Below are 49,534 nucleotides of genomic sequence, written 5' to 3' on the forward strand. Positions count from 1 at the left end.
TTCCTCTACAATCTCAACGCCTACCACCTTTTTAGCCACAGGCGCCAGTATCTGTGCAATGGTCCCGGTACCGCTGTATAGGTCGAATACCACCCTGTCTTTTGTATCGCCTACGAATCCCCGTGCCGTATCGTACAACACCTCCGCACCAAGGGAATTGGTCTGAAAGAAGGAAAAGGGCGAGATGCGAAAACGCAGCCCCAGCAGTTCTTCGTAAAAGTAATCCTGTCCATAAAGGATGTGGGTAGCATCGCTCTGAACCACATCTGCCAGGGAGTCATTTTCTGTGTGGAGGATGCCCGCCAGCCTGCCGTCCAAAGGAAGGCCCACCAGCTTTTTCGTCCACTCTGCCAGTACCTCTTCCTCCGTCCTTTCACCCAGATAATCCCTCTGTGTGCTGGTCACCAGGTCTACCAGAATTTCCCCTGTCTTTACCGCTCTCCGGACCAGCAGATGGCGAAGATACCCCTGATGCTGTAATTTTTTATAGAATGCAACCCCCAGCTCCTCAAAATATTCTTTTGTGGCTACCAGTATTCTGCAAAAATCCGGATGTACAATCCGGCACTCCGGAGTGGTTACGATATCGTAAAAGCTTCCCCTCTTGTGCATTCCCAATGCCAGCGGACCATCCTTTACCTCATCCCCAAAGGAGAACTCCATTTTGTTGCGGTATCCTGATGAGATGGGACTGGCCTTGATTCCCTGGAACTCATAGGTACCGTCCTCTACCACGGTGTCCAGCAGGGATTTTACCTGCTCCTTTTTAATGTTTAACTGTTCTTCATAGGGCAGGCTCTGGTAAATACAGCCGCCGCATATCCCAAAATGGGGACATGCCTCCTCTGGCTTTTCTGCCGGGGAATGCGCCAGTATCTCCAGGGTTCTGGCTTCCGACTTCCCTTTTCTCCGCTTGGTAATCACACACTGAATTTTCTGGCCTGGTATAGCATTCTTTACCACTACTCTCTCGCCATCTATATGAAGGATCCCCTTATTGGGGAATTCGATTTTTTCTACTGTTCCTTCGTAAATATCGCCTTTTTTCATAAAATATCTCCGTTCTGCCCGCTGCTTAGGCATTTTTTTATGGTCCTCTTTTGCCGTATCATTATATCATGCAATAGGGTCCGCATCAAGCCAGACCCAAAAAGGACCGCCACTTCCGCGGCGGTCCCAACAACTATCCTGTTCTATCATCCTACTGTATATCTTACTGTGTATCTTATGATGGTCTTAAGGCAGCCTCTGCTATTCAGCCTTTTCTGTCTTCTTTTCCTCAGGCTCCTCATCCTCAAAGAAGTCATCGTCAAAATCATCATCGAAATCATCTTCAAAATCTTCCAGATAATCAGGAGTAAAGAAACGGTATACAGCGTATGCAATTCCTGCAACTGCTGCAACTGCTCCAATGATGGCCAGTACCCAGAGAATACAGTTCTTTTTCTTCTCGTCCTCTTCTCTCTTGTGAAGCAGTTCATTGATCCTGCTGGAATTCATCAGTTCTTCTACACGGCTTAATGCCTCTTTGCCCATCTGATCAAACCTGTCTCTGTCAAATCTGTTCATTCTACCCACGTCCTTTCTTATATATAAGCACTGCTGCCCTCTTGCTTGTTTTTAATTATTATATCATGGAAGCTCTTGATTTACTATCCCAATTTATTCAAATTTTATCCAATTGTTTCAATCCAATTTTAATTAAATCCCAGTCCTGGCAGAAATCTGCTGGGCAGATGCCTGTTTCGGCCAGACAGATACCTGTTTCAGCCAGGCAGGCGCCCGATTCCGCTCAGCAAATGCCGCTTACCGCCAGGCATCCCAGATGCCAGCACACCCATCAGACCTTTTTCAGCTTGGCAAAGGATGCAAACATTTTCTTCTGGCCCGCACCGTCAAATACCACCGTGACTTCGTAATCCTTACCTCCGTCCCTGATGGACTTCACCGTTCCCTCTCCGAATTTGATATGCCTGACCCTGTCTCCCTCGCTGTAATCCAGGGTTGCTGCCTTCTGCACTGTAAATGCCTTGCCAAATCCCGGATTTCCCGCTGTGCTGCCGGTGCCCCGGCCTGACAAGGGCTGGGATGATCCGGATGCATATGCGTTATATCCCTTTCCAAAGGTGCTTGTACGCGTATTCCCCGCTGCCGGCTGGTTCCACGGCAGGCCTGCCTCGCCGGAAATACCGGTCTTGCCAAATCCGCCTGCACCGGCACCATTGTTCCGGCTGCCATAGCTTCCCAGCACTGGTTCCAGACGCTCCTCTTCCAGCAACTCACCCGGCACCTCCTCCATAAAACGGCTGGGCTTACAGTATCTGGTTTCGCCGTTGACCATCCGCTGTCTGGCGCTGGTAATCACCAGCTCATTTTTGGCCCTTGTGATACCCACATAGCAGAGACGGCGCTCCTCCTCCATGTCCGTCTTGTCATCGGAATTTATGGACATCATACTGGGAAACAGCCCATCCTCCAGGCCTACCAGGTACACCTTCGGGAACTCCAGTCCCTTGGCGCTGTGCAAGGTCATGAGGGTGACCCGGTTCTCGGATTCATCCATATTATCTATATCAGCCACCAGGGCTACCTGCTCCAGGAATTCATCCAGAGATGGATGCTCGCTGTCTTCCTCGTAACTCACGGCCTTGTTGACCAGCTCCTCTATATTCTCCAGCCTGGTCTGGGACTCCACCTCTCCCTCTGCCTCCAGCTCCTGCTGGTAGCCGGTCTCGTCCATGATGCCCTCTATCAAGTCCTGGATGGTGTAATCATCTGACTGTGCCCTGGCCCGGAAGCTTTCCATCTGTCCTATAAAGGCTCCGATTTTTTCAGCAGCCTTACCCAAGCCCGGAATCTGCCTGGCCTCCCTGAGAGCATCGTACAGGCTCATGCCATGTTCAGAGGCAAAGATGGTAACCTTCCCCATGGTGGTGGCGCCGATTCCCCGCTTGGGCACATTGATGATGCGCAGCACCGACAAATCATCCACTCCGTTGGCTATGGTCTTTAAGTAGGCCAGAATATCCTTGATTTCCTTTCTCTGATAGAAATTCACGCCTCCCACCAGACGGTAGGGTACGTTGTAAAAGATACACCGCTCTTCCAGAAGACGGGACTGGGCATTGGTGCGGTAGAGCACAGCCTGCTCCTGATAGGCATAGCCGCTGTCCCTTATCTCCCTGGCCACAAAGTCCGCTTCCTCTCTGGCTGTGTCAAACTGTTTAAAACGAATCAAATCCCCTTCGCCATTGGCAGTCCACAGGGTCTTATCCTTACGCCCGCGGTTGTGGCGTATAACGCCGTTGGCCGCATTCAGTATGTTCTGGGTGGACCGGTAATTCTGCTCCAGTTTAATGACCTTTGCCCCGGGAAACATCTCCTCAAAGCTCAGAATATTCCCTATATCCGCCCCCCTGAACCGGTAAATGGACTGGTCGTCATCCCCCACCACACACAGGTTCCTGTACTTGGAAGCCAGCAGGCTGACCAGCTTGAACTGGGCCAGGTTGGTGTCCTGGTACTCATCCACCATGATATACTTAAACCGCTCCTGATAATAATTCAGGATCTCGCTGTTATTCTGGAATAATTCCACTGTCTTTACAATGAGATCGTCGAAATCCAGTGCATTATTCTTCTTAAGACGCTTCTGATACTCCTTATATATCTCCCCAATCCTGCGCTGTCTGAAGTCCTGCCCTGCATTTAACAGGAATTCCTCAGGACCGATGAGCTTGTCCTTCGCAGAGGATATAGTGCCTAACACGGAACGCTCCTTGAACTGCTTGGTATCCACATCCATGGCCTTGAACACCTGTTTCATCAGGGTTTTCTGGTCGTCGCTGTCATAGATGGAAAAATTCGTGGTGTAACCCAGATACTCTATATGCCTGCGCAGGATGCGCACACAGGTGGAGTGGAAGGTGCTGACCCAGATGCTCTCAGCCCCAAAGCCTACCAGCTGGTCCACCCTTTCCCTCATCTCCCCGGCCGCCTTGTTGGTAAATGTGATGGCCAGTATATTCCACGGGTTCACCTGCTTCTCCTCAATCAGGTATGCCACCCTGTGGGTCAGCACCCTGGTCTTTCCGGAACCGGCCCCAGCTAAAATAAGGAGAGGCCCTTCCGTTTGAAGGACTGCCTCCTTCTGCATGGGATTCAATGTATCGTAAATACTCATAAATTATGTACCGCCTTTTTAACTGCAATTATGTTTATTAAGTATACCATTCTGAACCCCATCCTGCAAGACCTGCCTTTCGGACGATTGCAGCCGCATTACAGGCAGCTGTCTCTCCATTGCCATATCTCCTGTTTCCTGTCTTACAGGCATTCCCCCATAAACCCGCATAGATTTTCATTTCCCCCTTGTCATCTAGTATTCAATACTATATAATAGATATAGCAATGTGATAAGAATGACAGAGGTGACACATAGATGAAGACAAATGAAGAACGTCTGCAGGACCTGTTTTCCTATCTGGGGAACCTGTCCCATGTCAAGGCGGACGAGATTCCTGATATTGATTTGTACATGGACCAGGTTACCACCTTCATGGACAGCCATTTAAAAGATATGAGACGCCATCCGGGTGATAAAGTCCTGACCAAGACCATGATTAACAATTATGCCAAGAATAATCTTCTGCCTCCCCCGGTGAAGAAGAAGTATTCCAAGGACCACATGCTGATGCTTGTGTTCATATATTATTTTAAAAACCTTCTGTCCTTTAGTGATATTGAAGAGCTTTTCCGTCCTATTACATCAAAGCATTTCTCAGGCCAGACATCCCAACTGTCCCTGGAAGATATCTACAACGAAGTATTTACTTTGGAAAAGGGCGAGATGAATAATCTGAAGTCTGATGTGGCGGCTAAGTTTGCCCGTGCCCAGGATACATTTTCAGATGCTCCTGTGGATGACAAGGACAGGGAATATCTGAAGCTGTTTGCTTTTATCTGCGAGCTGTCCTTTGACGTGTATCTGAAGACACAGATGATTGAAATGATCGCGGATCAGCTCAGGGAGGATGCGCCTGCCCCCCGCAAGAAATAGGCTCCATAACCTGTCAGCCCCGCCTTGACGTACAAAAAATGGATTGCCGGGGCTGCCGGCATACCTATAGAAAACAAAACGGATATCGCAGCAATCCTGCCGCAATATCCGTTTTTTAATACACCCTTTATCATACTCAGCTTTCATTATCCCCTTTGTCTGCCTGCGTTCCCCCTGTGAGCCTGGCGAACACCATGTCGTATCCGTCACTTCCATAATTCAGCGAACGGTTTACTCGGCTGATGGTAGCGGTGGATGCGCCTGTTTTCTCCGCAATCTCCAGGTAGGTCTTGCCTTCCCGCAGCATCTTGGCCACTTCATAGCGCTGGGACAGGGACAGCAGTTCATTGATGGTGCACACATCCTCGAAAAACTTATAACATTCATCCGGAGTCTTTAAAGTTAGTATGGCATCAAATAGATGGTCCACTGCTTCTGTTTTAATTTTCTTGTTCATGTCCTGGTTATCTCTCCTTATAATTCATACGGCCTTCCCCCTCCGCATGTGTATTGTAAAATGATTACAGGTCATATAAGCCCCATACTTGTTCATTTTAGCATATTAAAGTCTGAAAGTCCATACGTGACGGGAGATTTTATAAGGGCATTTTTTCCGGCGCTTTCTCCGCACTTTTTCCAGGTATGTTTTCTGCTATTTTCCCTGTCCCTTTCAGGGCAGCATGAACTTCTCAACCACAAGTCCCACGCCGTCGTGATTATTGGATGCGGTGATATAATCAGCGGCCTGCCTCACCGGGAGAACAGCATTTTCCATAGCCACGCCCAGACCGGCATACTTAATCATAGTCAGGTCATTGTAACCGTCGCCGCAGGCTATCATCTGCTCCCGGTCAAGCCCCAGCACTTCCAGCAGACGGGCCAGCGACCGGGCCTTATCAATTCCCTTTGGCATGATTTCCAGGAAATACGGCTCGGAACGGTACACGCTGAAATCGCGGCCCATGGCAGCCTTTACCTTAGGCTCCACAGTCACCAGGTAATCGCCGTCATCCAGCATCAGGAACTTGGGTACTTTAAAATCCACATAGGACTTCATGTCTTCCACCTGACGCAGGGGCAGGTGGTTGATGTTGGACTCGGCAATGGCATAGGGGCATTCCACATTGTTAGTAATAATTTCCTCACCCTCATAAGTAAGGATATCTACCCTGTGCTCCTCTGCCAGCCCGATAATCTTCTGATTGGACTCCCTGGGCAGCAGTGAAGAAAACACGGTTTCACCTGTCTTGCAGTTTGTGATCATTCCGCCGTTATAGGACAGGATATAGCTGCCGAAACGTGACAGCTCCAGCTCCCTTGCCAACGGCTCCACGCCGGCCGTGGGCCGCCCGGATGCCAGCACCACCACGTTTCCCGCTTCCTGGGCATTCATCAGGGCCTCTTTTGTCCTGGGTGTGATGATTTTGTCACGGTTGGTCAGTGTACCGTCCAAATCCAGTACGATAATCTTGTAGTCCATCGCCTTTTCTCTCCTGTATCCGATTCTTTATTTCCGCTTATCTGCTTATGCGTTTCCATGGAACCATTTTATCAGAAATACAGCGCAGTGACAACCGGAACAGGTATTCATCCTTATCAGCTAATCCTTATGAGTCTTATCCCGGAGACCGAAATTCAGCTCCACCAAAGCCCTGGGACGGCCGCCCTTGGCAGCGCTTTCCCTGGCACAGACCGTCCCCAGTCCGGCTGCCTGAATCTTACTGAGAATACGCCTGGCGCTCCTGACCGTGATGCCCAGACATTCCGCCAGCTCCGAAGCGTCAAACACATAGCTCTTCCTCACATCCGCAATAGCCTGAATTTTCAAAATGGATTCCATACTGAGTCCGGTCTTTTCGGAAATCGTCTGTATTTTGGGGTCAAAGGATATCATGCTGTACTGAAGCTGCTGCTCCAGGCCCAGGGGGCCCTGGATCTTCTCTTCCTCATCAATCTGGAAGATCCCTCCCTCCCCCTTGCCAAGAGAATATTCCAGGGCTTTCCTGGCATGCATCTCTGCCTGGTAAGCCGTCAGGCCCATGCCCAGGCCTGCATTTACCACCAATCCCAGGTTCTTTCCCTCCCTCTGAAGAATCCTCAGGTCCTTGTGGTTCTTTTTTCCCTTCACCACCCCGGAGTTGGCGTAAATCACGTATTCATCACGCCCAAAGGGGAATACAGATCCCTGGATTCCCCTTACGTAGCGTATCAGTTCCACTTCAAATTCAGCCTTGCTTGCCATGGCACTGTAATACTGGTCCTCCTTCTCCGGGAAGTTGGACATCTGTATCAATTCCACCGCAATCTGCGAATACTCTGCCTGGGCCAGGGCCCAGCCCTTTTCCAGATCGGCCAGGGCATCCCTGACCTGGGAGCGTTTGGGTTCCAGATAAAAAACCCTGCCGCCCTTTTCTTCTATCATATGATAGACTGCCACATAAGCAGTGACCGCCACATCGGTCATCTTCTTCTCCAGCAGCTCCATATGCCATGCAACATACTCTTCCTCCGCCACGCCTGCAAGCAGCGGGCAGGTATATATATTCCTGGGCTGTATGTGAAAGGCATCCAGGATATCCTCAATAATCTGCTTCTCCACCACGTCAATACTGAAGGTGTCGATTTCCCGCCCTTCCCTGACCATTTTCAGAAATACTTCCGCAATACTGCTGGCGGACCGTCTGATGTATGTGTAAGGTTTCTGCATCTGGTGATGCCCCAGCACATAGTCGCAGATACCGCTTCCGGTAAATATCACGCCGTCGCACTCCTGCTCGCAGGTATCAATGACATCCACGGCCTCCCTTACCAGCTCTCTTGTATATAAACGCACCTCATGACTCTGGTCAATCTGCTGTATTGCTTTCCTGATGATTACGCAGGATTCCCTTGGCCCCACTACTCCCACTATCATTTATACTGTCAACCTCCCGATTCTTTGCGCACAGCGCGCCTTATACCGATTATAAATCAGAAGCATCGTATAAATCAACCACCTGATGGTCTTTTAAGAGATTTAGATATTCTTCCTTTGTCAGTGCGGGCCGGAAATCCCTTATGATTTCCTTTCCTTTAGCGCCCTCATCCCACAGCAGATCAATGATGGTAAGGGCCATCATCTTGGCTGGCACAATGTAGGCGGTGTACGGGTCGTCCATCCGGTAATTCTCCGTGTGTAGACCGCCCTTTATGCCACCTGCCCAGATATGCATACAGGGCATGATCTGGGAAATGTCCCCCAGGTCCGTGGAGCCGGCTGTCTCCCAGTCCTCCACAAACGCATCTTCCCCGGCATGTTCGTAAGCCATCATGTTGTCACGGTACAATCGTGCAATCTGACGTTCCGTGTTCAGAGGCAGATAGCCGATACAGTCGTGAATCTCCACCTTGCCCCCCAACGCCATGGCAGCTGCCTTCATGCTCCGGTTCACCTTATGGGAGGCATCCTCCATGGCGTCAATGGTAAAGGCACGGACCATGATTTCCATGGTAACGCGCTCCGGCACCACATTTACCAGGCCTCCGCCCTCCTTGATTACAATGCTTACCCGCACCTTGTCCTCGTCTCTGAAGGTTTCCCTCAGTGCATGAATATTGTTCATGGCCAGCTCCGCCATGTTCAGGGCATTGATTCCCTGTTCCGGGGCAAACCCGGCGTGAGCCGCCTTTCCCAGGAAATGCACGGTCTTACTGATGAATCCATTGCCCTTAGTGTCCAGGATACAGCATTTTCCCGGCTCCATCTCCATCATATGGCACTGAAGAACCATATCCGTATCGTCCAGGCCACCGCGGTACATAAGCTCCTGTTTTCCTCCCAGATAGTGGATGGTTCCCTGACTCATGAGGCGGTTTCTGTACTCATAATCCACACATTCCTCTGCTGGTATGGCTATAAAGTCAGCGGCGCCCCCCAGGTGCTCCATGACGCCTGACGTAAGGATACCTATTGCTGCCCCGTACATGTTTGCCAGCTGCACATTATGCCCGCAGGCATGAACCATTCCGCCCTCAGCTGCATCCGGGTGGGAGTCGCACATGATGCAGTCCAGCTCTCCCATCACCGCCACCCTGGGCCCGTTTCCCTTGGGACCGGAGGACACACGGCAGCCTGTATAGGATACACCTGTCTCCGGCTCCAGCCCAAGCTTGCAAAAAGCTTCCTCCATAAGTTTTCCCGTCCTGAACTCCTTAAAGCCCAGCTCCGGCGTTTTATAAGCTTCCTTTCCCAGGGCAATGATTTCGTCCCGGTGTTCCTCAATCACATTAAGGCATCTCTGTTTCAGTTCTTCTTTGTCCATATCATCATTCCTTGTCATCTATACTTACAGTTCTGTCATCCGGCTCATGACCCTGGTGGCCTTCCACAGTTCATCCATATCCAATGCTTCCTGCACAGTATGTACGTCCATCATGCCAACGCTTAATATAAGGCTGCTGCAGCCGTATCCGGCCAATATATTGCCGTCGCTGCCGCCGCCGATAACCATGGGCCTGGGTTCGATTCCCTCCTTCTCCATGGCCTGGGCTGTCATGCGGTACAAATCACTGTCAAGACTTACCTCCAGGGAAGGATATGCCAGTTCATGTTCCATTTCATAGGTGGCCCCCATCTCCAGGCAGGCTGCCTTCAGGCATTCCTCCATGTGAGCCACTTCATCCCTCAGCTTATCCATGCTGTGGGAACGTATCTCGGCGGTAAATGTCACCTCATCGGTCACGATATTGGTGGCTGCCCCTCCCTCGATCCGCCCGATATTGGATGTGGTCTCCTGGTCAATCCGCCCAATATGCATCCGGCTGATTGCCCTGGACGCTGCCACGACAGCATTGATTCCCTTCTCAGGTTCAATACCCGCATGGGCCTTACGGCCTTTCACCGTGCACCTTATGGCCTCCATGGCCGGGGCCTTATAGGCAATGATTCCTGCCGGGCCTGTTGCGTCTGCTATGACCATGTTCTTGCACGGCAGGCGGGACGGGTCCATGTGTTTGGTCCCCTGCATGCTTGTCTCCTCAGAAACGGTAAACATGATATAAAACTCCTTGTGTGGCCTGTTGGTCTCCACAATATCCTCCACGATTTCCAGTATGGAGGCCACAGCCCCCTTATCATCGCCTCCCAGGGTGGTGGTGCCGTCCGTGCGGATGATATGGCCATCCACCACCGGCCTCACATCCTTACACGGCTCAATCTGGTCCAGATGGGCCACAAAGCAGAAGGGAGGATTACATGGCTCGCCCTTGACATGAGCGATAATATTTCCGCCGTTTCCTCCATATGCTTTCCCGGCTTCATCTATGGAAGCCTCTATTCCTCTCTCCTTAAAATAGTTCATAAGCCACCGGCACTGCTCCATCTCCCCGCCGGAAGGACTGTAAATCTGAACCAATTCCAAAAAACGTTCCTGCATCCGTTCGCGTGACAGCATAGTTATCCTCCTCATTATATAAGCCTTCATATGCACTTAGCGCCCATGTCCCGGGCGCTTGTGCAAAGTATCCTATCCCTTTTTCTTGTCTATCTCTTTTTCTTATCTGTCTCTGCCTATTATTCTCTGTCTATCAGTTTATGCCTTTCAGTTTATGCCTTTCAGTTTCTGTCTGTCAGTTTCTGCCTGTCAGTCCCTGCTTATCAGTCAACCTGAAGCTCTTTCTTGTAAAGAAGCTTGCCGGCGTAGATGGAGCCAAATACAGCTACCAGAATAACCACATAGGATGGGTTGCCCGGTATGAAGCTTAAGAAGCCCAGCTTCATGAGCCAGTTCATTCCGATGGCGATGATGGCAGCCACCACGCCCAGTTTGGGACGTGTTGCGGCAAACTGTCCAAATACAGCGCCGAAAAGCGCGGGAAGCAGGAAATTAAGCGCCTCCTTCACAGGTGCAGGAAGAATGTTCAGGATAACGCTTCCCGCAACAGCTCCCACGGTAAGAATTACCACATTGACGAGAATGGATGTGGCAATACCGATGGTGGAAATAATGGATCCTTCCTCTGTACCCATCTCCACTCCGGCCGCCTCCTGGGCCACGGAAGAACACGGCACACGCATGTTGGAGGTATTGCCTGAAAGGAAGGTCAGGTAGGTACCCGGAATGCCCAGAATCGGGAAATAGGAAATGGGCTCAACAATGTAAAATGCTCCGCTTACGCTGATCTGCATCAGAGTGCCGGCGATAATGGCGGACACCGGAGGCATGTAGCCCCGGAAGGCCATCACAAGAGCAGGAAGGAATCCTGCGAAAATGCCCAGCAGCAGTGTAATCTTTCCCCATTTCACGATTCCGGGGATATATGTACCAGAATAATAATCGTTTTTCATCTTCTAACCCTCCTTAGATTGCGCTGACAGCATATCCGATGAACATGCCGCTGAACATGGCAATTGCAAATGCCCACTCCCTGAGCCAAGCGATATCCCTGGCCCTTGACAGCTTCACCAGTACCATCATGATAACACAGCCAGCTATGGTAGCGATTGCCGGTGCGTTGGTGAAGGTAAGGGAACCCTCTGCCGTAAAGAAGTTGCCGGAAGCCAGGTTGGCAAACGCACCCAGCATGGCGCCTGCGGAAATGATGGGAACCATCTTGGCATTGCCCTTTGACATTAAGTGGTTAACCTTGTCCATCTTATCGCAGAACAGGAAGGTAAAAATCAGCCAGCCCAGGGAGCCGCATACCATGGTCCACACGCCGCAGGCAAATGCCATGGTATCCATGGTCTGAAGTGTCTTTCCCATGGCCTGAGCGCCGAATCCGGCCGCCATGGCCTCATAGTTGACAGAACCGATAAATGACAGACGCATCCACGCCACCGGCGCACCCATGGTAACCAGCAGGGATATCATGGTGACCAGTATTACTACGGATGGGCCAATGGATGATATCACGCTGCTCTTGATTGCCTTATGTACCTGGTCCGTGGTAAGGGCCGACTCGCTGGCTGCCTTTATAGACCTTTTCATAAACAGAATTGACTGAAATACTACCACCGCTACTGCCAAAGCCGCTGCTGCCCACATCAGAGGGCTGTTGGCATAATCCAAATAATTAACACTTTCGTTCATTCTGACCTCCTTGGTTATTCCCCTTTCCAAAAGCTGCAGTCTTTTGGATTTTCTAGTTTCGGTCATGTCCATAACATGTCCTTATATTTATATTTACTACATTTCATCGGTATTGTCAAGGGTTTTTGTTGAATATTTGTTTGGATGATGGAATGGGATTTGGCATAGGTAGTGCAGAATATCTTAAAGGACGGGGCGGGAGTTGGCTGCGGGCAGCTATCTGCACGGGCGGGAAGGAACAGTGTAAAAGCGCCGGTATTGTTACCGCAAAGGAATATTGCAGTAATAATACCGGCGCTTTACATCAACCGATTCATCTGTCTAATGCTTATTCTGTTTTCCCTTCATACCGCTTCCGGTAATAATCCATGGTCCGGTAGTCAATCACATCCTTCATCTGTTGGGAAAACCCGTCCATTTCCACCGCCTCATATAACTGCGGATTCAGAGCCAGTACATAGCCCTCTTTACGCACAAAAAAACCTTTTCCGGACTGCAGCAAAAAGCGGACCGGGTTTTTTAAGGCTTCTCTGGTACAGCGTTTCTTATCCCATGTACGGAAGTCACTTGTACTCTTATCTTTCGCTAAATCCTTCCAGTTATTTGCCGTATAATAAAACTCCTTATGGCCCCGGTATATATCATCCTCATCAATCTGAGTTTTGACATTGCCATTGTTATAAAATGCCAAAAGGACCGGCATCTTATAGGACTTGGTCATTTGCGTGGTCTCCAGCATCTCCAGAAAATCATTGCCAATACTATTAAATATGGCACGGTTTCTGTCTCCCAGCTCACCCAGGCTATTCAAATACCTCAGATAATGTTTAAACGGACTGTTCTGCAAACCATTACATATCTGGAGTATTTCTTCCTCCATGTAGGTAAACAAATCCATACGGGCCGGCACTCTGCCGCCCAGCATCTCCTTAATACGGAAGTATTCACTGCGGATCCGCTCTTCCTTTTTCGCCCTCTTCTTTGCCATTTCATGGAATAAATCAATCAGACGCAGGTCGAAATCAACCAGACAGTCATCCGGATACTCAAAATCCTGTTGCTGCATTCTTCCGGCTTCCGTACTTGAATAACTTCTTCCGCTTAAAAAGAACGGTGCCGAGCCTGCTTTTTCATAATTACCGATAAAATCCAGTACATTCAGGTATTCCTTATCCCTGCTTTTACGCAGCCCCCGCCCAAGCTGCTGGAGAAATACCACCGGGGATTCTGTGGGTCTCAAAAACATAACCATATCAATTTCGCTGATATCTAACCCTTCATTGAACATATCCACAGAAAAAATAACCTTTAACTCACCACGCTTAAGCTTCTCTATCGCTTCACTTCTCTCAACAGCATACTCGCCGTCTGAATCGCTGTATACAGCTGCCGCCGGAATATTGCGACGGCAGAATTCCTTTGCCATCTGCTCCGCATGTGTGCGTGAACAGCAAAATCCCAACGCCCTTTTTGAGCGGTATTTCATATAGTATTTATAAATCAGTTCGTACTGCCTGCCCTTTATGAATTCCTTTGTCAGTTCTTCCTCATCGTATTTTCCTTTTACAATGCGAATCTTGGAATAGTCCACTGTCTCGTCCAGAATTCCATAATAATGAAATGGTACCAGCATACCTTTGTTAATGGCATCTTTCAGGCCAATCTCATAAGGTACGTTATAATCGCATAGCGCGTATATATTTCTTCCATCCATTCTTTCCGGTGTGGCTGTCAGCCCTAACAGGAACCGGGGCTTAAAATATTCCATGATTTTTTTATACTGGTCTGTAACAGCATGATGGAATTCGTCAATAACAATATAATCAAAATAATCCCTGGCAAAGTATGATTCATTGAGATAATCTGTTTTACCCAAACTGGAAACAGAAGCGAAAATCACGGATTTATCCCTTGTTTTCTCTTTACCATAAAAAAAGCCATAATCATCGGAATGTCTCACATTCCTGAAGCTTTCTGCTGCCTGCTTCAGTATTTCTTCCCGGTGGGCCACAAACAGGACTCTTTCATAAGGCTGAGAATCAAACGCAGCCAGATATGTTTTTCCAATACCTGTGGCGGCGCAGATCAATGCCTTCTCCGATCCTTCCAATCGGCTGTTTTTCAGCGCGTACAGAGCTTCTATCTGTGCTCCTCTTGGCTGAAATACCACTTCCCCGTCCGTCTCGTCGTCAAGGCTGTCATACCGTTCCATATCCCGGATAACCGCCGGTCTTTTCCATTCTTTGGAATATTGTTTCAGAACCTCATCATTTATGACGATGGAGTGGTTATAAAACAGATCCTCAAAAGTGCCGCAAAACTGATGAAAATTCCGGCTGTCCCGCCTTTCATCAAAATGATAGTTCCATTCTATACCGGATGTAAGGGCGCTGCGTGATACATTGGATGAACCAATGTATATTTCCCCAAAATCCTTTCTTCGGAATATGTAGGCTTTAGGGTGAAACGACCGTCCCTTTTCGTTGTAAAACCGGAGGTCCACCCGGTCCCCCAACCGTTCCTTTATCAGACACAATGCCCCCGGCTGTGTAATTCCCAGATAATTTCCGGTCAGGATTCTGATTTTTACTCCGCGATTCAGCGCCTGCTCCAAATCATCCAGAATCATACGCACTCCGGACTCCATGAGAAACGACACAATCATATCAATCCGCTCAGCCTTTAGCATGCTGAGCTCCAGCTGGTATAACAGAAATCTTTTTTTATCCCTTCCCCCGGTAATGACCTCACAGGGCCCGATTTCCATTTGAATCTGCCTCAGCGATTCTATTTTTTCCTCAATATCATGTTCAGCCATTTTTCTTCTGCTCTCCCCGGACGGACATCACTCGTTACCCACATCTCCAATATGTCAAACGAATTTACATCTTTTAACAGCTTATCCATCTTTTCTTCCGTCATATCCGTAAAATAACGGCCATTGCGCTCACCCTCAGCGGTACCATACTTGAAGGATGTATACAGTATTCCATGTGATGTCAAAGCACGGGCCATTTTGATAAACACATCCTCCAGTTCTCTATAAGCCAGATGCAGGATGGAAGAACATGCCCAGATTCCATCATAGGCTTCCTTTTCATCTAAATCCTGAAAATACATCAGCCTCACTTCAATTCCTGTATATCCAGAAGCTATCCTGACCAGTTCTTCCGAACCATCTGCGGCATCCGCCTCAAATCCCCTGTCCAGGAAATACTTCGTATCTCTGCCGGAGCCGCATCCGAAATCCAGGATTCTGGCTCCCGGCTTCAGATACGCCAGGAAACGCTCCTGCATCTCCTTAAACTCCACATCCCTTGTGCTGTCAGAAAATTCTTTTGCATGTTGGTTGTAATATTGTAATGAATCATTCATGAATACAAATGCATCCTTTCCTAAATAATCCGGCCGCTGTCCTCTATTTACATGACTACTGTCAATCATATCATTTTTTGACATCACAGGCAATTAAAACTAATTTCTCAGTTCCCAATGTTTTATTCACCGATTCCCTCCAGCCCTAATAGACTATACTATACCAAATCATATAAGGAGCATATTGATGAAAAAAGCAATTAGCATTCTTCTGGCAGCAGCTATGGGCGCCGCTGCCCTAACCGGCTGTTCAAAATCATCCGGCAGTTCATCCTCAGGCAACACCCCGCTGGTCCTCAACGAGGTAGCCCATTCCATCTTCTACGCCCCCCAATACGCAGCCATCGAACTGGGCTACTTTGAGGACGAAGGCATCGACCTGACCCTTGTCAACGGTGCCGGTGCTGATAAGGTTATGACCGCCCTTATCTCCGGTGACGCCCAGATTGGCTTCATGGGCTCCGAGGCCAGCATCTACGTATACCAGGAAGGTTCCCAGGACTATGCGGTGAACTTCGCCCAGCTGACCCAGCGTGCAGGCAACTTCCTGGTGGGACGCCAGCCTGAGGATAATTTTAAGTGGGAAAGCCTGAAAGGCAAGAAGGTTCTCGGCGGACGCGCAGGAGGCATGCCTCAGATGGTCTTTGAGTATATCTTAAAGAAACACGGTATGGACCCCAAAACAGACCTTTCTATTGACCAGAGCATTAACTTCGGGCTGACCGCAGCTGCATTTACCAGCGATGATGCGGACTATACCGTGGAATTTGAGCCTTTTGCAACCACTCTGGAGAGCGAAGGAAGCGGATATGTGGTGGCTTCTCTTGGAACAGAATCCGGATATGTACCTTACACTGCTTACTGTGCCAGGAAGAGTTACGTGGAACAGAACCCGGAAATCATTCAGAAGTTTACCAATGCAATTCAAAAAGGCATGGACTACGTAAACTCCCATTCAGCCGAAGAAATAGCCAAAACCATACAGCCCCAGTTTAAAGAAACACCGGTGGATAAACTCGCGGTTATCGTAGGCCGTTATAAGGACCAGGATACATGGAAGGATGACACCGTATTTGAAAAAGAAAGCTTTGAGCTTCTGGAAAACATTCTGGAAGAGGCAGGCGAACTGTCGGCACGTGTTCCCTATGAAGACCTTGTGACCACACAATTTTCTGAGCAGGCGGCAAAATAGACGGCAAAACAGACAGCAGAACAGACAGCAGAACAAACAGTAGAACAAACAGCAGGCCAAACAAATAAAAGCAATCAATCGACAATACGGCAGACAACAAGCCCGACAACAAAACCAGCTAACAAAGTTATGCCCTTTAGCTGGTTTTGTTGTCATTTTCCTTGCTGTCTTTTATTTTTCGCTGCTTTTTACCTTTTCTGTCATTGATTTAGTTTATATCTGTTTTCTGCTTCTTTACTCACCATGTTTTGCCAGCAAAAGCGCTCCACGCCAATCAACCATTACGCTGCCCAAAATACAAGCTTCTCATCCATCCCCATATCCCCAATCCGTTACTCCACAGAGCCTCATATATTTTGCCGAAGGTCATAGAATGCGATGGAATATATAGAAGTTGATAGGGGCACATAGAAACAGTTAACAAAAACATTTGCGGCATTTTAATCCCCGTTAAAAAGGCTGCCATCCATCAGGATGACAGCGAAATTAATACCCCTTATTTCATTACCCTGAATATCAGCCCCTGCAAATAATCCTCTGCACATAAAGCTATTAGCTACTGCCGGTTCAGCTTCCAGGCCCCCACAAGCTTCTTCAGATAATCCATATAACCTGCCTCCCGTATGCTCCCGTTGGTCAGCACATTAACCTCTCCCAGTTTTTTGCCTCCCAGGGAGTACTCCAGCACACCTGCCTTCTGCCCCGGTTCCACCGGAGCGGGTACGGATTCCAAAAGCACCAGCTTTTTCTCAATAGCTCCCAAATCCTCCCCTTTAAGGCTCAGATAGGAAAATGTTCCCTCATAGGTAAGCCCTACCTCATCCTCCACGCCGCCGGTAACCGGCATCTGGGGAAGCGGCAGATGTTCCTTGTCTTCATAGAGCTTGCAGTTTGCATATCCATAGTTGAGAAGGGTCTGGGCGTCTGCAAACCTGGCCTTAAAATCCGGCGCAGCCATGATGGCGGCAATCAGGCGCACCCCGTCCTTTTCCGCTGTGGCAGACAGGCAGTATTTTGCAATGGAGGTGGAACCTGTCTTAAGGCCTGTGACCGTAAAATTAGTTGCCATCTTGAGCAGCTTATTTGTATTGGACAGGCCGAATTCCTTGGTTCCCTGCTTTGTGACATGCGTTATATTCTCCATCCATATGGTGGAATAATTATGTATCTGAGGATATTTATTAATCAGCTCGCGGCTCATGATGGCGATGTCCCTGGCCGTAGTGTAATGGTCCGGGGATTCCGTAAGTCCGCAGCAATCCACGAAATGGGTGTTGGACATGCCAAGGCCGGCTGCCCTTTCATTCATCATCCGTACAAACTCATCCTCGCTGCCTGCTATGTACTCCGCCATGGCCACAGACGCGTCATTGCCGGATGCAATGACAATGCATTTAATCAAGGTTTCCACGGTCTGTTTCTCGCCTTCCTCCAGGAACACCTGGGAACCTCCCATGGATTTGGCGTGGGCGCTGGTAACTACCTCGTCCGTCAGCTGGATCTTTCCGGACTGAAGGGCATCAAAAATCAATATCAGCGTCATAACCTTGGTAACACTGGCCGGGCTTCGCTTTTCATCTGCATCCTTTTCATAGATTACCTGTCCGGTAGATGCTTCCATGAGAATGGCCGATGGAGCGGCTATCTGGACAGCTGCCTGACTCTGGTCCGCAGGCGCTGCCTGGGCATCTCCCGCCGTCTGAACATCTCCCGCGGCCCGCGCGTCCCCCGCCGTCTGCACATCTACCGCCTGCGCGTTTCCCGACACCCGAACATCTCCTGCGGCCCGCGCGTCTCCCGCCGTCTGCACATCTACCGCCTGCGCGTCCCCCGACGCCCGAACATCTCCCGCGGCCCGCGCATCTCCCGCCGTCTGCACATCTACCGTCTGCGCACTTTCCGCCGCCTGTACATCCTCCCCTGTCCATCCATCTTCCTGTCCATAGAGGCTGCTCCCTGATACCCCCGCTCCCACGGGGATGGCGATTGCCGGTTCCTGGCCCAGGGCGGCAATCCCGGGATAGGAGGCCAGTATTGCCGCCGAGCATAATATCGCTGCAATCCGTCTCATATTTTCCTCCAATAAAATCATCTGCTACTAATTGTATGGGAGTGGACAGACAGCTTATGCCCGCAAAGCCTTGATTTTTACCGCAAAAAAATGCAGCAGGCCGTGATTGTCTCCCGGCTCCTGCTGCATATACCCCTTTATCTTCTTACCTTATTATATTTATACTTCCTTCAGGGCCTGTCTTAAGTCCTCTGCCATCTTCTCGTACTCAGCGTCTGTGAGCATGGTCCTTCCGCTGTTCATCTCAAAGGTGCCGCCCCATTCTTCACCGCCTTTATATTTGGGGACAATGTGGAAATGCAGGTGATGTCCTGTATCGCCGTAAGCGCCGTAGTTTACCTTGTCCGGCTGGAATACCTTATGTACGGCGCGGGCCACCTGGGCTACCTCTGCAAAGAAATCATTCCTCTCCTCGTCGGTCAGGTCAATGAGCTCGCTGACATGCTTCCTATGCGCCAGAACAACCCTTCCCTTCTTGCTCTGCTCCTTAAATACATAGAGAAAGCCTGTCTTCATCTCACACACAGGATAACCGAACTTAGCCACCAGTTCGCCCTGCATACAATATGCGCAATTAGGATCCTTTACCATATCTTCCATGTTCCTGTTCTCCTTTATGTTTATTCATACCAACTTAAACATACCACGGAACAAGTTGAATTTCAATTCCAATATTTGTTTTTTCTTTCATAGTACCCACTTCATGGAATCTATGCTATAATAGGTAGGCAAGTACCAGTTACAGGAGAAATTTTATGAGCAGAGCAGATTTCAGACGCCGGCAGTCCCGCAGGCGCAGGCAGAAGCTTGCACGGATGTCACGGCATCTTCCTACATTTATTTTATTATTAGCAATCACTGTACTGGTAGGGGGCGGCATTTTCGCCCTCTACCGGTTTGTTTTAGCGAAACAGCCGGACGGAACGGTCCAGGTCATAGCCTCATCAGGGAACGGCTCCCCTAATCCGGACGGGGGCAGCAATTCCGACCGCTATCCCGACAGCGGTTCCGGCCCCGCTTCCGGCGGCGACTCATCAAACCAGCCTTTTGCCGAAGTTCCCCAGGACGACATTTCCCGGCTCATAGCCCAGGCTGACCGTATCGCCATGGGGTATGATTATGATAAGGCGGCAGAGCTTATCAACTCCAGCGGCCTGGACCTTAAGGACTCCCGCATGAAGGAGGCGCTGGCACGGTATGAATCACAGAAGGCCGCCCTGGTTCCAGCCGATATGAACGCTGTCACCCACATTTTTTTCCACTCCCTTATCATGGATACCTCCAAGGCTTTTGACGGGGACTCGGACAGCGCCAACTATAATTCAGTCATGACCACCAAGGACGAATTTCTTAAGATACTGGAGGATATGTACCAGAAGGGCTATGTGCTGGTCCGCATCCACGATGTGGCCTATGAGGAACCTGATGAAAATGGAAACGTGCGTTTTGTAAAGGGAAGCGTCATGCTCCCGGAGGGAAAGAAGCCTTTTGTCATGTCCCAGGACGATGTCTGCTACTATCCCTACATGGACGGGGACGGGTTTGCCAAACGGGTCGTGATTGGCGAGGACGGAAAGCCCACCTGTGAGATGGTCATGGACGACGGTACCACCTCCACGGGTTCCTATGATTTGATTCCGCTTTTGGAGGATTTTATACAGGAACACCCTGACTTTTCCTACAAAGGGGCAAGGGCCATTATCGCGTTTACCGGCTATGAAGGCATACTGGGGTACAGAACCGCCTCCTCTTACCAGGACAGCCCCACCTATGAGGCTGACCGTGAGCAGGCAGCCAGAGTGGCCCAGTGTCTGAAGGATAACGGCTGGGAGCTGGCATCCCACAGCTGGGGCCATCTCCACCTGGGGGTGGCGGATGATCCGGAGGCCGGATTTGCCATTGACGAGGAACGGTTCCGGGCTGATACGGACAAATGGGAGGCTGAGGTGGAATCCCTCATCGGGCCCACTGATATCATCCTTTATCCTTACGGCAACGACATTGCAGACTGGCGCCCCTACCATCAGGACAATCCCCGCTTTGCCTATCTGGAATCCAAGGGATTCCGCTATTTCTGCAATGTGGATGCCAGCAAGCCCTACTGGACGCAGATGGGAACAAACTACTTCCGCATGGCCAGAAGGAACCTGGACGGCTACCGGCTGTATGAGGACCTCATCCAGACAGATCCGTCCAAGAAACGACTGACTGATCTGTTTGACGCAGCCCAGGTATTTGATTCGGCCAGACCCACGCCAGTAAGCTGGAGTTACCAGAAGTAGGGAGGGGGGCACGCTCATATTGTTATCATGCAGGCTTCCTGCCGCTATCATGCGGCAGGGGCCTGTTTTCTTTTTCCTGCTCCGGGCGAACGGTTTCCCGTTGTCTACATATAATAAATCAAGGAATTGATTTCTAATTGAAAGGAGCTTCTTCATGATTCCCAAACTGGAAGTAAACGGGGTCAGCTATTCCTACCATTCGTTAGATGGTGAGACGCTGGCCCTTGACCATATATCATTTGATGTGTCACCCGGGGAATTCCTGGCTATCGTGGGACCTTCCGGATGCGGCAAGTCCACCCTTCTGTCCATGCTGTGCGGACTGACAAAGCCTGAGGGCGGCACCATCACCATAGACGGCGTCCCCCTGACCAAATCTCCTTCTGCCATTGGATACATGCTGCAGAAGGATCATTTATTTGAATGGAGAAATATTTTCTCCAATATATCCCTTGGCCTTGAAATTCAAAAGCGGTTGGACGAACCTGCCAGGCAGGAACTGCTGGAAATGATGGCAGCCTACGGTCTGGCAGGCTTTGAATATGCCAAACCTTCGGAGCTGTCCGGCGGTATGCGCCAGAGAGCGGCCCTTATACGGACCCTGGCCCTTAAGCCGGACCTTCTTCTCCTGGACGAACCATTTTCAGCCCTGGATTACCAGACCCGGCTGTCTGTGTGCGACGACATCAGCTCCATCATACGCCAGACACACAAGACCGCCATACTGGTAACCCATGACCTGTCTGAGGCCATCAGTGTGGCTGACCGCATTCTGGTTCTGTCTCCCCGTCCCGGCCGGGTCAAAAAAATCCTGTCCATTGATTTTCCGGAAAATTGCACCCGCTCCCTGGACCGCAGGAACTGCCCGGAATTTTCCACTTACTTTAATATGGTATGGAAGGAGCTGAAGACTTATGAATAGAGATAAACAGCCTGTATCAGCCTGCAATATGTCCGTGGCCCAGCAGGAATATGTGGCCCGTGAAATACGGCGCCACCGCCAGGTGACCATATGCCGCGTCATGCTGCTGGTCCTTCTCCTGGCTCTGTGGGAGCTGGCGGCCGACATGCACTGGATTGACAGCTTTATTTTCAGCTCCCCTGTGATGATTGCCAAATGCCTGGTTTCCATGGCAAAGGACGGAAGCCTGTTCCTCCACACAGGGGTCACCCTTATGGAAACCCTTATCAGCTTTGCCGTTTGCACCATCTTCGGCCTGGCATGCGCCCTGCTTCTGTGGTCCAGCAAAAGCGTGGCCCAGGTGCTGGAGCCCTTTCTTGTCCTGTTAAACAGCCTCCCTAAATCCGCCCTGGCCCCCCTTTTGATTGTTTGGCTGGGCAATAACATGCGGACCATTGTGGTGGCTGCCGTGTCCGTGGCTGTATTTGGATCCATTCTAACCTTATACACCGGATTTTCCCAGATGGATACGGAGCAAATCAAGTTGATTTATTCCCTGGGAGGCGGAAGGAAGGATGTGCTCTTAAAGGTTCTGCTGCCCGGTTCCCTGCCCCTGGTCATCAGCAATATGAAAGTAAACATCGGGCTGTGTCTGGTGGGTGTGATTATAGGCGAATTCCTGAGCGCAAAAGCAGGCCTGGGATATCTGATCACCTATGGCTCCCAGACCTTTGCCATGACCATGGTGGTGACCTCCATTGTGATCCTCTGCATTGTGTCAGGGGTGCTGTACCAGATTATCGCCTATGCGGAGCTGAAGATTAAAAAGAGACAGTGAGTTAAAACTGTCTCTGGCCTGACAATATAAGGGACAGGAGGAATGACAAACCCTCCTGTCCCTTATATCCTGATTTTATCACAGGCACACTATCCTTTGTTCCAAACAGCCTATCCAGCGTTCTCTGCTGCAAACTGGCTGTTATACAGGGCTGCATAGTAACCGCCCTTTGCCAAAAGCTCCCTGTGGTTTCCCACTTCCTTGATATCCCCATGTTCCATGTACACAATCAGTTCCGCATCCTTTATCGTGGATAAGCGGTGGGCGATGACAAAGCTGGTCCGGCCCTCCATCAGTTTATTCATGGCCTTCTGGATTGCCACCTCGGTTCTTGTATCCACGGATGAGGTTGCCTCGTCCAGAATCAGGATTTCCGGGTCTGACAGGAAGGCCCTGGCAATGGTCAGGAGCTGGCGCTGGCCCTGGGCGATATTGGAAGCCCCCTCATGAAGCTCCATGTCGTAGCCTCCCGGCATAGACATGATGAATCCATTGGCGTGGGCTGCCCTGGCAGCGTCTGTCACCTCCTGGTCAGTGGCATCCAGCCTTCCGTAGCGGATGTTCTCTTTTATGGTACCTGCGAACAGCCATGTATCCTGCAGCACCATGCCTATCATGGAGCGCAGGGCCTCCCGTTTCATATCCCGCACATCCACGCCGTCAATGGTAATGCTCCCTCCGTTTACATCGTAAAAACGCAGAATCAGATTGACCAGCGTTGTCTTTCCAGCTCCGGTGGGTCCCACAATGGCAATCTTGTCGCCTGCGTGTACATGCAGGTCCAAATCATGAATCAGGGTCCGATCCTCTGTGTAACCGAACCGCACATGGCTGAAATCCACATTTCCTTCCCGGCTTTCGGGGAATTGCGGCTTCTCTGCTTCCGGCACCTCCTCCTCGGCATCCAGGAACTCAAATACCCTTTGGGCCGCAGCCATGGTGGCCTGCATGATGTTGGCAATGTTGGATACCTGGTTGATGGGCTGGGAGAACTGGCGCAGATACTGGATAAAGGACTGTATCATACCGATGCTCAGCCTGCCGTTGATGCAGAGCCATCCGCTGACAACCGCCACCCCCACATAACCGATGTTGGTCAGTGCCTGTGTTAAGGGCATGATGATGCTGGAAGAAAACTGCGCTCTCCAGCCATTGTTGTAGAGACGGTTGTTTATGTCCTCAAAATTCCCGATGACGTCCTCCTCCTTTCCGAAGGCGGCAATCACGTTCTGTCCGTTGTACATCTCCTCCACATACCCGGTAAGATCCCCCAGCGCGGACTGCTGCCCCTGGAAATACCGCTGGGAATGTTTTACCACCTTCATGCTCACCAGGCCGCAAACCGGGATAACACAAATGCCGATCAGTGTCAGCACCGGGCTGACCACCAGCATCATTACGAATATAAATACCATGGTACAGACGGCTGTGATAACCTGGCTGATGCTCTGCTGAAGGGAGGTATCTATGGTGTCCACATCATTGGTGACGCGGCTCAGCACATCTCCGAATGTATTGCTGTCAAAATAGGCCAGAGGCAGACGGCGGATTTTCTTGTCTACTGCCATGCGCAGATCATGCATTGTGCGCTCCGCCACTCCTGCCACAATGTACTGGCCGGAATAGTTGAACAGAAAGGCCAGTACATACACACAGCCCAATTGTATCAGAACAGTGATGAACGTTCTAAATCCCTGGAGGACCCCGGCGCTGTCCACGGCCACGGCCACCAGCGCATCCATGGCCCTGCCAAGGGTATATGGCCCCTGGGTGGTAAACACGGCTCCCATCACAAGGCAGGCCACCATGAGAATGATTCTGATTCGGTATGGTTTCATAAAACGGAACAGACGGCCCATGGTGCCCTTGGTATTGATTTTCTTATCTGCTGCCCTCACATTCATTTGCTTCATGCACTCATCTCCTCCTCTGACAACTGGCTCCGGACGATTTCCTGGTAGGTGCCGCAGGTATTTAAAAGCTCCCTGTGGGTACCAATTCCCATGACCTTCCCTTCATCCATCACTATAATCCGGTCCGCATTCATGATAGTGCTGACACGCTGTGCTACGATTACCACAGTGGCATTCCCCGTCTCTTTGGACAATGCCTGGCGCAGAGCGGAATCCGTTTTGAAATCCAGGGCGGAAAAACTGTCGTCAAACACATATATCTCCGGCTTCCTGACAATGGCCCTGGCAATTGCCAGGCGCTGCCTCTGACCGCCTGAGACATTGCTTCCGCCCTGGGAAATGGATGAGTCAAATCCGTCCGGTTTATCTTCGATGAAATCCGTGGATTGTGCAATGGCGGCCGCTTCCTTCACCCGCTCATCGCTGGCCGAATCATCCCCAAAACGGATATTTTCCATGATGGTGCCCTTAAACAGCAGGGCTTTCTGGGGCACATAACCGATTTTCCGGCGCAGGGTCCTCCTGTCATAATCCTTTACATTGACTCCGTCCACCAGGACCTCGCCCTCCTGGACATCATAAAAGCGGGGAATCAATCCCACCAGCGCCGTCTTTCCGCTTCCTGTACTTCCGATGATAGCCGTGGTCTCTCCCGGCTTAGCCTCAAAGCTGACATGGCTGACAGCGGGCTCTTTTGCCCCCGGAAAATAGAAGCTTACATCGCGGAAGGTGAGATATCCCCTCTGCCCGTCTGACAGCTTGGGAACCGCCGGATCCCCGATGGAATTTTCAGTATCCAGCACCTCACATATACGGTCCGCTGAAGCAGCACATCTGGGATACATGACGAAAATCATGGAAAGCATGGTGACAGACATCATGATCTGCATGACATACTGGATGATTGCCAGGATATCTCCCGGCATCACAGGCTCCGTGCCGATTCCCTGGCCCGCGCGCCAGAGAAGCCCCACCACGGTCAGGTTTAATATCAGTATCAGGGACGGTCCCAACAGCGACATGGCATGCATCATTTTCATGGCATTGTTCATCAGGTCCTTGTTGGCGCCGTCAAACCGCTTTTCTTCGTAATCCTCTGTCCCAAATGCCCGGATAACCCGGATGCCGGAAAGCTTTTCCCGCATAATCAGGTTGATTCGGTCAATTCTTGTCTGCATCTTTCTGGAAAGCGGCATGGCTCTCCTGCCAATCAGGCTGATAATCAGCACCATCACCGGCATGGACACCACAAGTATGCTTGACATTTTCGGATTTTTGCTGTAAGCCAGCATGATGCCCACCACGCACATGATAGGCGCTGTCAGAATAACGCGCAGAAACATGACCATGAAATTCTGTACCTGGGTAATGTCGTTGTTGGTGCGCGTAATCAAAGACGCGGTTGAAAATGTGTCGATCTCGGCCTGGGAGAAATATTCCACCTTTGTAAAAATCCTGCTCCTCACATTCCGTCCTAAACCCAACGCGATTCTGGAGGCAAAAAAGCCTGTGGTAATATTACATACCATTCCCAGAATAGCGATTCCCAGCATAATAACGCCGGTGTGAAGAATGTAATTCATATCCTTATCCGCGATTCCCCTGTTGATAATATCTGACAGATAGGTGGGAAGCCCCAGCGTGGCTCCTACTCCGGCCGCCACACTGACCAGCACGCATAGAAGTTCCGGCCGGAACGCGTTCAGCTCCGCAAATATTTTTTTCATGTTGTGCCTCCTTGTTCTTGCAAAATAAAAACATCCGGAAAAGCTGTTCAGCTCTGCAAATACTTTTCCAGACATTTTAACCCTTTTAAAATAGTCTCCAAATCTTCTTTGCTCATAGTATCCTTCTCAGAATGACTGCCCATCTGCTCTATCATGCCCTGCACCAACGACCGCCCTTTTTCCGTAAGGGCCACATTTATAAAACGGGCGTCTTTGTCATTCTTTACCATTGTAATATGACCAGCCCGTTCCAGACGCCGGCAGAACATGGAGCAGTTTCCTTTTGTAACATGGAGACTCCTGCTCAGCTGAGTCAGGTTTACCTGTCCGTCCGCCAGAAAGAGATGGTTGAGCACCCTTCCCTGTTCCGGGGTAATGCCGAAGGGCCTGCACTTTTCCTCCACACATTCCCGGACTAGCCAGTTCACCTTGCGAAGCTCCTGAAACCACTGGTCCTTAAAATTAATAAACGCCATAAGGAACCTTCCTCCCGATTCTCTTAATTTTTGTACTTCCCCAGATAGTTTACATATAAACTATTATAGGATATCATTACAGCCGTTAAAAATAAAGAGCATTTTTATTAAATAAATATAAAAATTCAATAAATTGACGGGACTTACCTTACATTTTTTGAAGTTGACTGCATAATTATTCTCCCGGCAGAGAAACATTTTAGAGGAAAAAATTCAAGAGGAAACTCCAAAAAAATTTCAGGCCGCCGATACCTCTCATCAAGATATCAGCGGCCTGTTTTCCGGCTCTTATTCCATCTGTTTTGTTATCTGTTTTTTTATCTGCTTTATTATCTGTTTTGTTATATGTTTTGTTATCTGTTTTACTATTTACTTTATTATCTGCTTCACGGTCTGCTTTGCTTGTCTGTTCTGTTATTTTTTCTGCCTGCATCACACTTTGATCCGCTCCGCAACCTCATTTCCGATTGCAAGGCGCATATTGTTCATTCCGATTATCATGCTGTCCCTTCCGTGCTGGAACACATTGATGGTACTTCCCTCCCTGATGTCATGCTGATGCATAAACTCCATGACCTGGGGATTGCCGAACATCCATTTAATCGTACAGACAGCTCCTGCCTTAACCTCTGATAATGACTGCATAACCACACCTCCGTTGCCTTTTCGTTCATACCCGGTATGAGCAGGGGGTCCCTTTTTCATGCCGGCCCTTCTGTTTAATTATATTGTAAACATCCTTAAGGCTGTTAGTCAACGGCAATGTGGGTTAGGCATTTTTAATCTTTTTTATTTTTTGATGTTTAGTCCTCCGGGTCCGTAAATCCCATCAGCCTGCACACGATGAAGCCGGCTGCATAGGATGCGAACAGACCTACGAAATACAGCGGGAATCTGGTGGTAATGAACGCCAGGGGGATTCCTGACAGCTCAGGAACCTTGGCCGCCACCTTCATCACAGCCATAATACTTCCTCCGATTCCTCCTCCGATACAGGAAGCTATAAACGGCTTTCCAAGGGGAATGGTACAGCCCCACATCAGAGGTTCCCCTATGCCCAGCATACCCACGGGAAGCGCATTCTTAATGGTCTTTTTCAGTCTCTGGTTCTTTGTCTTTAAATATACGTAAAACGCAGCTCCCACCTGTCCCGCTCCGGCCATACAGGTAACAGGCAGCAGATAGGTGACGCCGAAATCCGCTATAAGCTGGGTGTTGACTGCTATCAGCCCATGGTGCATTCCCGTCATTACCAGAGGCAGATAGATGGCTGAGGCCAGACCGGCCAGCACAGGCACCTTATAGATGATAAAGCTGACAAAGGCTCCTATGGTCTCCGATATGAAACCGCCTATGGGCTGGAATACCATCAGGCCCACAAAGGTCATGACACAGACCGTAATCAGCGGCCGCAGGAACATGTCCAGGAAATCCGGTATGACTTTTTGAAGCTGTTTCTCCAGCAGCACTGCCACATAGGCAATGATCAGTACAGATATCACGCCGCCCCGCCCGGGTGTAATGGACACATGGAACAGTTGTACCCCTGCCAGGGATGAACTGTTCAGTATGGAGGCCAGAACAGCACCGATAATGGGACTTCCGCCGAATTCCTTGGATGTATTATAGCCTACGATGATGGGCAGGATGGTAAAGACTGAGTAGGCCAGCGCGCTCATGATCTTGCCGAAATCCGTATCCTGAAAGCCCGGGAAAAATACATAGGATGATTCATAGACAGCAACCACCAGTCCGCAGGCTATGAATGCGGGGATAATGGGAATGAAAATATTAGCTATCTTTTTCAGCATGTTCTTGTAGGGGACATTGTTCTTAGCCCTGTTTTCCTCTTTCAGGAGAACGGCCTCGTCCACCTCTTCACTTTTAATTTGGGTCATATCGCTCATAAGCTGGGCCACTGCCGCCGCAGTGCCGGGCCCCAGCACCACCTGGACATGGCTGCCCTCCTCAATGACCCCCAGTACGCCCTCCAGCTTCTTAAGCTCCTCCCGTTTTATATTTCCCGGATCCTTTACAGTCAGCCTGACCCGGGTATAGCAGTTTGCTATGGTCCTGATATTGGATTCGCCCACCAAATTACAGATTGATTGTGCCAGCTCTTTCTTTGTCATAAGATACCTTCCCCTTTCTTATCTCTTGCCTGTCATACCGTCTTTTTTAGTATCGCCCACTCCTGTACCGCTGAAAAACCTGCCTTCTCATAAATCCTTCTGGCAAAATTGGTTTCCGTCACAAAAATCGTCATGTACTCCGCCCCCATGTTCTTAAGCTCCTGACACAGGCTGAAGAACAGTACATTGCCGATTCCCCTTCCCCCGTCAGCCGGGTCCACTGCCAGTGCCGAAAAGAAACCCCGCCCGTTTTTCTCCGGATACACGGTTCCGGCTGTGCCCATCACCCTGCCGTCCCTGTCCTCCACTATGAGAATCTTCTTATGTTCCCGGATTCCGTCCCGGAATTTTTTCAGGAACGACTGGTCCTTCAGACGTTCAAACATTTCCTCATATCCGAAATTCCCGGCACTGTCAAACCAGGCAACTCTGATTCCCTCCGACTCCAGCTCCATGATGTGTTTCTGTACATCTGCCGGAATGTAAAATTTTTCCAATTCCAGGTAATAAGAAATCTCTTTTTGAACCAGCTCATACCCCCTTCTCTGAAAAAATATATATCCCGGGGAATCTGTCCTGATTCCCGGCGCCTTATTGTGCTCATGGCCCTCCCGGTCTATGTACCAGGACATTTTAATAGGGCATTTGTGGCTGATTCTTATTTCATGTTTTCCCTGGCCCTTCAGAAATGCTTCCGCTTTTTCCAAAAGGCTGCTCCCCACACCTCTGCCTTCATATTCCTCTTTTACCACCAGAAGGAATATATAGCCCGGCGTATTGTCCCGGTTTTGTCCCGGCAGGAATTCCTTCTGGCTGATTGCCGCTGCAAACCCTGCCAGGCTGCCGGAATCCGTAAAGGCCAGAATGCATCCCTCGGGGTCAAAATCCGCTTTATCCAAAAGCTCTGCCTTCCATTCTTCCGGTGAATCATAGGCCTTATACCGGATACGCACTGCTTCCTCTTTCCACAGCTGCACCATCTGCGGCAGCATGGTTTCCTTATACGTCCTGTATTGCATTACGAACATACCCCCCAGCTCGATTTAATCTTGTCTTTGCGGATTTTGCGCTGCACTGCAGCAGAATCATGGTGATTGCCAGCTTTACGCTTCCCTCCGCCTCCTCCAGACTGTCCCTGGCTTCTTCCCTGGTGCATCCCGTGGCTGTCATGACAATATTTTCCGCCCTAGTTATCAGCTTCATATTTGTCTGCACAACATCCACCATCAGGTTCTGGTAAACCTTGCCGATACCCACCATGCTTCCTGTGGATATCATATTCAGAACCATCTTCTGGACAGTTCCGGCCTTCAGCCTGGTGGAACCCGTAAGGACCTCGGGTCCCGGTACCGGTTCAATGGCAAGGTCTGCCTCCTTTCCTATCTCAGAATCACGGTTGCAGGACACGGCCACTGTTCTGCATCCAATCTTTTTGGCATACCTGAGGCCGTATATCACATAAGGCGTCCTTCCGCTGGCAGCCAGCCCGATGACGATATCTGCCGGGGACAGATGAATCTCTTTCAGGTCTTCCTCCCCCATGGTCTGACTGTCCTCTGCTCCCTCCACTGCCCTGACAAAGGCAGGGGTGCCGCCCGCCATCAGGCCCACCACCACGTCCGGCGACACCCCGAAGGTGGGAGGACATTCCACCGCATCCAGCACTCCCAGCCTTCCGCTGGTACCTGCTCCTATATAGATGATCCTTCCCTTTTGTTTCAGACTGTCCGTACACCAGGCAATGGCCTGGGCAATCTGGGGCAGAACCTCCCCTATTGCCTCCACTGCCTTCCCGTCCTCCCGGTTCATAACGGTAACAATTTCCAGGGGCGTCATCTGGTCCAGCCCCATGGTCTCCTTATTCCTGCTTTCTGTTACCAACACTGACAAATCTATCATGGTGTTTCCTCCCCTTACAATGCGTTTTGGTTTTCCTCCGGTCCCTCGGATTTAGCTATATGGGTCTTTCTGAACTGCTCCATACACTCGTCATACCGCTTGTGCACATAGGCCGTATACAAAATATCTATCATGTTCAGCTGGGATATTCTGGATGACATGGCCCCGCTCCTGAATATCAGTTCCGTTGCAGCCACTGCCAGGTTATAATCAGCCAGACGGACCAGGGGCGACTGCTCAAACCTGGATATGGTGATGACCGGCGCCTCCCTCAGCCTGGCCTCCCTGGCACATGTTATCATTTCCTCAGTAAGACCGGAATAGCTGACGATCAGGGCCAGGTCGCAGCTTCGGATGTTTCTGGCCTGCAGGAGCTGGGCATGCCAGTCATCGCAAATCACACATGCCTTGTTGACCCTGAGAAGCTTCAGATACATGTCCCTGGCCACCAGCAGGGAAGAACCAATTCCGAACAGATACACGGTCTGGCTCCTGTCCAGCAGCTCCACACATTGATTCAGGATATCCAGGTCCACAAGCTTCCTGGTATTGTCAAGAGACACTATGTTCTTATAGGTCACCTTGTTCACCAGTTCCTCCAGGCTGTCGTCCTTTTTTATCTCCTGCTCCATGGGCCGCGTACTCTCCCTGCGCAGGGCTGACTCATATAACAGGGATTTCTGCAGCTCCTTATAACCGTCAAACCCCATCTTCCTGCACAGGCGGACAATGGTTGCCGCTGAGGAAAATGTTTTATCTGCCAGCTGCTTTATACTGTATCCTGCGGCTTCCTCTGGATTTTCCCTTAAAAATCTGAGGACCCCCTTCTCAGCCCCGCTGGCCTGCGCTGAATATTCCTGTATCCTGACAAGTACACTTTTCATATTGGTTCCTTCCTATGACTTTATATTACTCTTTTAAACACTTTTGTCAATATTATCTGATTTTAATGAAAAAATGTTTCATATTTTGATTTTTTCGCCTTTTATTGCGCGTAAATACTGAAAAGCCGCCGCTTTTTTACTGAGCGGCGGCCTTACCGGACCATAACTATGCAGCATTACCTGGTATGATTTCCTGAAAGCATTGACTGGAAGAATGAACTGGAAGCATTGACTGGAAGCATTAACTGAAAGCATTGACTGGAAGCATTAACCGGAAGCATTATTCCCCCTCCGGCCCGGCCTCCTTAGGCAGCCAGTCCGCTTTGACATAGTACAGGAACATACCGGCCGCGCAGATGACCCAGGTAATGGGCCATCCCGCCATGACCACCATCAAACTGTGAGTCATGGGCACTGCCACAAGCAGGTAAATCTGTCTCAGAACCACGAAGCTGCCCAGCATAAAGAACATGGGGACCTTGGAAAGTCCCGCGCCGCGCAGGGCGCCGTTTAGTACCTGGATCACGGGCATCACAATATATGCTCTGGAGAAAATGCGAAGCATACTGCTTCCGTTCCCAATTACCTGGGGATCATTGGTAAACACGCTGATTAACAAGGGCGCTCCGAAATACATTCCCACTGAACCTGCCAGAATAATCAGGGAACTCATAACCCAGGCGGCAAATATTCCCTTCTTCACCCGTTTATACTTGCGTGCTCCGATGTTCTGTCCCACAAAAGTGGTGATAGCCATATTAAAGCTCTGAAGGGGCAGCTGGAGAAATCCGTCAATCCTCAGGGTAGCGGAATATCCGGCCATGGCAGCCGTTCCGAACCGGTTGATATAGGACTGCACCACCACGTTGGAAAATGAGGTGATGCTCTGCTGACAGGCAGCCGGAAAGCCAAAGGCAATGATTTTGCGGATCATTTTCTTGTGGAACCGTATCTTGCGGATTTCCACCTTGTAATCCTCACGGGTATGCATCAGCTTGTGCATGACCATGAATGAGCTCACTGCCTGGGCCATGATGGTGGCAATGGCCACGCCTGCAATGCCCATGTGAAACCCGCACACAAAGGTGAAATCCAGGATGATATTCACGATACTGGCCACTGCCAGATAGAGCAGTGGATGCCTGGAGTCCCCCACCGCGCGCAGTATGCCTGAGCCCATATTGTAAAAAAGTGAAAATGTGATTCCACAGAAATAAATCATCAGATATAGAGAAGAATGGGGAAGGACGTCCTCCGGCACCCCGATTGCCCTGAGAAGGGGCCCTGTATACAGCAGTCCCAGCCCGGTAAACACTATGCTCAACAGCCCCGTAAGGGCCATAGCGCTGTGAACCGCCCGGCTCATAGCCTCACCCTGTCTGGCCCCGAAGTATTGGGAAATCACCACTCCCGCGCCGGTGGACAGGCCCATGAAGAACCCCACCAGCATATTGATGACCGGGGTCGAAGCCCCCACCGCCGCCAGGGCGTTGGTATTGACAAAATTTCCTACCACATAGGAATCCACTGTATTGTACAACTGCTGGAAAAAATTCCCTATCAAAAGAGGGATTGAAAACCAGAAAATAGACTGAAAGATACTGCCGTCAATCATATCCGTATTAGCGCTTTGCAAGACACCACCCCATTCCCCAATCATTGGTGACCGCCCCTCCCTGTGCCTTGGAATATAAGACCATTACAAAAAAGAGAAAGCAGTCCATACCGAAGCCGCTCTCTCTATCATACATGATTTTCGTGGATTTTTCTATCTGTTTCTCTTTAATTCCTTCTGCTTTATACCTTTTGTTTTATATCTTCTGTTTCATACCCCTTGTTTCATACTCTCTGTTTCATACCCTCTGTTTCATACCCCCTGTTTCATACCTTCTGCTTTATACCTTCTGCTTTATACCTTCTGTTTTATATCTTCTATTTTATTCATATTACTGCCACACATTTCACTGCCGCCCCTTTTTCTCCGTCTCTTATTCCGTCTCTTACTCCATCCCCTACTCCATCTCTCACTCCATCTCCTACTCCATTCCCTTGCCTCATCTCTTACTCCGCCGCCCCTGCAAGCCTCCGCTCCTTTTTAATGCTCCAAGCGTACATGGCGCCTCCTGCCGCCAGCCAGAACACGGTATACAGGGCGGTTCCCGCCAGCTGGGGCCAGGCAGCGTCCCAGCCGATTCCCTTCAGGTTCACAGCCTTCAGTTCCACGGCAATATTGGCAATGGGCGAAAATATCCTGGATGCAATGCTGAGCCATTTGGGCATCAGATAGTACGGGAAAATAAGCCCTGAGGTAAATATAATCAGGTTGCTGCACATCATATACAGCTGCGCAAAGCAGGCCAGCCTTTTGGTAAATGACCCCAGCATCACGCCAAAGGCCACGGCCGCCAGCATGAAAAGCACGGTGCTGAACAGATAGAGCCCGATTTCCCCCCGCAGGGGAATATTCTTATACAGTCCCACCACACACAGCACCACGAACTGGGCCGCCACCGCGCCGCCCGCCACCACGGCCGTCCTGATGATTCCGTCTTTTAATTCCTCCCTCCGCTTTTCCGGGGTAGCCGCTGCCAGAGCTTTCCTTTTTCGTATCATGAGCGGAATAAAAAATGAGATGAGAAAGGTCTGCATGGTGATGGCGGGAACCAGCAGATAGCTCATTTTCCTGATGTAATCGCCCTGTGGTTCATACAAGGTCCTGTCCACGTAAGAAAATGTACCCAGACTGGTCTGGGCCGCCGAGGGGTAAAAGTTGTTTCCCTCCAGCATCTTAAGCTGCATTCCCGCGCTCATGGTACCCAGCACGGATGATGCAGCCCCCACTGCCCCGCCGCCGGTGATGATGTTGGAACAGTCCGCAAATATCACTGCCTGGGGTGATTTCTTCAGGGACATATCCCGGCTGAAATTTTCAGGTATCATGACGCCGGCCTCAATCTTCTTATCCAGGATGGCCTGTTTCAGATCCTGCTCCGAATCCGCATAATATACAATATCCAGAGAGGGATTGATGCCAAACTGCTTCACAATGGACTGGGACAAGGAGGACCGGTCCTCATCCAGGATTCCAAAGGGAATATCCTCTGTGTAATCATTTTTCCAGATGGTAGTAATCAGGAGCATACCGGCCAGCACGGAAATAAACAGACCGATGACCGTGTTTTTTTCTTCCTTCCATATCCTGCTTATCATATGCCGGCCACCCCGTTTTCCGTCCGGGGACCATCTGCGGGCGTTTTTCCCGGCTCTGCCCCGGCATCCCTGAATTTCTTTGCCACTGCAAGCACCATCACCGCGCAGAAGCCCATAAGCCACAGAACATGGTGGGCCTCACTCAGAAAGCTGCGCTCCACCAGGGCCATGTCCCTGAACGGCACAATATAATGGGTATTGGGCATGAACCAGGTAAGAAACTTACAGGGCCATGGCATGGAGATAACCGGAAATGTGTAACCGGCCAACAGCATGGTAAAACTTATGATGCTGCATTTCTGCACTGCCTCCTCGCAGTTTCCTCCGGTACCCAGGTTCTGGAGTATTCCAAAAAGGGTAATGCCGAAGCAGGTGAAAACCGTCATCAGTATGCCGGCCCAGGGAGAACTCTTGTAGGGAAATCCAAAACACAGGGTCTGGGTCACTATACAGCCCAGTGCCGAGACACAGGCAATACCGGTGATAAATCCGGCCTTTTTCATCAGCCTTCCAAAGCTTCTCCTCTCGCACACGCAGGCCCCCACGCATCCGGCTCCAATCTGCACAATGGTAAGGAGGATGCCCTCCATCATCATGTATGCCACATTCTTGGAGGGATTGCTGATGGCCTTTGTCACATATCCCATAGGTGCAATCAGGTTCATGGCTGCCTGGGGCGGTATGCCCTTTCCCTCTGCCAGCTTCAGCATATATCCGCTCTTAATGGTCCCCAGGGCTTCGGCTATGGTACCCCTCATGCCGCTGGCAACTGTTGACAGGGCGCCGTCGTTAAAAATCATGATTTTGGCTTCCCTGCCATTTAACAGATCCTCTGAAAAATGCTCCGGAATCACAATGCCTGCCAGTGCCTTATTATAGTAAAATGCTTCCTTCAGGTCATCCTCCTCATCCGTACACGCAATGACGTCAAATGTCCTGTTAGCCGAAATCATCTGAATCAGGCTCTGGACTGTTTCAGAGTGATCATGGTTCACAATAATCGTGGGGACCTTCTGAAAAGGCAGATGCACGAACTCCGCGCCCATAAGCAGACTCAGGATGGTGGGTGCCAGAAGAAGAATCAGCATGGGAATCGTTATGTACCGTTTTTTCATAGAAGATGCCAGGCTCCCAGCCTGTTTCATCCATTCTCTCATATACCATCACATCACTTTCCAAAGTCAACATAGGCTGTCATACCGGAACGCAGTTCATCCTGCAGTCCAGTCAGGTCCTCAAAGGTTACCTTGATTCCGTAGGTCAGGATATCCCAGTCAGCTTCATTGGACGCTTTCTTGGTGGCAAAATCCGCTTCCTTATTGATTCTCACCACTTTCCCCTTATATGTATCCTTTCCCAGGGCTGCCAGGGAGATATCCACCTCCTGGTCCAGTTTTACCCGCGGAAGCTTCATTTCATCCACATCACAAGTGATATACGGGGTATAAATGTCAGCAACCACCACGGAGGGAAGTCCGGAAGACACCACATCACCGGACTTGACATTAACCGTTGTCACCAGACCGTCCACAGGTGAGGTAAGGACACATTTATCCAGGGTGGTGTCTATCTGTTTCAGGGCCGCCTTGGCCTGGTCCACTCCGGCCTGGGCCTGGGCAATCTGTTCCGGCGTTGCTCCGTTTTGGGCTTCGGAAAGCTTGCTCTGGGAAATCTCCAGATTGGAGCGCGAGCTGTCCAGGGCTGCCTTGGCAGAAGCCAGGGCTGCCTTCTGGGCATCCACAGAGGACTGGGACACGGCTCCTGCGGGAACCAGCGCCAAGGTCCTCTGATAATCCGCGTCCATTCTTGTGTAGGCAGCCTGGGCATTTTCCAGGTTTGCCTGGGCAATCTGGACCGCCAGCTGCAGCTGTTTCATCTGTTCCTCTGTGGCGCCGTTTAACAGGCTCTGGTAAGCTGCCTGGGCCTGGGCCAGAGCTGCCTGGGCCTGTTCTCTCTGGGCCATCAGGGTATCACTGTCCAGACGGACCAGCTCCTGGCCTTTGGTCACCAGGTCCCCTTCCTCCACCAGGACATCCTTAATCTGTCCCCCGGTCAGAGCGTTAATATTGCTCTCATCCATGGTCACATAAGACTGTACCACCAGATTTTTCTTATTCTTAAATAACAGGTCATCCCCTGTCACATGACCAAAGATGAGCACCAGGACAATGGCGCACAAAATAACGGCTGCCGCCGCCCCTATGATTTTTTTCTTAGATTTTGCCAGTTTCATTGTTATTACAGTTTCTCCCTTCCAATATTTCTTTCATACTCCCTTACATTTCCGACGATTTTGCCCATAATCTGTTCCAGAACCTGTTCCTCCTGGGGCGTGATTCCGGCAAAGATGATTTTCTCCCACTGGTCCATGATGTCCTTCAGTGAATTAGCTGCCTCTTTTCCCTTTTCCGACAGGCAAACCAGCTTTTCTCGTTTATTCTCAGGATTAATCTCCCTTCTGATGTAGCCCCGCTCCTCCATGGCAGCCAATACCTTGGCTGTCTGGTATTTATCAATTCCGGACAGGCTGGAAATGGTCTCCTGATTGCTGTATCTGCTGTAGCCTATGACCAGAAGCACGATTCCCTCGGAAAAGGAAAGGCCGCAGGCCCTGAATTTAATGCACAGAAACCTTCGTTTGCTCTTTTCTATCATGGTGGCTATTTCCTGTATGGTACTCACCTCCTTGCAGGGGCTGCCGCAGATACTGTAAAGAAATACCTTCTGCGGCTATCATATGTATTTAACAACTGTTGTGTTTGACAAATATTATATGCATTTTGCAAATGAAAATCAACCCGTTTTTTTTTCACAAAATTACGGCCCAACTTTTAATATTTCTCCGTTTATTTGACGAGATGGTTCATCCCGCCGGCAGCAGGAAAGAAAAATGCCGTGAGAAAGCCGGTTTCCTGGTTGGGAATCCGGCTGATTCACGGCATTGTCACCATGTTTTCACGGCATTGTCACAGCGTTGTCACGGTGTTGTCATATTTTGTTTTATACCTTCGTTGATGACATTCAGCCATCTCATTCCATCATTTTTATAATCAGGTCCCCGCAGCCCTCATATCCTAATACAGAGGTATTCAGACAGGCATCATAATTTTCCATATCCCCCCAGTTTTTTCCGGTAAAATAGTGATAATAGTCGCTTCTCTGGCTGTCCCTTTTCTGTATTTCTTCCTCCGCCTTCTCAAAGGCTATGTCATCCACCTCGCATATACGGCGTTTGCGCTTCTCCATGGATGAAGCGTAGATAAACAGTTTAAGTACATCGCATTCTCCGTCCAGGGCGAAATCAGCGCATCTTCCGATAAAGATGCACGGTCCCTTCCGGGCCAGTCTGCGGATGGTGTCAGATACCTCCTTATTGATATCAAAGGGCTCCTGCATCTTATTGTAATTCTGGAACCGGAAGGCATACAGCACCAAATCATGAAGCAGGCTTCCCGTCCGCTTTTCATCCAGCTTTTTCAGTTCCTCGATGCTGATTCCATTGTCTGCCGCCGTCACTGCCAGAAGCTCCCGCCCATAGCAGGGAATCCCCAGGCGCTCCGACAGGATACGGGCCACCTCCCTTCCTCCGCTTCCGTACTGACGCTCAATGGTGATACAACAGTTCCTGCCCATACTCATTCCTTCTTTCTTATATGTCTTTCCTGTATGTATGCAAATGTCCTATCATTATGCAGGACGTCCATATGCCTTATGATACCTCAATTGCATACTTTATCACATGGTCCTTCTTATTCTCAAACACATCATAGGCTTCCATAATGTGTTCAAGCTTTGTTCTGTGGGTAATCAGGCAGCTGGTATCCAGTTTTCCGGCCTTTATCAGCTTCATGATTTCCTCACAGCAGGAAGCGTCCACTCCTCCTGTTTTAAAAACCAGATTCTTCCCGTACATGTCCGGCAGGGGGAGTATCTGCGGTTCTTCATATAAAGCCACTACACAGACCACTGCATTGGGCCTGGCAATCTTCCATGCCATCCGAAAGGTATCCCTGCCTCCTGCCACTTCCAATACGGCATCCGCACCCCGTCCAAGGGTCAGCTTCTTTACCTCCTGTTCCACATCCTGCTTTAACGGGTTGATAATGACATCCGCCAGTCCCTGTTCCTTAGCCAGCTCCAGCCGTTCATCCGACGTATCAATGGCTATGACCATGCCGGGGCCGTAAAGCCTTGCGCACATCAGGGTACACAGCCCGGTAGGACCTGCGCCAATAACAGCTACCGTATCCGCGGGTTTGATTTCCGCCAGGGAAGCCCCCCAGTAACCGGTGGAAAGGATGTCTCCTGTAAACAGCGCCGCCTCATCTGCCACTTCATCGGGTATCTTCGTAAGTCCGTTGTCGGCAAACGGCACCCTGACATATTCGGCCTGACCGCCGTCAATCCTGCACCCCAGCGCCCATCCCCCGTGTTCATGGGTACAGTTGTTGACATAACCCCGCCTGCAGAAATAACACTCACCGCAGAAAGTTTCTACATTTACGGCAACACGGTCTCCCTGTTTAAACTTTTTTACCGCTTCCCCGGTTTGCTCCACTATGCCCACAAACTCATGTCCCAGTATGGTTCCCGGCACAGCCCTTGGGACAGCTCCGTGCTTTATATGGATATCACTGGAACAGATGGTGGTAAGGGTTACCCTTATGATGGCATCCTGCGGATCCGCCAGCGCAGGAACCGGCCGGTGTTCCAGGGTTATGATGCCATTTTCTTTGTAGACCGCGGCTTTCATTGTCCCGGGCTTGGAATTGCGGGTATGGGGCGCCTGAGACCCGGGCATCTGGGACTGAGACATCTGGGACTGGGACATCTGAGATTGGGACATCTGAGATTGGGACATCTGAGATTGTATATCGCTTTGCATCTTTATTATACCTCCAATGTACTGCTGTTTTCTCTAATATCATCTAATCATATAATGATTAAAAATATTATAGCATATATTACCTGTTCCTAAAAGGACGTCCGTCCTCCTTCTGTCTGCTCCTGTTCCGACCCCCACACCCTCAGGCAGACCGGACTTGGTGGGGTTATTATATCCCAAATCCAAATCTATTTCCACCACGTCAGATTATGAAAAGATTATTAAATTTTATAAAAACACAGCAGTACAGAATCTCTCCGCACTGCTGTGTCCCTTCACTTTATAGTTAATAACATGTTTTACTTAATATGCCTTCTTCTGTCAAATACCGATAAGGTAAGTACGATTCCAGAAAGAAGGAACGTCAGGCTCATCCTGTCCATTATATTACCAGTTTTTGGAAGGGGAGCTAACGGTATCTCACCGTCATCAATAACTGTCATATCTGTCATAGGTGCTTCGGCCAGCGGAACCTGAGTTTCCTCCAGGGTAACTGCTCCGGGGCCTCCATTTGCGGATACATACCTTCTGCCTGATCCGCTTCCTGAGCTGCTGCTTCCGCCGGAACTGCCCGAACTGCTGTTTCCTCCGGTATCAGGGGTGTTACCGCCTGCTGCGGACCACTGGGCTGCAAACACTACGTCATGCTCATACTTATTGCTCCTGATTTCATTTAAATCATCAAACGAAATATTCATATCGTCCATAAGCGCAGTCCATCCGGAAAGTACATAGCCGGAATTGGCTTCAGCCGTAACGGCCCCCTCAGGGCTCACCCCATCCTCCCAAAATACAGGTTCTCCGTCCGCTCCAATAACAATGCGTCCTTCTGAATCAAGCTCTACCAGGCTCTTCCACTCCGTAACGGTTCCATATGCCCCTGTACCGTTGTTCCGGATACGTCCCTGCTGCTCGTTGGAGGATTCAAAGATAAACTGAATCTCATAGGCATCCGGAATTCCATCGGGCTTTTTATCCGGTCCATCGTTATCTGTCATGTAGTAGACGGTTATGGTTCCATTTTCCCTGACGCCCTGAACAGGTTCATAGGATTTCCTGAGCATTCCGGTATAGATATAATGGTTTCCGTCTGCCCCGTCGATTGATTCAGGAATCAGTCCATTCAGCCTGCCGTCTGCTTCCGGATCCGTCCCAAAGGGCACCTGTTCCAGAAGCTTTCTGTCAAGTATATTCGCGGGAAATTCCTTGTCTGCCATCTCCACATTTACAGTATACATATTAATATCCCAAACTGCTTCAAAGGTAACACTGCCCGTAAACTCATGGTTGTTGATATCCGGTGCCTGATATAACTGATTGGTCTTAAATCCCGTATCCTGGGATTCCACGACTCTCCAGCCGCTGAATCCGCTTCCCTCCAGTGAGGGAATCAGGTTGTCTGTAATCACCCCATATTTCTGCAGGCTGTAGGTCAGCAGCGGGTCCGTAGAATCATTCAATGTTCCGCCCTTCAAATCAAAAACAACTGCTATGCTGTGCTTCAGCTCTCCGTCCACATGCCATTCATATGGGTCGCCTTCCTCATACTGGATCCTGTACCATATGATATCGTCCATGGAATAGGTCTTACCGTCCATGGTAAATGTATCGTTCTCCGGCCACTGCGCTATGCGCTCTAAAACCGCCTCACTGCTCTGGTTCAGTTCACCTTCCGGCGCCGGTACCATCACCGGATTCGCATGAAGGAAGCCTTCGCCGAACAATGCATAATTGTAAGAGGGATCCGGCACATTGCCGTCCGGCCTTGCAGCCTTGTCTTTTCTCACAAAGAAGCCGCTCTTGACTGTATCTTCCTCAAATACAGCTGTATATATCATATTCTTTGTAACCGTATCAGGAAGCTGGCTTTCCTGCAGGACCGTTCCATCCATACCCATCCAGCCTGCAAACCGCATTGTCTCATCTATTGGCGTCTTTTCACCGATAAAGCGCTCCAGCCTGTCATTGTATTTATAATCACTCTTTGACTGCTCTGTAAAAGCTCCTTGACTGCCCGGCTTATATGTCACGGTAAACTGCTGCTTAAAGTAAAGTTTTAATGTAGTGGAACCGTCCTCCTTCACCTTGGCTTCTGTGATGTTCCTTCTGCTTGTATCCAGAACATAGGTACACTCACTCTCAACCTTATCCGCCAAATCCTGTTCTGTTACTTTGGCCATCCCATGAAGAGGAACGTCATTTCTTGCATCCGTGTATGTGGGCCGGAATTGATAACGTCCCTGGGACTGCATGTAAAACTCCACATCGTAATGAATGTTCTTATTGTCAAGGAAATTAGCTGTAAATACAGTGTCGCAGTAGAACTTATGCGCAGCTATGTCATCTGTATCATCAAACACATAATTTGGCATCAGCGTTTTATAGCCGGGTTGGCTGGATTTCCAATTGTTAAATGTAAACCCGTCATCCGCAAGGTATTCCACGCCATCCGCAGTCGGCCTTACAGGAGCGTACAGGCTCAGCTCTCCGGCGGAATCTCTCCGTGTAGACACCTCCATGACAGTTCCTGTCATGGCGCCGTTGGCACCGGCCCTGTAGGTAAAGGTAACCTGGTACCTGTCCGGTATGCCGTCAGGATTTGTAGGATTGCCGCTGTCCTCCGGATTCGTCTCTCCTTTTTCATCAATGCCATAGTAGACATTCACCACGTTGTCCAGAGTAATCAGTGATACTTTCTTTCCGTCCCCGTCAATGTGGTCCAGGGCATAATGGTGTCCGTTCTTATCCAGGGCAGGTGTCTTATCAAACACAATGTCTGAACCATACTCAGCATTTGTCACATGCTGCGCATGTTCATACTGCCTGTCAATGCGGAAATCTCCCCGGTCATTCTCAAAGAAATAATTTACCGTATATTCCAAATCCTGACGAATCTGGCTGGTGACCGCCACTTCATGGTCCCGGGTACGTGACAGGGACACATATCCCAATGCCGCCGCCCTTTCAAACTCTGCTCCCTGAAGAGACTGGCCGTCCACAGTGATACTGCTGATGGTGTAACCTGTATCCGCACGGAACCTTACCAGCATGGGAAGGACTGCGTCATATCCGTAACTTCCGCCCTGACTGATGCTGGAGTGTTCATCCGAATCCGTAATCAGGGTATACCGCCTGGCCTCCGATGTCACATAGACAGAGTGGCATTCCTTTCTGTCAACCCTTACACTGCCCGCTTCAATGGCATCCTGCAGTTCCTGCCCCTTTAGAGGACGGGCATCTACAAATACTCCGGATATTCCGTAACCTGTTTTTGCCTCAAAGGTAACCTCTATGGAGGCCTCCGGGTCATAGCTGTACGTATAAATCCTATCCTGAGGGTATGTAATCCGGCTGTGCAGGTCTGCGCCGGTGGTAAGGGCATATTCCATGGGACTGGTCTCTACAAATACGCTGTGGTCGCCCTTGCGGTCCACTGAAACAGAATGAGAGGCCAGTGCCTTCAGAAGCTCCGCTCCCTCCAGGGAAACGTCATCCACAATCACCTTGCTGACTCTGTAGCCTGTATTAGCCTTGAACTTAACCACCAGACATTTGTCCGAATCATAGGTAAAGGTGGTAACCGCCTGTTTAGGTTCTGTAATCCGGCTGTTTTCATCCGCCCCAACGGTCAGCTTGTATTCATTAATCTTACCGGTGACAGATACTATGTGGTCACGGTCCCGATCCACTTCAATGTATCCCCTGGAAACCGCCTCCTTCAGTTCATCTCCTCTGTATTGGCGTAAATCCACCCATATGCCGGATATGGAGCAGCCTTCCTTGGCTCCGAATTCCACCTTAAGTTTTTCCGTTCCATCGTAGGTGAAATCCATAGATGGGGTAATCCAGCTGTTATGGTCTGAATATGTGGTTAAATGATAACTGTTTATCCTGGTGGTCACTTCGATGGTATGGCTGCTCTTATAATCAAACAGGTATGCCCCGGCCGCTATGGCGGCTGTCTTTTCAAACCCGCTTAATTCTTTTCCATCTACAATGATATTCTGAATCTGGTAACCTTTCTTTGCCCCGAATTCAACCTTATACATGCTGAACCCTTTGTACTCATAGCTCTTTGTCTGAGGGGTAATCCAGGAATTTTCATCTGCCCTGGCCGTCAATGTATAGAGTGTCTTATCTGCCTTGACGAACACTGTGTGGTCCTGCTTACGGTCCAGTGTTATATGACTGTAACCCTGCTGGTCCGCCTCGGCCAATATGGCCTGGATTTCATCCTTTGTGAAGGATTTTCCATCCACGGTAATGCCGGTAACCGAATAGCTCTTGTCTGCTTTAAATTTAACATCCAATGTATCCGTGTCACTGTAGGAATATTTTGTACCCTTAGTAATATCAGCATTCTCAGCCCTGGTTATAAGGTTATATTCCGTCCTGACAGAAGTAACCGATACATAATGGTCCTGTTTGCAGTCCACTTCCACCCAGCCGTTCTGCACAGCCTCATTCAAAGCTTTTCCTGACAGATGTACGCCATCCACCGCGACACCGGATATCCGGTATCCCTGCCTGGCCGTAAAATTTACCCTGATAAGAGAATCTGCGTCGTAAGTATATTGTTTGCCCTGGTCAATGGCAGAGTTTGCGTCGGAAGCCGTGGTAAGCGTATACTGTTTGGGCATCCATTTGGCAGTGAGGACATAGGTAACCGGATTTATATTTATATCCTTCCAAACATCACCCACAAACAGACTGTCACCCTGCTGATATATCTTACTGCTGGCCTGATTCACATTTGTCTCAGCCAGTTCCCATCCAATAAAATCAAAATGATTCTTTTTCAGGTTCCCTGAACCCTTGATATTAATATAGCTGTCTCCATTCTTGATTGCAGGATGGGTATAGGTTCTGTAGTCAACCGGAGCCATTCCTTCTGCTCCATTGCCGTCATACTTTACCTGAATCTTTGCAGGCGTTGCCTGAATTTTAAATTCCCTGTATTGGTAAGCATCATCCCTGTAAGAGTAATGGAACTGGTTGGTACAGCCCATGGATACCGCTTCCGCATTTGCATCCGAAAAATCTCTGCTTGTATGCTCTGTAGAGATGGATGAAGGCGCGTCTGCAATATCCACATAGATGCCTTCTCCAAACCGTGCTTTTGCCAGCTCTGCCTCGGACCTGCCGTTTCTGTGCTCAAAGGTGGTAGGAGTCACATACCCGGCGGCCGGTTTTACATAGAAGGACACCATGTCTGTTCTGTCAGTCTGAAGGACCTGTCCTCTTTCCATCTCCATAAGTCCGCCGCCGTTGATGCTGTACCATAATGATATGTTGGAGGAATCCTGGTTGAATTTGAAATGGAACTGGTTGGCTGCTTCATTAACAATGATGTTGAAATAATCATTGTGCACTACGTTTCCGTACCATATACTGGCCTTTTTGCCGGCTTTCAGCGCTTTAACATCCGCTGCTGAATACCATTTTCCATTCTCATTGATATCCTTCACGTTTTGGATTGAAACCACCCTTGGATCTGATACGAACCATGAGCCTTCATATCTTCTGTCTGCTTTTACCCGGAACGTCTCGTCCTTACTTACTTCCACTGTAGTCCTGGTTATATTTTCTTTGCTTATTACCGCATAGATGGAGAAATGCTCTGCCTCAAAGCTTAACGCATCCACCGCTCTGCCGCCGGACACATCCACTGCGTCCCGGACCTCCTCTAAAGCCTTCACACCCGCGGCTTCTGTCTCCACATGAACAATGGACATTTCTTCGGCAGTCTGGCTGGCTTCCTCTACAGGAATTCCTGAAAATGTAACTGTCACAGCGCCTTCCTGGTTCCAGATTCCAGCGTCCAGCTTCTGGCTTCCAAGCCACAAATTTATATCATAAGCAGCCACTGATGAAACCTGCTTTCCCTCTTCAGAAGCAGCTTCCTGGGCATTTTCCCGTATGGAATCCTCAAGAGCAGAATCCACCCGTTCCGCAGAAGCGGTCACGCCTTTTGGCAATACGCCTTCAGGCGCGTAAAGGTTTATAATCATACCATCATTCACCACAATGGTATCAGAAAATTCCGGATGTTCGTCTGTTTCAGTGGTATATACCTCAATCTCCAGTTCATCCGTCACATCCTCTATGGTGAACCAGGAGATATCTTCCGCCAAATTCCCCGGATCTGCTGAATCCGGGTCAGCTGAATCCCCCGGGGCTCCCGTCTCTAAGATTTCACCATTGGCCGATACTGACTGTATATCATAGCCAACCTGGGTTTTAACACCAAAAGTAAGGCTTCCGCCTTCCTCAATACCGCGCGGTCCATCTACAATGCGAGCTGTTCCCTGTGAATAGACAGCATATGTTACTTTATAACCCTCGAAATCATTCAATGCTTTCAGCGTATTGACCGTGGTGGTATAAACCCTGGCCGTGCTGCAGTACCCGATTCCCACAAGGTCATCGGATGTGGCTGCTTTCACCTTATGGACGTCTTCTGCCTCTGTTTCCTCCGGTGTCCGGGATGGCTCTGTCTCTATGGTAATCACAGGTGTTTCATCGGTTATGATGTCTCCCGTTGATTCAGTCGGAGAGGACTCTTCTGTTTTCCCCTCCTCAGTTTCCTTGCTATCGCCAGATTCGCCGGACGGTTCTGAGCCGCTGGGGTGTGCCGGCTGGCTGGGTGTTTCTGCCCCGCCGGATGATTCCGGGGTGCCGGATGGCTCTGGGCTGCCGGATGGCTCCAGATTACCGGATGATTCCTGACTGGCGGATGACTCCTGGTTGCCGGATGATTCCGGATTAGCGGATGACTCTGGATTACCGGATGATTCTGGATTACCGGATGACTCTGGATTGCCGGATGATTCCTGACTGGCGGATGACTCCTGGTTACCGGATGATTCTTTACTTCCGGATGTTCCCGTCTCACTGGACACATTTGTCTTTCCAGATGTTTTATCTGCACTGCTGCCTTGATTTTCAGCAGTCTCTTTTGTTGTGTTGTCTGCTTTTGCGTTTTCTTTTGGTTCTTCTTTTTCTTTTGTGCCCTCTTCAATTCTCACATCTGAATCATGCTTTTCAGGAAGGGAGGCTGTCTCATCACCTGTCTTTACAGCAACAACAGGCGCATAGTGACGGTTAATGGATGCAACAGGTGTATCATCCTGTTTCTCAGAATGAATCTGCTCCTTATCTGCATCGCCCTTCTGTTCTACTTCTTCTTTTGCGTTATTGTATATTTCCTCGGACTTATCTGTATTCTCAGGCCGGGAGCCCTCTGATTCCTTTTGAGCCTCTTCTGTATCCTGTCTGCCAGTGTCTGTCCCCTCTGTTGGTGAAGCAGTTGTTTCCTTCTGTCCTTCCTCTCCTGCAGGTATCTGTGTCTCCTGACTCTGAGAGGTCTGTTCTGTGGTTTCTTCCAGAGTTGGTTCTGCCGGTTCTGACTCTGCTGGATTAGCTTCTGACGAAGTCGTTTCCAATGGGTCAGGTTCTGACGGAACTGCTTCTGTTGGAATCTCTTCTGACGGTGCTGTTTCTGCTGGTTCTGTTTCTGCTGGTATTGTTTCTGCTGGTATTGTTTCTGACGGTCCTGTTTCTGACGGTACCGTCTCCGCCGGCTTGGATATGATATTTACTTCCTCATCTCCAAATGCAGCCTCGTAGCTTTTAACAGTAAGTTTCTTTGTTCTCTTTACCTTCTCCTTTCCATCCTCCATTCTGGTGATGGACGTGGAACAGCTGATGGAGCTTTCTCCATTATTCACATACAGGAATATAATTTCCTCATCTCCGGTGACCATATACATGTCATCCGCATCCTCCGGAAGCCGGACAAATACACGCAGCTCCGCGTCCATGTCTCCTCCGTCGTATTCCGGATAAATCTCATATATATTTCCTTCACCATAAAATAATGCCTCAAACTGTTCTGTCCTGCCGTTGGTAAAGTCGATATCCCCCTCCTGAAGGGGATTTCCTGCAGCAATTGCTTCTTCAATTGCGGTAACCAGGCCGGAACCGCTCATCTCGAAGGTTACGCTGTCAGAAGATTCCGCTGCATACGCTGTCGTAAGGTCTGTACCAATATTAGTGGTAACCATAACCGCAGCAATCATGGCAGCAAGAAATCTTTTGCATAAACCGTAAGGTTTTTTATGCAGTGCTCTTGATCTTCCTTTCTCCTTCATACCATTTTCTCCTCTTCATACTTAGTCCTATGGTACTAATCATATCAAATGGTACGTTATAGAAAGCGTTAGGTAGGCCAGATAATGGAAATTTTCTTAATGTTTATTTAAATTTGAGAGGTAAAAGAACCCCTGGCCATATTGACCAGGGGTTCCTGTTATACTGCTATTTTGTTTTACATTGACTGTAATGGACTGTTATGAATCCTCTTCTTTACGTTTCTTGCTCAACGCTGTTACCGCAACAAAGATTCCTGATAACATCATGGTCAATGTGGTTCTCATAGATGTCTGACCTGTCTTTGGCAGTGGTGCCAACGGCACTTCACCGTCATCAATTAAGGTTACATCTACTGGTGATTCTGGAAGAGGTGCTAACGGCACATCTTCTGGGGTGATGGTTGTGGTACCTGGGCCGCCGGTTGGTGGTGTATAGCGATTATTGCCTTCGGTGTTGCCGCTGGGACCGCCGCCACCGCCAGGACCAGTACCGCCACCGCCGTTAAATCTAAATTGTGCGGTAAACGTGGTACTCTGTGTGAACTCTGCAGCTCTAATTTCATCCGCGTTGGCATAACCCCTGCTTCCGTCTGTCCAGTTATTGAATAAATAGCTTCCAAGGCTGGATACTGTTACGTTAGCATCTGGACTTGCAGGTTTCAGTTCCCTATGGTCATTACCATCTTCTCCTGTAACAATTTCATAGACAGTCTTGACTTCAGTTACCCTTCCTGATACTGTTCCGCGATTTGTGTCTTCCGATACATATTGGAACTTAATCTGGTACTTATCAGGTACTCCGTCTGGTTCATTTGGCACTTCTATACCGATTTCATCAACATCAAAGTATGCGATGAAAGTGGTATCTACCAAATAGGTATTTGTCTTCATCTTTGACATGTCAGGAGTGTAGTCATTTACTTCGCTATCGGTCCAGTAGTCAAATGCAAAACCATCCAGAGGTGTTGCGATTGCTCCATTGGGACTTATTGCTGTCTTTTCAGTATAGTTTCCATCTTCGTCCCTAAAAGTATGGACTTCTTCCGCTACACTGACAGTACCCTTCTTCTCATCTGCACTGATATAATAGAAAATTGTCTGGTACTCATCCGGGATCTGGTCTCCGTTGTCATCCACTCCGAAGTTCGCTACGTATTCGGATGCCACATACAGGCCTCCCACCTTCGCGATGTCCTCCGGCTTCAGCTCTGCATTCCAGCTTACCACCACTCCGTCCTTCGTCCAGTTCTTGAAGGCGTATCCGGTCTCTGCTGTCGCTATGGAGCCCTTTGGCGTACCCGTTGCCGGATTTACACTGTCAGGATTGTTTGTCGTTGTTCCGTGCTCTGCGTTATCCGGCACATATCTTATCTCCACTGCCGCATTTTCAGCAAAGCTGATTGCATAATGCGTATCTTCCGTGAACTGCGTGATTCCAGCTTCCGGTTTCTCCGGATTCCAGCTCTC

General features: G+C 49.6%; 38 protein-coding genes (1 of these 38 cut by a window edge). 5 read left to right on the forward strand and 33 right to left on the reverse strand.

Annotation, left to right across the window (positions count from 1 at the left end; genetic code table 11):
- The 4 genes from rlmD to LI015_RS16645 form a co-directional block, all read right to left on the reverse strand.
- On the reverse strand, positions 1-1,050 hold the 5' portion of the coding sequence (rlmD, locus tag LI015_RS16630) for a 23S rRNA (uracil(1939)-C(5))-methyltransferase RlmD (RefSeq protein WP_227125708.1). Its footprint begins 351 nt before the window's first position; the window shows 1,050 of its 1,401 coding nt (coding positions 1-1,050); the start codon lies at positions 1,048-1,050; its stop codon lies beyond the left edge, outside the window.
- A 201-nt stretch (positions 1,051-1,251) separates the two neighbouring features.
- Positions 1,252-1,569, reverse strand: coding sequence for a hypothetical protein (locus tag LI015_RS16635; protein ID WP_002565899.1), 318 nt, complete (start codon positions 1,567-1,569; stop codon positions 1,252-1,254).
- A gap of 271 nt (positions 1,570-1,840) precedes the next feature.
- Positions 1,841-4,183 (reverse strand): DNA helicase PcrA, encoded by a 2,343-nt coding sequence (gene pcrA, locus LI015_RS16640; RefSeq protein ID WP_227125710.1) that lies wholly within the window; start codon positions 4,181-4,183, stop codon positions 1,841-1,843.
- A gap of 37 nt (positions 4,184-4,220) precedes the next feature.
- Positions 4,221-4,364: a hypothetical protein gene (locus LI015_RS16645; protein WP_007038638.1), complete on the reverse strand. Its 144-nt coding sequence runs from the start codon at positions 4,362-4,364 to the stop codon at positions 4,221-4,223.
- 77 nt (positions 4,365-4,441) lie between these two features.
- On the opposite strand from LI015_RS16645, the gene LI015_RS16650 reads away from it, so the two are divergent.
- Positions 4,442-5,059, forward strand: a complete 618-nt coding sequence (locus LI015_RS16650) for a DUF1836 domain-containing protein (RefSeq protein WP_002565897.1) — start codon at positions 4,442-4,444, stop codon at positions 5,057-5,059.
- A gap of 136 nt (positions 5,060-5,195) precedes the next feature.
- Here the strand turns inward: LI015_RS16650 and LI015_RS16655 are convergent, their stop codons facing one another.
- From LI015_RS16655 to LI015_RS16695, 9 genes are all read right to left on the reverse strand, one after another.
- Positions 5,196-5,516 carry a YerC/YecD family TrpR-related protein gene (locus LI015_RS16655; protein WP_002565896.1) on the reverse strand — a complete coding sequence of 107 codons (321 nt, stop codon included), beginning with the start codon at positions 5,514-5,516 and terminating at the stop codon, positions 5,196-5,198.
- Between the two features lie 213 nt (positions 5,517-5,729).
- Complete coding sequence (locus tag LI015_RS16660; RefSeq protein ID WP_117626278.1) at positions 5,730-6,539, reverse strand: Cof-type HAD-IIB family hydrolase; 810 nt, start codon at positions 6,537-6,539, stop codon at positions 5,730-5,732.
- A 120-nt stretch (positions 6,540-6,659) separates the two neighbouring features.
- On the reverse strand, positions 6,660-7,973 hold the full coding sequence (locus LI015_RS16665) for a hypothetical protein (RefSeq protein ID WP_002565894.1): 1,314 nt from the start codon (positions 7,971-7,973) through the stop codon (positions 6,660-6,662).
- A 49-nt stretch (positions 7,974-8,022) separates the two neighbouring features.
- Entirely contained in the window at positions 8,023-9,360 is a 1,338-nt protein-coding gene (locus LI015_RS16670; RefSeq protein WP_117626276.1) for an amidohydrolase, read from the reverse strand.
- A gap of 24 nt (positions 9,361-9,384) precedes the next feature.
- Positions 9,385-10,491, reverse strand: coding sequence for a M20/M25/M40 family metallo-hydrolase (locus LI015_RS16675; protein WP_227125713.1), 1,107 nt, complete (start codon positions 10,489-10,491; stop codon positions 9,385-9,387).
- 203 nt (positions 10,492-10,694) lie between these two features.
- A complete protein-coding gene (locus LI015_RS16680) occupies positions 10,695-11,384 on the reverse strand; it encodes a hypothetical protein (protein ID WP_002565891.1) in 690 nt (229 codons plus the stop codon).
- 13 nt (positions 11,385-11,397) lie between these two features.
- A complete protein-coding gene (locus LI015_RS16685) occupies positions 11,398-12,201 on the reverse strand; it encodes a DUF5058 family protein (RefSeq protein WP_319638727.1) in 804 nt (267 codons plus the stop codon).
- Positions 12,202-12,457: 256 nt separating this feature from the next.
- Complete coding sequence (locus LI015_RS16690; RefSeq protein ID WP_227125717.1) at positions 12,458-14,947, reverse strand: DEAD/DEAH box helicase family protein; 2,490 nt, start codon at positions 14,945-14,947, stop codon at positions 12,458-12,460.
- Entirely contained in the window at positions 14,917-15,504 is a 588-nt protein-coding gene (locus LI015_RS16695; RefSeq protein WP_038294750.1) for a class I SAM-dependent methyltransferase, read from the reverse strand. Before LI015_RS16695 ends, LI015_RS16690 begins: the two co-directional genes overlap by 31 nt.
- A gap of 187 nt (positions 15,505-15,691) precedes the next feature.
- On the opposite strand from LI015_RS16695, the gene LI015_RS16700 reads away from it, so the two are divergent.
- The gene (locus LI015_RS16700; protein ID WP_002565887.1) at positions 15,692-16,696 is read left to right on the forward strand and encodes an ABC transporter substrate-binding protein; all 1,005 of its coding nucleotides are present in this window, start codon (positions 15,692-15,694) and stop codon (positions 16,694-16,696) included.
- 556 nt (positions 16,697-17,252) lie between these two features.
- On the opposite strand, the gene LI015_RS16705 is transcribed toward LI015_RS16700, so the two are convergent.
- Both LI015_RS16705 and LI015_RS16710 read right to left on the reverse strand, forming a co-directional pair.
- A complete protein-coding gene (locus LI015_RS16705; protein ID WP_227125719.1) occupies positions 17,253-18,767 on the reverse strand; it encodes a D-alanyl-D-alanine carboxypeptidase family protein in 1,515 nt (504 codons plus the stop codon).
- 159 nt (positions 18,768-18,926) lie between these two features.
- The gene (locus tag LI015_RS16710) at positions 18,927-19,367 is read right to left on the reverse strand and encodes an HIT family protein (protein WP_002565885.1); all 441 of its coding nucleotides are present in this window, start codon (positions 19,365-19,367) and stop codon (positions 18,927-18,929) included.
- A gap of 155 nt (positions 19,368-19,522) precedes the next feature.
- Here LI015_RS16710 and LI015_RS16715 point away from each other — a divergent pair, with 155 nt between their 5' ends.
- The 3 genes from LI015_RS16715 to LI015_RS16725 all read left to right on the forward strand — a co-directional run bounded on the left by LI015_RS16715 (position 19,523) and on the right by LI015_RS16725 (position 22,788).
- Positions 19,523-21,049, forward strand: a complete 1,527-nt coding sequence (locus tag LI015_RS16715; protein ID WP_227125721.1) for a polysaccharide deacetylase — start codon at positions 19,523-19,525, stop codon at positions 21,047-21,049.
- 154 nt (positions 21,050-21,203) lie between these two features.
- The gene (locus LI015_RS16720; RefSeq protein WP_227125723.1) at positions 21,204-21,971 is read left to right on the forward strand and encodes an ABC transporter ATP-binding protein; all 768 of its coding nucleotides are present in this window, start codon (positions 21,204-21,206) and stop codon (positions 21,969-21,971) included.
- Positions 21,964-22,788: an ABC transporter permease gene (locus tag LI015_RS16725; protein ID WP_002565882.1), complete on the forward strand. Its 825-nt coding sequence runs from the start codon at positions 21,964-21,966 to the stop codon at positions 22,786-22,788. Before LI015_RS16720 ends, LI015_RS16725 begins: the two co-directional genes overlap by 8 nt.
- Before the next feature lie 110 nt (positions 22,789-22,898).
- On the opposite strand, the gene LI015_RS16730 is transcribed toward LI015_RS16725, so the two are convergent.
- The 18 genes from LI015_RS16730 to LI015_RS16815 form a co-directional block, all read right to left on the reverse strand.
- A complete protein-coding gene (locus tag LI015_RS16730) occupies positions 22,899-24,701 on the reverse strand; it encodes an ABC transporter ATP-binding protein (RefSeq protein ID WP_227125725.1) in 1,803 nt (600 codons plus the stop codon).
- Positions 24,698-26,428, reverse strand: a complete 1,731-nt coding sequence (locus LI015_RS16735; protein WP_002571614.1) for an ABC transporter ATP-binding protein — start codon at positions 26,426-26,428, stop codon at positions 24,698-24,700. The genes LI015_RS16730 and LI015_RS16735 overlap by 4 nt, the downstream gene beginning before the upstream one ends.
- A 47-nt stretch (positions 26,429-26,475) precedes the next feature.
- Entirely contained in the window at positions 26,476-26,904 is a 429-nt protein-coding gene (locus LI015_RS16740; RefSeq protein WP_002571615.1) for a MarR family winged helix-turn-helix transcriptional regulator, read from the reverse strand.
- 199 nt (positions 26,905-27,103) lie between these two features.
- Positions 27,104-27,337 carry a hypothetical protein gene (locus LI015_RS16745; RefSeq protein WP_227125741.1) on the reverse strand — a complete coding sequence of 78 codons (234 nt, stop codon included), beginning with the start codon at positions 27,335-27,337 and terminating at the stop codon, positions 27,104-27,106.
- On the reverse strand, positions 27,337-27,549 hold the full coding sequence (locus LI015_RS16750; protein ID WP_021893973.1) for a FeoA family protein: 213 nt from the start codon (positions 27,547-27,549) through the stop codon (positions 27,337-27,339). The genes LI015_RS16745 and LI015_RS16750 overlap by 1 nt, the downstream gene beginning before the upstream one ends.
- A 158-nt stretch (positions 27,550-27,707) precedes the next feature.
- Entirely contained in the window at positions 27,708-29,036 is a 1,329-nt protein-coding gene (locus tag LI015_RS16755; protein ID WP_002565875.1) for a PTS transporter subunit EIIC, read from the reverse strand.
- Between the two features lie 32 nt (positions 29,037-29,068).
- Entirely contained in the window at positions 29,069-30,055 is a 987-nt protein-coding gene (locus LI015_RS16760) for a GNAT family N-acetyltransferase (RefSeq protein WP_227125727.1), read from the reverse strand.
- The gene (gene murQ / locus LI015_RS16765) at positions 30,036-30,935 is read right to left on the reverse strand and encodes an N-acetylmuramic acid 6-phosphate etherase (RefSeq protein ID WP_227125729.1); all 900 of its coding nucleotides are present in this window, start codon (positions 30,933-30,935) and stop codon (positions 30,036-30,038) included. Before murQ ends, LI015_RS16760 begins: the two co-directional genes overlap by 20 nt.
- Positions 30,936-30,949: 14 nt before the next feature.
- The gene (locus LI015_RS16770; protein ID WP_002565872.1) at positions 30,950-31,819 is read right to left on the reverse strand and encodes a MurR/RpiR family transcriptional regulator; all 870 of its coding nucleotides are present in this window, start codon (positions 31,817-31,819) and stop codon (positions 30,950-30,952) included.
- Positions 31,820-32,099: 280 nt separating this feature from the next.
- Positions 32,100-33,479, reverse strand: coding sequence for an MATE family efflux transporter (locus tag LI015_RS16775; protein ID WP_002565871.1), 1,380 nt, complete (start codon positions 33,477-33,479; stop codon positions 32,100-32,102).
- 401 nt (positions 33,480-33,880) lie between these two features.
- The gene (locus tag LI015_RS16780) at positions 33,881-35,029 is read right to left on the reverse strand and encodes an ABC transporter permease (RefSeq protein WP_002565870.1); all 1,149 of its coding nucleotides are present in this window, start codon (positions 35,027-35,029) and stop codon (positions 33,881-33,883) included.
- Positions 35,026-36,174, reverse strand: a complete 1,149-nt coding sequence (locus LI015_RS16785) for an ABC transporter permease (protein ID WP_227125731.1) — start codon at positions 36,172-36,174, stop codon at positions 35,026-35,028. The genes LI015_RS16780 and LI015_RS16785 overlap by 4 nt, the downstream gene beginning before the upstream one ends.
- A 23-nt stretch (positions 36,175-36,197) precedes the next feature.
- On the reverse strand, positions 36,198-37,262 hold the full coding sequence (locus LI015_RS16790) for an HlyD family secretion protein (protein WP_021893968.1): 1,065 nt from the start codon (positions 37,260-37,262) through the stop codon (positions 36,198-36,200).
- A gap of 5 nt (positions 37,263-37,267) precedes the next feature.
- The gene (locus tag LI015_RS16795; RefSeq protein ID WP_002565867.1) at positions 37,268-37,684 is read right to left on the reverse strand and encodes a MarR family winged helix-turn-helix transcriptional regulator; all 417 of its coding nucleotides are present in this window, start codon (positions 37,682-37,684) and stop codon (positions 37,268-37,270) included.
- A 375-nt stretch (positions 37,685-38,059) separates the two neighbouring features.
- Positions 38,060-38,662 (reverse strand): cytidylate kinase-like family protein, encoded by a 603-nt coding sequence (locus tag LI015_RS16800; RefSeq protein ID WP_227125733.1) that lies wholly within the window; start codon positions 38,660-38,662, stop codon positions 38,060-38,062.
- 76 nt (positions 38,663-38,738) lie between these two features.
- The gene (locus tag LI015_RS16805; protein WP_369123844.1) at positions 38,739-39,782 is read right to left on the reverse strand and encodes an alcohol dehydrogenase; all 1,044 of its coding nucleotides are present in this window, start codon (positions 39,780-39,782) and stop codon (positions 38,739-38,741) included.
- Between the two features lie 431 nt (positions 39,783-40,213).
- Positions 40,214-48,067, reverse strand: a complete 7,854-nt coding sequence (locus LI015_RS16810) for a doubled motif LPXTG anchor domain-containing protein (RefSeq protein ID WP_227125737.1) — start codon at positions 48,065-48,067, stop codon at positions 40,214-40,216.
- Between the two features lie 198 nt (positions 48,068-48,265).
- A partial coding sequence (locus LI015_RS16815; protein ID WP_227125739.1) for a doubled motif LPXTG anchor domain-containing protein occupies positions 48,266-49,534 on the reverse strand: 1,269 nt, incomplete at its 5' end.

This window comes from Enterocloster sp. 210928-DFI.2.20, assembly GCF_020554465.1.
GTDB classification, from domain to species: domain Bacteria; phylum Bacillota; class Clostridia; order Lachnospirales; family Lachnospiraceae; genus Enterocloster; species Enterocloster bolteae.

Bases quoted from the DNA above. Each gene is read 5' to 3' on its own strand.
- LI015_RS16635 (WP_002565899.1), bottom strand. From the start codon at position 1,569: ATGAACAGATTTGACAGAGACAGGTTTGATCAGATGGGCAAAGAGGCA.
- pcrA (WP_227125710.1), bottom strand. From the start codon at position 4,183: ATGAGTATTTACGATACATTGAATCCCATGCAGAAGGAGGCAGTCCTT.
- LI015_RS16645 (WP_007038638.1), bottom strand. From the start codon at position 4,364: ATGAAAATCTATGCGGGTTTATGGGGGAATGCCTGTAAGACAGGAAAC.
- LI015_RS16650 (WP_002565897.1), top strand. From the start codon at position 4,442: ATGAAGACAAATGAAGAACGTCTGCAGGACCTGTTTTCCTATCTGGGG.
- LI015_RS16655 (WP_002565896.1), bottom strand. From the start codon at position 5,516: ATGAACAAGAAAATTAAAACAGAAGCAGTGGACCATCTATTTGATGCC.
- LI015_RS16660 (WP_117626278.1), bottom strand. From the start codon at position 6,539: ATGGACTACAAGATTATCGTACTGGATTTGGACGGTACACTGACCAAC.
- LI015_RS16665 (WP_002565894.1), bottom strand. From the start codon at position 7,973: ATGATAGTGGGAGTAGTGGGGCCAAGGGAATCCTGCGTAATCATCAGG.
- LI015_RS16670 (WP_117626276.1), bottom strand. From the start codon at position 9,360: ATGGACAAAGAAGAACTGAAACAGAGATGCCTTAATGTGATTGAGGAA.
- LI015_RS16675 (WP_227125713.1), bottom strand. From the start codon at position 10,491: ATGCTGTCACGCGAACGGATGCAGGAACGTTTTTTGGAATTGGTTCAG.
- LI015_RS16680 (WP_002565891.1), bottom strand. From the start codon at position 11,384: ATGAAAAACGATTATTATTCTGGTACATATATCCCCGGAATCGTGAAA.
- LI015_RS16685 (WP_319638727.1), bottom strand. From the start codon at position 12,201: ATGGACATGACCGAAACTAGAAAATCCAAAAGACTGCAGCTTTTGGAA.
- LI015_RS16690 (WP_227125717.1), bottom strand. From the start codon at position 14,947: ATGGCTGAACATGATATTGAGGAAAAAATAGAATCGCTGAGGCAGATT.
- LI015_RS16695 (WP_038294750.1), bottom strand. From the start codon at position 15,504: ATGAATGATTCATTACAATATTACAACCAACATGCAAAAGAATTTTCT.
- LI015_RS16700 (WP_002565887.1), top strand. From the start codon at position 15,692: ATGAAAAAAGCAATTAGCATTCTTCTGGCAGCAGCTATGGGCGCCGCT.
- LI015_RS16705 (WP_227125719.1), bottom strand. From the start codon at position 18,767: ATGAGACGGATTGCAGCGATATTATGCTCGGCGGCAATACTGGCCTCC.
- LI015_RS16710 (WP_002565885.1), bottom strand. From the start codon at position 19,367: ATGGAAGATATGGTAAAGGATCCTAATTGCGCATATTGTATGCAGGGC.
- LI015_RS16715 (WP_227125721.1), top strand. From the start codon at position 19,523: ATGAGCAGAGCAGATTTCAGACGCCGGCAGTCCCGCAGGCGCAGGCAG.
- LI015_RS16720 (WP_227125723.1), top strand. From the start codon at position 21,204: ATGATTCCCAAACTGGAAGTAAACGGGGTCAGCTATTCCTACCATTCG.
- LI015_RS16725 (WP_002565882.1), top strand. From the start codon at position 21,964: ATGAATAGAGATAAACAGCCTGTATCAGCCTGCAATATGTCCGTGGCC.
- LI015_RS16730 (WP_227125725.1), bottom strand. From the start codon at position 24,701: ATGAAGCAAATGAATGTGAGGGCAGCAGATAAGAAAATCAATACCAAG.
- LI015_RS16735 (WP_002571614.1), bottom strand. From the start codon at position 26,428: ATGAAAAAAATATTTGCGGAGCTGAACGCGTTCCGGCCGGAACTTCTA.
- LI015_RS16740 (WP_002571615.1), bottom strand. From the start codon at position 26,904: ATGGCGTTTATTAATTTTAAGGACCAGTGGTTTCAGGAGCTTCGCAAG.
- LI015_RS16745 (WP_227125741.1), bottom strand. From the start codon at position 27,337: ATGCAGGCAGAAAAAATAACAGAACAGACAAGCAAAGCAGACCGTGAA.
- LI015_RS16750 (WP_021893973.1), bottom strand. From the start codon at position 27,549: ATGCAGTCATTATCAGAGGTTAAGGCAGGAGCTGTCTGTACGATTAAA.
- LI015_RS16755 (WP_002565875.1), bottom strand. From the start codon at position 29,036: ATGACAAAGAAAGAGCTGGCACAATCAATCTGTAATTTGGTGGGCGAA.
- LI015_RS16760 (WP_227125727.1), bottom strand. From the start codon at position 30,055: ATGCAATACAGGACGTATAAGGAAACCATGCTGCCGCAGATGGTGCAG.
- murQ (WP_227125729.1), bottom strand. From the start codon at position 30,935: ATGATAGATTTGTCAGTGTTGGTAACAGAAAGCAGGAATAAGGAGACC.
- LI015_RS16770 (WP_002565872.1), bottom strand. From the start codon at position 31,819: ATGAAAAGTGTACTTGTCAGGATACAGGAATATTCAGCGCAGGCCAGC.
- LI015_RS16775 (WP_002565871.1), bottom strand. From the start codon at position 33,479: ATGATTGGGGAATGGGGTGGTGTCTTGCAAAGCGCTAATACGGATATG.
- LI015_RS16780 (WP_002565870.1), bottom strand. From the start codon at position 35,029: ATGATAAGCAGGATATGGAAGGAAGAAAAAAACACGGTCATCGGTCTG.
- LI015_RS16785 (WP_227125731.1), bottom strand. From the start codon at position 36,174: ATGAAACAGGCTGGGAGCCTGGCATCTTCTATGAAAAAACGGTACATA.
- LI015_RS16790 (WP_021893968.1), bottom strand. From the start codon at position 37,262: ATGAAACTGGCAAAATCTAAGAAAAAAATCATAGGGGCGGCGGCAGCC.
- LI015_RS16795 (WP_002565867.1), bottom strand. From the start codon at position 37,684: ATGATAGAAAAGAGCAAACGAAGGTTTCTGTGCATTAAATTCAGGGCC.
- LI015_RS16800 (WP_227125733.1), bottom strand. From the start codon at position 38,662: ATGGGCAGGAACTGTTGTATCACCATTGAGCGTCAGTACGGAAGCGGA.
- LI015_RS16805 (WP_369123844.1), bottom strand. From the start codon at position 39,782: ATGAAAGCCGCGGTCTACAAAGAAAATGGCATCATAACCCTGGAACAC.
- LI015_RS16810 (WP_227125737.1), bottom strand. From the start codon at position 48,067: ATGAAGGAGAAAGGAAGATCAAGAGCACTGCATAAAAAACCTTACGGT.